This is a genomic window from Streptomyces sp. MUSC 14 (assembly GCF_001866675.1).
Classification (GTDB): Bacteria; Actinomycetota; Actinomycetes; order Streptomycetales; family Streptomycetaceae; genus Streptomyces.
On the sequence record NZ_MLYN01000025.1, the window covers coordinates 1 to 57,671 of the forward strand.

A 57,671-nucleotide genomic window follows, 5' to 3' on the forward strand; every position below is an offset into this window, starting at 1 on the left:
CCTGTGGGAGAGTAGGACGCCGCCGAACAATTCTTCCAAAAAGGTCGGATCCTGAACTTCGGTTCGGGGTCCGGCCTTTTTACCGTTTACTTAACGTGTCGTTCATGTTGCGCGCCGAACATCCAGCACATGGGAACTGCTGCAATGCTCAGGGCCGCAGGTGTGGGAGTCGGTGACGAGGTCGTCGTACCGGCCTTCGGGAACGTCGAGGTCGCCGAGGCCGTGACCCTGGCCGGTGCGCTGCCGGTGTTCGCCGACATAGACCCGCTGACGTACTGCATCGATCCCGGCGCCGTCGAGGCGGCCGTAACGTCGCGTACGGCGGCGGTCGTTGCCGTGCATCGCTTCGGACGGCGGGCCGACATCGGGCGGTTGCACGTGCTGGGCCAGCGGCAGGGCCTGCTCATGCTGGAGCAGGGGGAGTCCGAGGCGCCGCACGACGAGATAGCGCAGCGTCGGCAGCGGGCCGCCTACCTGGACGCCAAACTCAAGGGAGTGCGGACGCCGGACGGGGGCGACGGGCACACGTATCAGCAGTACGTGGTGCGGGTCCCGGGTAACGGCCGGCCGGACCGGGACGCTTTCGCACGAGCCTTGCGCGCTAAGGGAGTCGAGTGCCGGGTGCCGGTGAAGACTCCCGTGCACAGGCTGCCGGAGTTCCGGCGGTGTGTGTCGCTGCCCGAGACCGAGCTGGCGGCCGACGAGACGCTCGCACTCCCCGTCGATGCCGCGCTCACCAAGCGGGAGATGCAGCGCATCGTTTCGGCGTGCAACGCGCTCGGCGGGCTGCTCCAGCCCGCCTTCTGAACGGCTCCCGAACGAATTTGGGAACCCGGGGCGGTTCGGGGTACAGTTTCTTTGTCGCCGCGAGGAAAGCCTCGAAAGCGACAGGCCCCTATAGCTCAGTCGGTAGAGCGTCTCCATGGTAAGGAGAAGGTCAACGGTTCGATTCCGTTTGGGGGCTCCGGCAGAAAAGGGCTCCACCCTCTCGGGTGGGGCCCTTTTTCATGCCCTCAAGGCCTCGCAGCCTGAGGCCCTCATGCGTCCTGGTGGATTCCCGGGACCCGCATCGCCAGAATCGCCATGTCGTCCGACGGGGCGTCGGACGCGAAGCGTTCCACGGCGCGCATGATGCGGGCCGCGACTGCTCCGGCCGTCAGACCCGTGCACGTGGTGAGGACGTCGGCGAGGCCGTCGTCGCCCAGCATGCGCGTGCCCTCACGGCGTTCGGTGACGCCGTCCGTGACGCAGAGCAGTACGTCGCCCGGATCGAGGGTGACGGTCTCCTCGTACAGCTCCAGGTCCTCGATGACGCCGAGCAGCGGTTGGGGTTCGGCGGCCGCGACGACCGTGCCGTCCTGGCGCAGGCGCAGCGGGAGAGGGTGGCCGGCGCAGACCACCTTGAGCTCCGCGCTGCCGTCCTCCTGAAGGCGCATCTCGCCGTAGAGGAGGGTCAGGAAGCGGCTGCGGTCGCCCTCGTCGAGGATGGCCGAGTTCAGACGCTCCAGGACCGCGGGGCCGGAGAGGCCTTCGCGCGCGAGCAGGCGCAGGGCGTGCCGGGCGAGGCCGGTGACCGCCGCGGCGTTGGGGCCCGTGCCGCAGACGTCGCCGATGGCGAAGCCGTAGGCGCCGTTGCCGATCGGGAAGAGGTCGTAGAAGTCACCGCCGACCTCGTTGCCCTCGCCGGCCGCGCGGTAGATGACCTCCACCTCGACGCCGTCGATGTGCGGGGTGCCGGGCGGCAGGAGGCTGCGCTGGAGGGCCTGGCTGATGGCCGTGCGCTCCGAGTACAGGCGGGCGTTGTCCAGGGCGAGCGCGGCCCGGCGGGACAGGTCCTCGGCCAGTTCCAGGATTTCCTGGCGGAAGTGCTCGTCGGTGGGCTTGCCGAGCACGAGCATGCCGATGACGCGGTTGCGGGCGACGAGCGGCAGGACGACCGTCTCGCCGCCGACCGCGGAGGCGGTGGCCAGGGTCGGGCCGATGCTGGAGGAGATCCGGTGGGCGGGTCCGCCGGACAGGCCGAGGGTGCGCATGGAGGTACGCAGCGCCGCCTGGTGGGCCACCTCGGCGGGGACCGTCCACACGCGGGCGCCGGGGGTCGGCACCGGGTCGGGCGGGGCGATCTTCGAGAGCAACGACTTGATGCCGTCGATGAGTTCCTCGTCCTCGTGCAGGACGTAGGACAGATACGGGTCGGACGCCTGGTCGGCGATCGTGTAGACGGCGCACCAGGTGGCCAGGGTCGGGACCGTCATCTGGGCCATGAGGGCCAGGGTCTGGTCGCGGTCGAGCGTGCCGGCCAGCAGGTCGGAGGCCTCGACGAGGAAGCTGAGGGAGCCGCGGCGCAGGCGTTCCAGTTCGCCGAGACGGGCCGACTCGACGGCCAGGGCGATGCGGTCGGCGGCGAACTGGAGGCGCAGCGCCTCCTCGTTGGAGTATCTGCCGGCTCCCTCGGCGGCGACGCCGAGGGAGCCGGTGAGGCGGCCCTCGACCTTCAGCGGGACCGTGACGACCGAGCGCATTCCGGTGCCGGACAGGAGCGGGACGGCGCCGGGTACGGCCGTCAGGTCGTCGTGGACGGCGGGCATGCGCGCGGAGCCGTACCGTCCGGGGCCGGCCTCGACGGGCACGCGCGCGAAGCGCTGGCGGGCGGAGGGCAGGCCGGTGGAGGCGCGGACCTCCAACTCGGTCTCGTCGTCGGTGGCGAGCAGCAGGAAGGCGGAGTCGCCGTCGAGCATGTCACGCGCGCGTTCCACCGTGCGCTGGAGCAGGCCGTCGAGGTCGTCCGGGGCGGGGGAGCCGATGAACACCTCGAAGGGATCGGTGTTCGGGCCGTCGGACGGCTGGTTCTGGTCGCTTGCCGGGACGCGCAGCGGCGTCTGGAGCACGGCGCGCTCGTGGTCCCGTACCAGGAGGCAGACGGTGGAGGGCTCGCCGCCGGTGTCGCGGACCCGGAGGTGCGAGGCGTAGACCGGGGCCACGCGGCCGTCGGCGCCGCGGATGCCGTAACTGCCCTCCCAGCGCGAGAGCTGGAGGGCCTCGGCGACGCCGGTGCTGGTGCCCGGGGTGTGCGGCCAGGCCGCGAGTTCGGTGAGGGGCCTGCCGATGACCTCGTCCGAGGCGTAGCCGAAGAGTTCCTCGGCGTCCTCGTTCCAGGCGGTCAGGGAGCCTTTTCGGTCGACTTGGAGGACGGCGACCCGGACCCGGCCGTCGGCCAGCGGCAGCAGCTCGGCGGGCAGGGACGGCCCGGCGGAGCGGGTGCCGACCGGGCGCTGGGGGAGATGGAGCTGGAACCAGACGTTCTTGTGGGTGGGGGTGTAGTCCACGCCCCAGCGGGCGGCGAGGGCCGCGCACAGCTGGAGGCCGCGGCCGCCCTCGCGGTCGGGGCTGCCCATCGTGGCGGCGGCGCTCTGGAGGGGGACCTCGCGCTCGGGGTAGCGGTCGGAGACCTCGATGCGCGCACCGTCGTCGGTGCGCAGGCACAGGACGTCCGCGTGGGTGCCCGCGTGGACGACGGCGTTGGTCACCAGTTCGCTGGTGAGGACGACGGCGTCGTCGACGATGTCGGCGAAGCCCCAGCCCTGGAGCGTGTCGCGGACGAAGGACCGGGCGGTCGCGACCGACCGCCCGACGGGCTCGAAGGTGGCGGCCGCGCGCGCGGTGATCACAGAACTCCTCGGCCGGTTGTCGGCGTGCAGGGCAGCATGGCCGGCCGGCTCGCTTCGCTGCTGGGGCAGCAGCTCGCCCGTCGGCTGTTGCTCCGGGGGCTGTCCCCCGGGGATGACTCCGGTGGTCATGGTCTGCGGCCGCCCCTCCGATGCCCCTCGTGCTCGTGCTACCGCCCAGGCCGGTCGGACCGGTGCGGCTGGACAGCCGGATGCAAGGTTACTTACCTTCGCCGTCCGTGCGGATGCCGGTCGCCGGTGTTTACCCCCCACGGTGTGCGGGCGATGTGCGAAGCTGCCGAACTGTTATGGCCTGGTTCGGCCCGGGTGAAACACTGGGCAAGCTTCTGATGAAGGTCGGGTCGGGCTGCGTGCGTTCCGTGTACGGCGGGCAGCAGCCTCTGGTGCGGCCGGATCTCGTCTGGCAGAAATACGCAGCAGTAATGGGTACGCGGAAGTATCCGGTATGCCGATGACCGGCGACCGGGACCGAAGCGGCAGAGCACGGCAGTAGCGGTCTACCCCTCCGGGAGGGACACAGTGGAGTCTGGCGCGGCGACGCGTGGCACGAAGACGCGCGCGAAAGGCGGACCGTCCCTGGGCAGGAGCGGCGGCACCACCGCCGTGGACACGGCTGCCCTGAACCGGCTGCTGGCGGCTCTCGTCTCGATGCGTGACGGAAACTTCCGCAAGCGGCTCACCGTGTCCGGTGACGGCGTGATGTCGGAGATCGCCGCCGTCTTCAACGAGGTGGCCGACAGGAACATGCATCTGACCGGGGAGCTTTCCCGGGTACGGCGCATGGTGGGGCGTGAGGGAAAACTCACGGAGCGGCTGGAGACGGGGGCGTGCGAGGGTTCGTGGGCGACCGCCATCGACGCCTCCAACGCGCTGGTCGACGATCTCGTCTGGCCGGTGTCGGAGGTCAGCCGGGTGCTGACGGCGGTCGCCGAGGGTGATCTGTCGCCGCGGATGGAGCTGCGCACGCAGGCGCAGGACGACGGTGCCGGGCATCCGCTGCGCGGCGAGTTCCTGAAGGTCGGGCGTACCGTCAACAATCTGGTGGACCAGCTGTCGACGTTCACCGACGAGGTCACGCGCGTGGCGAGCGAGGTCGGCACCGAGGGCAAGCTCGGCGGGCAGGCCCGGGTGCGCGGGATGTCGGGTTCGTGGAAGGACCTGACGGAATCCGTCAACACGATGGCCGACCGGCTGACGGCGCAGGTGCGGGACATCGCACTGGTGACCACGGCGGTGGCCAAGGGTGATCTGTCACGCAAGGTGACGGTCCACGTGGCCGGCGAGATGCTGGAGCTCAAGAACACCGTCAACACGATGGTGGACCAGCTGTCGGCCTTCTCCTCCGAGGTCACGCGCGTGGCCCGGGAGGTGGGCACCGAGGGCATCCTGGGCGGCCGGGCGCAGGTGCCCGAGGTGGCCGGTGTGTGGAAGGAGCTGACCGACTCCGTCAACACGATGGCGGGCAACCTGACCGCGCAGGTGCGGGGGATCTCGCAGGTCACGACCGCTGTCGCCAATGGTGATCTGTCGCAGAAGGTGACGGTTCCGGCGCGCGGCGAGGTCGCGCAGCTGGCCGAGACGATCAACCAGATGACCGAGACGCTGCGCATCTTCGCGGACGAGGTCACGCGCGTGGCGAACGAGGTCGGTGCGGAGGGGCGGCTCGGCGGGCAGGCGAACGTGCCGGGCGCGGCCGGGACCTGGAAGGACCTGACGGACTCGGTCAACACGGTCTTCCGGAACCTGACGACCCAGGTGAGGGACATCGCCGCCGTGACGACCGCGGTGGCCAGTGGTGATCTGTCGCAGAAGGTCACGGTGGACGTGGCCGGCGAGATGCTGGAGCTGAAGAACACCGTCAACGGCATGGTGGACCAGCTGTCGGCGTTCGGTGCCGAGGTGACCCGTGTCGCGCGGGAGATCGGTGTCGAGGGTGAACTGGGCGGTCAGGCACAGGTGCCCGGCGCCGCCGGTGCATGGAAGGACTTGACGGACTCCGTCAACACTGCATTCCGCAACCTCACCGGCCAGGTGCGCAACATCGCCCAGGTGACCACGGCGGTGGCGAACGGCGACCTCTCGCAGAAGGTCACCGTCGACGTCTCCGGCGAGATGCTCCAGTTGAAGAACACCGTGAACACGATGGTGGACCAGCTGTCGAGCTTCGCCGACCAGGTCACGCGCATGGCCAGGGACGTGGGCACGGAGGGGCGGCTGGGCGGTCAGGCCCGGGTGGACGGCGTGTCGGGCACGTGGAAGGAGTTGACGGACTCCGTCAACTTCATGGCCGGCAACCTGACGTCCCAGGTGCGCAACATCGCCCAGGTGACGACGGCGGTGGCCAATGGCGACCTGTCGCAGAAGATCGATGTCGACGCGCGCGGCGAGATCCTTGAGCTCAAGAACACGATCAACACGATGGTTGATCAACTGTCCGCCTTCGCCGACCAGGTGACCCGGGTCGCCCGGGACGTGGGTACCGAGGGGCGCCTCGGCGGCCAGGCGCAGGTGCCCGGTGTGGCCGGTGTGTGGCGGGACCTGACGGACTCCGTGAACGGCATGGCGGGCAACCTGACGGCCCAGGTGCGCAACATCGCGCAGGTCGCCACGGCGGTGGCCCGTGGTGACCTCTCCCAGAAGATCACCGTGGACGCGCGCGGGGAGATCCTGGAGCTGAAGAACACCCTGAACACGATGGTCGACCAGCTGTCGTCGTTCGCCGAGGAGGTCACCCGGGTGGCCCGTGAGGTGGGTACGGAGGGCATCCTCGGCGGTCAGGCCGAGGTGCAGGGCGTCTCCGGCACCTGGAAGGACCTCACGCAGTCCGTGAACTTCATGGCGAACAACCTGACGATCCAGGTGCGCAACATCGCCGAGGTCACGACGGGGGTGGCCAAGGGGGACCTGTCCAAGAAGATCACTGTTGACGCCAAGGGTGAGATTCTTGAGCTGGTCACGACGGTCAACACCATGGTTGATCAACTGTCCAGCTTCGCCGAGCAGGTGACCCGGGTGGCCCGTGAGGTGGGCACCGAGGGCATCCTGGGCGGTCAGGCGCATGTGCCGGGCGTCACCGGCATCTGGAAGGACCTGAGCAACAACGTCAACCTGATGGCCAACAACCTGACCATGCAGGTGCGCAACATCTCCCAGGTGTCCGCGGCCGTCGCCAACGGCGACCTGACGCGGCAGGTGACGATCGAGGCGCGCGGTGAGGTCGCGCAGCTCGCCGACACCATCAACACCATGGTGAAGACGCTGAGTTCGTTCGCCGACCAGGTCACCAAGGTGGCCCGCGAGGTGGGTACGGACGGCATCCTGGGCGGCCAGGCGCACGTCCCGGGTGTGGCCGGCACCTGGAAGGACCTCACCGAGTCCGTGAACCAGATGGCGTCCAACCTGACCGGTCAGGTGCGCAACATCGCCATGGTCACCACGGCCATCGCCAAGGGTGACCTGACCAAGAAGATCGACATTGACGCCCGCGGCGAGATCCTTGAGCTGAAGACGACGATCAACACGATGGTCGACCAGCTGTCCAGCTTCGCCGAGGAGGTCACGCGCGTGGCGCGTGAGGTGGGCACCGAGGGGCAGCTCGGCGGCCAGGCACGCGTGCGCGACGTCGACGGCACCTGGCGGGACCTCACCGAGTCGGTGAACGAGATGGCCGGGAACCTGACCCGGCAGGTGCGGGCCATCGCGCGCGTGGCGACCGCGGTGACCCGCGGTGACCTGAACCTGAAGATCGACGTGGACGCGTCCGGTGAGATCCAGGAACTCCAGGACTACATCAACAAGATGATCGCCAACCTGCGCGACACCACGATCGCCAACAAGGAACAGGACTGGCTCAAGGGCAACCTGGCCCGGATCTCCGCCCTCATGCAGGGCCGCCGCGACCTGGAGGACGTCGCGTCGCTGATCATGAGCGAGCTGACGCCGGTGGTGTCCGCGCAGCACGGCGCGTTCTTCCTGGCGATGCCGATGGTCGAGGGCAAGGCCTTGGGCAACGGCGAGGACAACTACGAGCTGCGGATGCTGGGTTCGTACGGCTACTCGATGGGCTCGATGCCGACGTCGTTCCGGCCCGGTGAGGCGCTGGTCGGCACGGCCGCCGAGGAGAAGCGCACGATCCTCGTGTCGGACGCGCCGAGCGGCTATCTGAAGATCTCCTCCGGGCTCGGCGAGGCCCCGCCCGCGCAGGTGATCGTGCTGCCGGTGCTGTTCGAGGGCAAGGTGCTCGGCATCATCGAGCTGGCCTCCTTCACGCCGTTCACGCAGATCCAGAAGGACTTCCTCAACCAGATCGCCGAGATGATCGCGACGAGCGTCAACACCATCTCCGTCAACACCAAGACCGAACAGCTGCTGAAGCAGTCGCAGGAACTGACGGAGCAACTGCGCGAGCGGTCGGCCGAGTTGGAGAACCGGCAGAAGGCGCTGCAGGCCTCCAACGCCGAACTGGAGGAGAAGGCCGAGCTGCTGGCCCGGCAGAACCGCGACATCGAGGTGAAGAACACCGAGATCGAGGAGGCCCGGCAGGTCCTGGAGGAGCGCGCCGAGCAGCTCGCGGTGTCGATGCGCTACAAGAGCGAGTTCCTCGCCAACATGTCGCACGAGCTGCGCACCCCGCTCAACTCGCTGCTGATCCTGGCCAAGCTGCTCGCCGACAACGCCGAGGGCAACCTCTCGCCGAAGCAGGTCGAGTTCGCCGAGACCATCCACGGTGCCGGCTCGGACCTGCTCCAGCTCATCAACGACATCCTCGACCTGTCGAAGGTCGAGGCGGGCAAGATGGACGTCTCCCCGACGCGTATCGCGCTCGTGCAGCTCGTGGACTACGTGGAGGCCACGTTCCGCCCGCTGACCGCGGAGAAGGGCCTGGACCTGTCCGTACGGGTCTCCCCGGAGCTGCCCGCGACCCTGCACACCGACGAGCAGCGGCTGCTTCAGGTGCTGCGCAACCTGCTGTCGAACGCGGTGAAGTTCACCGACTCGGGTTCGGTGGAGCTGGTGATCCGGCCGGCCGGTGCGGATGTGCCGGTGGGTATCCGGGAGCAGTTGCTGGAGGCCGGTGCGCTGACCGATCCGGAGGCGCCGCTGATCGCGTTCTCGGTGACGGACACGGGGATCGGCATCGCGGCCAGCAAGATGCGGGTGATCTTCGAGGCCTTCAAACAGGCGGACGGCACGACCAGCCGCAAGTACGGCGGCACCGGCCTGGGCCTGTCGATCTCGCGGGAGATCGCGCAGCTGCTCGGCGGTGAGATCCACGCGCAGAGCGAGCCGGGCCGCGGCTCGACGTTCACCCTGTACCTGCCGCTGCACCCGAGCGAACTGCCGCCACAGGGTTACCAGCAGTCCGTGCCTCCGCTGGGGGCGGGCGAGCTGCTGGCCTCCGAGGCGGAGCCGTCCTCGGAGCTGTCCGCGGTGGAGATCGAGACGCCGGCCGAGGTGAAGTCGTACCGCGAGACGCAGAACGGCCCCGCGGCGCTGTTCCGGCGCCGGCGGCGCGCCGCCCTGCCGCTGGGTGAGCCGCGGGCGGAGCACTGGACGGCCGCCGAACTGGAAGGCACGCTGCACCCCGCGCGCGCGGTGCGGTTCGGCGGCGAGAAGGTGCTGATCGTCGACGACGACATCCGTAACGTGTTCGCGCTGACCAGTGTGCTGGAGCAGCACGGCCTCTCGGTGCTGTACGCCGAGAACGGCCGCGAGGGCATCGAGGTGCTGGAGCAGCACGACGATGTGGCGGTCGTGCTGATGGACATCATGATGCCGGAGATGGACGGGTATGCGACGACCACGGCGATCCGCAGGATGCCGCAGTTCGCCGGCCTGCCGATCATCGCGCTGACGGCGAAGGCCATGAAGGGCGACCGGGAGAAGGCGATCGAGTCGGGTGCCTCGGACTATGTGACCAAGCCGGTCGACCCGGACCACCTGCTGGCCGTGATGCAGCAGTGGATGGGCGCGAGGTGACGCGAGATCACGAGGTGACGAGAAAAGAGGTTCACCGGGATGTGAACACCCGGGGAACCTCTGGCGGGCGTCGGGAGTTGCCCCCGTGGGGCGGCTGCGAAGGTAGGGCCCGAGTGAGCTGTGCGCGTATGGGAACGCCGGATTCCGGGAACCATCCGGGCCTCCGCGGCGTTTCCGCTACGTGCACAGTGACATCGCGGTGACAGGGTGTGGCGACGGGCGGGGTGCGGCTACGATGACCGGCACAAGGACGGGCGGCGATAGGGAGTCGTCCCCTGGGGCGGCGCCCGGTGTACCGCCGGGGCGAGGAGGGCGGGCCATGGTGCAGAAGGCCAAGATCCTCCTGGTCGATGACCGGCCGGAGAATCTGCTGGCGCTGGAGGCGATCCTCTCGGCGCTCGATCAGACGCTGGTGCGGGCATCGTCCGGGGAGGAAGCGCTCAAGGCACTGCTCACGGACGATTTCGCGGTCATTCTGCTGGACGTCCAGATGCCTGGCATGGACGGTTTCGAGACGGCCGCACACATCAAGCGCCGGGAGCGGACGCGGGACATCCCGATCATCTTCCTCACGGCGATCAACCACGGCCCGCACCACACCTTCCGGGGCTACGCGGCCGGCGCGGTGGACTACATCTCCAAGCCGTTCGACCCGTGGGTGCTGCGCGCGAAGGTCTCGGTGTTCGTCGAGCTGTACATGAAGAACTGCCAGCTGCGCGAGCAGGCGGCGCTGCTGCGGCTCCAGTTGGAGGGCGGCGGCAAGGGCGCGGTCGGCGGCGGCAAGGAGGCGGCCGGGCTGCTCGCCGAGCTCTCGGCGCGGCTCGCGGCCGTCGAGGAACAGGCCGAGGCGCTGTCCAAGCAGCTGGACGACGACTCGGCGGACGCGGCCGCGGTGGCCACGGCGGCCCATCTGGAGCGCAAACTCACCGGGTTGCGCCGTGCGCTGGACGCCCTGGAACCGGGTGCCGGGGCCGGCGGTTCGTCGGTGCCGGCGCAGAACTGACGTGTTCCCTGGCGGCGGTTGCCCATGAGCGCACGTCAGTTCCGAGTCCCCGCAAGGGCGACACGAACGGGTGAAGCTGTGGGCACACGTGTCCCCTGTCGTCTCCCCCGGTAACCTCACACCCATGGCCTCACGTCCCTCCGCAGCCAAGAAGCAGACCGCGAAGAAGGCGGCTGCTCCGGCGAGGAAGGCTGCGGCGAAGAAGACCCCGGCCAAGAAGGCGCCCGCCAAGAAGAAGGCGCCGGCGAAGAAGGCCGCGCCGCCGAAGCCGGCACCCAGCCCCACCGGGGGCGTGTACCGGCTTGTGCGCGCTCTGTGGCTCGGCGCCGCGCACGCCGTCGGCGCCGTCTTCCGCGGCATAGGGCGAGGCGCGAAGAACCTCGACCCCGCGCACCGCAAGGACGGCATCGCGTTGCTGCTCTTCGGTATCGCGCTGATCGTCGCCGCCGGCACCTGGGCCCATCTGAAGGGCCCCGTCGGCGATCTCGTGGAGATCCTCGTCACCGGCGCCTTCGGCCGGCTCGACCTGCTCGTGCCGATACTGCTCGCGGTGATCGCCGTACGGTTCATCCGGCACCCGGAGCAGCCGGAGGCCAACGGACGGATCGTGATCGGGCTGTCCGCGCTCGTCATCGGCGTGCTCGGGCAGGTCCACGTCGCCTGCGGCTCGCCCGCGCGCAGCGACGGCATGCAGGCGATAAGGGACGCCGGCGGTCTCATCGGCTGGGCGGCGGCGACCCCGCTGACGTACACCATGACCGACGTGCTCGCCGTACCCCTGCTGGCGCTGCTGACGATCTTCGGCCTGCTCGTGGTGACCGCCACTCCGGTCAACGCCATCCCGCAGCGGCTGCGCGCGCTCGGCGTACGCCTGGGCGTGCTGCACGACCACGAGGCCGAGGAGTTCACCGAGGACGACGAGCGCTACGACGAGCAGTGGCGCGAGGCGCTGCCCGCGCGCCCGCGCAGGCGCTCTGCCGCCCCCCAGTCGTACGACCCCGACGGCGCCGAGGAAGAGGCCCTCTCGCAGCGTCGCGGGCGGCCCAGGCGTTCCGCCGTGCCCCAGCCGGATCCGCAGCGCCAGATGGACGCTGTGGACGTCGCGGCGGCCGCCGCTGCCGCGCTCGACGGCGCGGTGCTGCACGGCATGCCGCCGTCCCCGCTGGTCGCCGACCTCACCCAGGGCGTCAGCACCGGCGGGCGCGAAGAGACCACCCCGGTGCCCACACCGACGCCGGCGCCCGAGCCCGAGCCCGCTCCGGCGCCCTCGCCGGTGCCGGCCGCGCGCCCCAGGCAGGAGAAGCTCACGGCCGGGACCGTCCCGGACCTGACCAAGAAGGCCCCCGAGGAGCCCCGCGACCTGCCCCCGCGCGCGGAGCAGCTCCAGCTCGCCGGGGACATCACGTACGCGCTGCCCTCGCTGGACCTGCTCACCCGCGGCGGGCCCGGCAAGGCGCGCAGCGAGGCCAACGACGCGGTCGTCGCCTCGCTCACCCAGGTCTTCACCGAGTTCAAGGTCGACGCGTCCGTCACCGGCTTCACCCGCGGCCCGACGGTCACCCGTTACGAGGTGGAGCTCGGCCCCGCCGTGAAGGTAGAGCGGATCACCGCCCTGGCCAAGAACATCGCGTACGCGGTCGCCAGCCCGGACGTGCGGATCATCAGCCCCATCCCCGGCAAGTCCGCGGTCGGCATCGAGATCCCGAACACCGACCGGGAGATGGTCAACCTCGGTGACGTGCTGCGGCTCGCGGAGTCCGCCGAGGACGACGATCCGATGCTGGTCGCCTTCGGCAAGGACGTCGAGGGCGGTTACGTGATGCACTCGCTGGCGAAGATGCCGCACATGCTGGTCGCGGGCGCCACCGGCTCCGGCAAGTCGTCCTGCATCAACTGCCTGATCACCTCGGTCATGATCCGGGCGACCCCGGAGGACGTCCGGATGATCCTGGTCGACCCCAAGCGCGTCGAGCTGACCGCGTACGAGGGCATCCCGCACCTGATCACGCCGATCATCACCAACCCCAAGCGGGCCGCCGAGGCGCTCCAGTGGGTCGTCCGCGAGATGGACCTGCGTTACGACGACCTCGCGGCCTACGGCTACCGGCACATCGACGACTTCAACCAGGCCGTCCGCGAGGGCAAGGTCAAGCCGCCGGAGGGCAGCGAGCGCGAGCTCCAGCCGTATCCGTACCTGCTGGTGATCGTGGACGAGCTGGCCGACCTGATGATGGTCGCGCCGCGGGACGTCGAGGACTCGATCGTGCGCATCACGCAGCTCGCGCGCGCGGCCGGCATCCACCTGGTGCTCGCCACCCAGCGCCCCTCGGTCGACGTGGTCACCGGTCTGATCAAGGCCAACGTGCCCTCCCGACTGGCCTTCGCCACCTCCTCGCTGGCCGACTCGCGGGTCATCCTCGACCAGCCCGGCGCCGAGAAACTGATCGGCAAGGGCGACGGCCTGTTCCTGCCGATGGGGGCGAACAAGCCGACCCGTATGCAGGGCGCGTTCGTCACCGAGGGCGAGGTCGCGGCCATCGTCCAGCACTGCAAGGACCAGATGGCGCCGGTCTTCCGGGACGACGTCACCGTGGGCACCAAGCAGAAGAAGGAGATCGACGAGGACATCGGCGACGACCTCGACCTGCTGTGCCAGGCGGCCGAGCTGGTCGTCTCCACGCAGTTCGGGTCGACCTCCATGCTCCAGCGCAAGCTGCGCGTCGGCTTCGCCAAGGCCGGGCGGCTCATGGACCTCATGGAGTCCCGCAACATCGTGGGGCCCAGCGAGGGCTCCAAGGCGCGTGACGTTCTCGTGAAGCCCGACGAACTGGACGGCGTGCTCGCGGTGATTCGCGGGGAGTCCTAGGGGTAGGGGCGCGTGGGGGCCGCCCGCCGGTGCGGGCTGGGCCGGGTGGCGGTCCCGCCGTGATCCACCCGTTAGAGATCAGGGAGCAACCGTTTCCCTTTGCGGTACGTCAAGTTGAGCGAAAGGGCAGCCGCAGACCCCGGGCCCGGGGACGTGTCTGTCCCGCCATTGGGATGAGCGGTTGTTCTGATGGCGTACAAATAGCACCGCCCTGTCGCCCCAACCTTTCGTACCCCCCTAGACTGAACCTCCAGCACAGGTGGCTCACACGCTCGAAAGGCGCCCCCGTGTCCATCGGCAACTCCCCTGAAGACGAGCGTCCGATCCCAGACGAGTCCCAGGAAGCCCGTGTCTCCGTGGGCCGCGCTCTCCAGCAGGCGCGGATCGCGGCCGGGCTCACCGTGGACGACGTCAGCAGTGCCACCCGGGTCCGTATCGCCATCGTGCACGCCATGGAGGCGGACGACTTCGCCCCCTGCGGCGGAGATGTGTACGCACGCGGGCACATCCGTACGCTGGCCAAGGCCGTCCACCTGGATCCCGCGCCACTGATCGCCCAGTACGACGCCGAGCACGGCGGCCGCCCCGCACCCACCCCTGTCGCGCCTCTGTTCGAGGCGGAGCGGATCCGTCCCGAGCGCCGCGGGCCGAACTGGACCGCGGCCATGGTCGCCGCGATCGTCGTCGTGATCGGCTTCGTCGGGTTCACCGCGCTCAAGAGCGGCAGCGGCGGAAACGACTCCAAGACGCAGGTCGCCGAGGGCACCTCGCCGTCCGCGACCAGGTCTGCCTCGCCCACGCCGACGAAGGACAAGCCCGCCGCGCCGAGCACCGAGCCGTCCGACAGCGCCATCGCCGCGGCCCCGCAGGACAAGGTGACCGTGCAGGTCAGCGCGCCGAACGGACGCAGCTGGATCAACGCCAAGGACCACAACGGCCGGATGCTGTTCGACGGACTGCTGAAGAAGGGCGAGTCCAAGACCTTCCAGGACAGCTCCAAGATCAATCTGATCCTCGGCGACGCCGGCGCGATCGAGCTGTACGTCAACGGCAAGAAGATCGACGACAAGTTCCAGCCGGGCGCCGTGGAGCGCCTCACCTACACGAAGGGCGACCCGGTGGCGGGCTGACCGGTCCCGCCGGATCGCAGATGTGACGGGGTTGGCCAAGATCGGCCAACCCCGTCGACGTGGGCTGTCAGTGAGACAAAGTAGTCTTGAGCCCATGCCTGAACGCCGTACCGTCGCACTCGTCACTCTCGGCTGCGCTCGTAACGAGGTGGACTCCGAAGAGCTCGCAGGCCGTTTGGAGGCGGACGGCTGGCAGCTCGTCGAGGACGCCGCGGACGCCGACGTCGCCGTGGTCAACACCTGTGGCTTCGTCGAAGCCGCGAAGAAGGACTCCGTCGACGCCCTCCTCGAGGCCAATGACCTCAAGGACCACGGAAGAACCCAGGCCGTCGTGGCGGTGGGCTGCATGGCCGAGCGGTACGGCAAGGACCTGGCCGAGGCACTGCCCGAGGCCGACGGCGTGCTCGGCTTCGACGACTACGCGGACATCTCCGACCGCCTCCAGACCATCCTGTCCGGCGGTATCCACGCTTCCCACACCCCGCGGGACCGCCGCAAGCTCCTGCCGATCAGCCCGGCCGAGCGGCAGGAATCGGCCGCCGCCGTCGCGCTGCCCGGCCACGGCCCGGCCGACCTCCCGGAGGGCCTTGCGCCGGCCTCCGGCCCGCGCGCGCCCCTGCGCCGCCGGCTGGACGGCGCCCCGGTCGCCTCGGTCAAGCTCGCCTCCGGCTGCGACCGCCGCTGCTCCTTCTGCGCCATCCCGTCCTTCCGCGGCTCCTTCATCTCACGCCGCCCGAGCGACGTGCTGAACGAGGCGCGCTGGCTGGGTGAGCAGGGCGTGAAGGAGATCATGCTGGTCTCCGAGAACAACACCTCCTACGGCAAGGACCTGGGCGACATCCGCCTGCTGGAGTCCCTGCTGCCGGAGCTGGCCGAGGTCGACGGCATCGAGCGGGTGCGGGTGAGCTACCTCCAGCCCGCCGAGATGCGTCCGGGGCTCATCGACGTGCTGACCTCGACCCCCAAGGTCGTCCCGTACTTCGACCTGTCCTTCCAGCACTCCGCGCCGGACGTGCTGCGCGCTATGCGCCGCTTCGGCGACACGGACCGCTTCCTCGAACTGCTCGACACGATCCGCGCCAAGGCCCCCGAGGCGGGCGTGCGCTCCAACTTCATCGTCGGTTTCCCCGGCGAGAGCGAGGCCGACCTGGCCGAGCTGGAGCGCTTCCTGACCGGCGCCCGCCTGGACGCCATCGGTGTCTTCGGCTACTCCGACGAGGAGGGCACGGAGGCGGCGACGTACGAGGACAAGCTCGACGAGGACGTCGTCGCCGAGCGGCTCGCGCACATCTCCCGGCTGGCCGAGGAACTCGTCTCGCAGCGCGCCGAGGAGCGCGTCGGCGAGAGCGTGCGGGTCCTGGTCGAGTCCGTCGACGGGGAAGAGGGCGTCTACGGCCGCGCCGCGCACCAGGCGCCCGAGACCGACGGCCAGGTGCTGCTCACGAGCGGCGAGGGCCTGAGTGTCGGACGTATGGTCGAGGCGAAGGTGGTCGGTACGGAAGGTGTCGACCTGGTGGCCGAGCCGCTGGCCGGCTCGCTCGCGTGTAGTGAGGAGGCGGGCAGATGACCGGAGTCCCGGCTTCCGCCGCGGGCGGCTCCTCCGGCGCACAGGGCGCCCGGAGTTCCGCCGCCGCTGCCGACGGCGCACGGTCCGAGGTCTCCGGTTCTGCTCCAGGTCCCGACAGTGGCAGTGGCGGCAAGCCCGCGCGCGGCGGGAAGATCACGGCCGCGGCCGTCAACCAGGCGAGTGTCTGGAACGTCGCCAATCTGCTGACGATGCTCCGGCTGCTCCTGGTGCCCGGTTTCGTCGCGCTGATGCTGGCGGACGGCGGCTACGACCCGGCCTGGCGTTCGCTGGCCTGGGCAGCCTTCGCCATCGCCATGATCACCGACCTGTTCGACGGGCATCTGGCGCGCACCTACAACCTGGTCACCGACTTCGGGAAGATCGCCGACCCCATCGCCGACAAGGCGATCATGGGGGCGGCGCTCGTCTGTCTGTCGGCCCTGGGCGATCTGCCCTGGTGGGTCACCGCGGTGATCCTCGGCAGGGAGCTCGGTATCACACTGCTGCGTTTTCTGGTCATTCGCTACGGCGTGATCCCCGCCAGCCGGGGCGGCAAGCTCAAGACGCTCACCCAGGGCGTCGCCGTCGGCATGTACGTCCTGGCACTGACGGGATGGCTGGCGACTCTGAGGTTCTGGGTGATGGCCGTGGCGGTCGTCCTCACTGTCGCCACCGGTCTCGACTACGTAAGACAAGCCATTGTGCTGCGCCGCCAGGGAATCGCCGAGCGCGCGGCAGCGTTGGAGGATGAGGAAGCGTGAGTTCCACGGCCACCGAACTGGTGCGACTACTGACGGTGAGGGGCGAGACGCTCGCCGTCGCCGAGTCGCTCACCGGTGGTCTGGTGGCGGCGGAGATCACGGGAGTCCCCGGAGCCTCCAAGGTGTTCCGGGGCTCGGTCACCGCCTACGCCACGGAACTCAAGCACGGACTGCTCGGCGTCGACGCCGCCCTGCTGGCGCGGCAGGGAGCGGTGGATCCGCAGGTCGCGGCCCAGATGGCGGCCGGAGTACGCAAGGCGCTGGATGCCGACTGGGGCATCGCGACCACCGGAGTCGCCGGCCCCGATCCGCAGGACGGCAAGCCCGTCGGGACGGTGTTCGTCGCAGCCGACGGCCCCGTCACCGACCGCGCCGGTTCTGCCGGTGGCGGAAAAGTGGAGGCTCTGCGGTTGAACGGCAGCCGTGCGGAAATTCGTATGGAGAGTGTACGGAGCGTACTCGCTCTGCTCCTTGAGCAGCTTGCGGGCGAACAGACCGGGAATGAGCGGGCACAGGATACGGAACGGAACGGGGGGTTTTGATGTTTGCAGCCCTGAGTGAACACGACATCGCTCCCCGCACGGCCGCAGCGCGAGGCGGTACGGTGGGGCGAGAAGGATGCGGCTACGCGGTCCGAGGAGGGAGCCACCGATGATTCTGCTCCGTCGCCTGCTGGGTGACGTGCTGCGTCGGCAGCGCCAACGCCAGGGCCGTACTCTGCGCGAAGTCTCCTCGTCCGCCCGAGTCTCACTCGGCTATCTCTCCGAGGTGGAGCGGGGGCAGAAGGAGGCTTCCTCCGAGCTGCTCTCCGCCATCTGCGACGCGCTGGACGTACGGATGTCGGAACTCATGCGAGAGGTGAGCGACGAGCTGGCGCTCGCCGAGCTGGCCCAGTCCGCCGCGGCCACCGAGCCCGTGCCCACGCCGGTCCGTCCGATGCTGGGTTCGGTGTCGGTGACCGGCGTACCACCGGAACGGGTGACCATCAAGGCACCCGCGGAGGCTGTGGACGTGGTCGCCGCGTGAGGTTCGCGCGCGTGGCCTAGCCGTCCGAAGACGAATGAAGCCCCGGCCGGCTGCTCCAGGGAGACCTGGGGGAGCCGGCCGGGGCTTCGGCCGTTCGCGTCCGGTCATGCGTCCATTTGCCCGATGTGTGCGGTGCGGTCATGGTGGGAGGGACGTGACCGCGCCGAAGCACCGGAGGAAGACGGATGTACGTCGTGAAGAGCTCGTTGGCCGACGCGGATCTGAAGACCGTGTCCGAAGCGCTCCAGGGTGCCCTCGTCGACCTGGTGGACCTGTCGCTGGTCGCCAAGCAGATCCACTGGAACGTCGTCGGCCCGCGCTTCCGGTCCATCCACCTCCAGCTCGACGAGGTCGTCGCCTCCGCGCGCACCCACTCCGACACGGTGGCGGAGCGGGCCTCGGCGCTCGGCGTACCGCCTGACGGGCGCGCTGCCTCGGTCGCGTCCGGCAGTGGCATCGGCGCCACCCCGGCCGGCTGGATCAAGGACGGGGACGCGGTCAGGACGATGGTGGACGCGCTCGGCGCGGTGATCACCCGGATGCGGGAGCGGGTGGAGGCGACGGGGGAACCGGACCCCGTCTCCCAGGACATCTTCATCGGGGTCACGGCGGATCTGGAGAAGCATCACTGGATGTTCCAGGCGGAGAACGCGTAGGCGGCCGGCCGGGGTTCGGTGTCCCGCGCCGTGTGGTCGCTGTGTGCCGGGTGTGCCGCCGGGGGTGCTGCATCCATGAGCCCTCGGTGCGCCTCCCGCGCCGGGCGGGCGGCGGTCTAGCGTCACGCAGGAGGTGGTGGCGGCCATGGTGGCGCGGATAGTGCGCTGGGCGCTCGGGCTGGGACTCACGGCCGTGTGGTGGTGGGCCGGACTGCGGCTCGTGCTGGGGCAGGGCTCGGGAGTGCTGGAAGGGGCCGTCGTGGTCGGCGGGTGGGGGCTGAGCGTACTGCCCGTGCACTGTGTACCTCAGGGGCGGGCGGCGGGGGCGGTGCGGACGGGACGCTGGGCGGCGGCCTGGTGGGCCGGGGACGTCACCAGGGCATCGCCACGCCCCCGTTCGGGCGAAGTATCTGACCCGTCGTGAACACCGAGGCGTCCGACGCCAGATAGAGCACCGCGTGCGCCACGTCGTCCGGCTCGCCGACCCGGCCGAGGGGCGCCAACCGGGCCATCGTGCCCTCGGTGTGCGCCTGTGCCTCCCGGTCGTGGCGCTCGGTCATGGGGGTGCGGATCCACCCCGGCGCGACCGCGTTGACCCGGATGCCGTGCCGGCCGACCTCGGTGGCGAGGGTCTTGGTCAGCTGGACCACGGCGGCCTTCGCCGCGCCGTAGCAGAGCAGCCCCGGCCCGCCCGTGTCGACGGCGCCCGACGCCATCGTGACGATGCTGCCCCGGACGTCCTGGGCGAGCATCAGGCGGGCGGCCTCCTGGCACGCGTACAGCACGCCCTTGAAGTTGATGTTCAGGACCCGGTCGAGATCCTCGTCGCGGGTCTCCAGCACGGGGCTGCTGTGCATGATCCCGGCGATCGCCGCCATCACGTCCAGGCGCCCGCAGGACCGTACGGCCTCGGCGAGCCGGGCCCGGTCGGTCACGTCCAGGACGTGCACGACGGCCGTGCCGCCGCGGTCCTTGATCAGCGCGGCCGTGCCGTGCAGTCCTTCCGGGTCCCGGTCGGCACAGTGCACCGTCGCGCCCGCCTCGGCGAGCAGTACGGCGGAGGCCCGGCCGATGCCTCCGGCGGCGCCGGTGACGAACGCGGTCCGTCCGGTGAGGTCGTACGCCGAGAGGGCCATGAAGTGACCGTACGAGCATTTCTGACGGGTCGTCAATTAGTGGGCGGGGATCGGTCAGTGGCCGGCCGCGTGAGGCGGAGCGTGGGCGTGGTGTCAGCCGGGGTGGTGGGGGTCGCGGGCGGGGCGGCCTTGCGGCGGGCCGGGGAAGGGGGCGGGGCCCGTCTGGCAGGTGGGGCACCAGTAAGTGGGGCGGGCCCGGGAGCCGTCGCCCTGGTCGGCCTCGCGGACGGGGGTGCGGCAGCGCAGGCAGGGGCGGGGCGCGCGGCCGTAGACGAACAGGTCGTGCCGGTGCAGGCCCGTGGTCTGGCGGACCGGGCGGTCGCGGTTCGCCTCCAGCAGCCTCTTGGCGAGTGGCGGCAGCTTCTCCGCGCGGTCCGCGGGCAGGGCGCCGACGGGCAGCCAGGGGGTCACCCCGAGCAGGAAGCACAGCTCGCTCTTGTAGATGTTGCCGATCCCGGCCAGATTGCGCTGGTCGAGCAGGGCCTCGCCGAGCGGGCGGGCGGGGTCGGCGAGGAGGTTGGCCAGGGCGCGATCCGGGTCCCAGTCCGGGCCGAGCAGGTCGGGGCCGAGATGGCCGACGACCCGCTCCTCCTCCCGTGTGCGCAGCAGTTCCAGGACCTGGAGGCGGTAGCCCACGGCCGTGCGGTCGGCGGTGCCGAGGACCACGCGGATCTGGTGCGCCGGACCGCCCCGCCAGCGCTCGCCCGTGCCGTAGACCTTCCAGGACCCCTCCATCCGCAGATGCGTGTGCAGGGTCAGGCCGCCCTCGAAGCGGGTGAGCAGGTGTTTGCCGCGCGGGAGCGTGCCGAGCACCGTACGGCCGGCGAGGTCGACCGTCGCGTACCTCGGCACCCGGAAGTCGCTGACGGTCAGTGCCTTGCCCGCGAGGGCCTCGTGCAGCCGCCGCGCGGCCTGCCAGACCGTGTCACCTTCGGGCATGGGTCCAGGGTGTCACGGTGCGGTGCGGCGGGGGCGCGGCCGCTGTCACGCTCTCAGCCGCAGGCCGCGGGGTGTCGCCACGAAGCCCGCTCCTTCCAGCAGGGTGCCGGTCGGCGAGGTCAGGGCAGGGGCACCGTTGATCCGTTCGACGGTGACCGTGCCGAGCGAGCCCGCGCGGGCCGCCGCGGCCAGGGCCTCGGCCGCCGTACGCAGGCGGGGGTCCTCGGGTGCCGGGGTGTCCGGGGTGGCGGGCCAGGCGAGGAGGGTCTTGCCACCGCGCTCCATGTACAGCGTCAGCTCGCCCTCCACGAGGACGACCAGCGAGCCCGCCTTGCGGCCCGGCTTGTGCCCGGCTCCGGTGGGCGACTCCGGCCAGGCCAGGGCGGCGCCGTAGGCGTTGGCGGGGTCGGCCGCGGCGAGGACCACGGCCCGCGGGTCCAGTGCCGGCGAGCCCGCACGACCGCCGCCGTAGGCCCGGTTCGCCGGTGAGCCGTAGGCCGTGGTGCCGCCTCGGGGGCCGCCGTAGCCCGGGGCGGCGAAGGGGTCGGCCAGGTCGCGCGGGGAGACGTACGCGTCGCGGGCGGGCGGGTCCGCCGGCGGCCACGCGAAGTCGCCGTCGAGGCCGGGGTGGGCGAACCCGCCGTCCGAGCCGTCGAAGGCACCGGGGAGGGTGTGGCCGTGGGGCGCGACGTCGCCGCCGAGGCCGTTCGGGATACCCGGGAAGCCGTTCTGGAGGGAGCCGTTCCGGTGGGCCGGGGAGGGCAGGCCCTCGCTCCGGTCGCGGGCGTTCGCCACCGCGCGCAGGCGGTCCACCGCGCCGTCCATGGCGAACTGGGCGGCGCCCAGCCCCTCGACCACGTAACCGCGCCGCGCCTGGCCGCTGTCCTCGAAGGCGGACAGCACTCGGTAGACCGCCGAGAAGCCGCCCTCGACGCCCTCCGCCGCGACCGCCCCGCGCGTGACCACACCGTGCCGGTCCAGCAGCGTGCGGGCCAGTGCGTGGGCGCGCACGGTGGCGTCCGGTTCCGCCGCGGGCAGCAGCGACCAGCGGCCGGCGACGGTCGGCGGGCCCGAGCGGGAGGCGGGCCGGGCGGCGGCCGTCAGGGAGCCGTAACGCCCGCGCGGGACCGGCCGTTTGGCGCGGTGCGCGGTCGAACCCGCCGTACGGCCCGAGCCCAGCAGGGAGCGCATCGGGGCGAGCGTGTCGTTGGTGAGCCGCCCGGACCAGGCCAGGTCCCAGAGCGCGTCGGCCAGGTGGGGGTCGGTGACGTCGGGGTGGGTGGTGGCCCGCACCTGATCGGCGATCTGGCGGAAGAACAGGCCGTAACCGCCGGAGAGCGCGTCCAGGACGGACTGGTGGAGCGCGGTCAGCTCCAGAGGGTGCGGCGGCGGGAGGAGCAGGGGGGCCGCGTCGGCCGGATAGAGGGAGACCCAGCCGTCCTTGCCGGGCAGGGCGCCCGCACCGGCCCACACCACCTCGCCGGCGGCGGTCAGTTCGTCGAGCATCGCGGGCGTGTAGTTCGCCACGCGGGAGGGCAGGACCAGTTTCTCCAGCGCGGAGGCGGGCACGGAGGCGCCCTGCAACTGCTCGACGGCGCGCAGCAGTCCGTCGATCCCGCGCACCCCGTGGCCCTTGCCGATGTGCTGCCACTGCGGCAGGAACTGCGCGAGCGCGGCGGGGGGCACGGGCTCCAACTCGTGCCGCAGCGCCGCCAGGGAGCGGCGGCGCAGACGACGCAGTACGGCAGCGTCGCACCACTCCTGGCCGATGCCCGCCGGATGGAACTCCCCCTGTACGACCCGGCCGCCCGCCCCGAGCCGGTGCAGGGCGCCCTCGGTCACCGCGACGCCCAGGCCGAAGCGGGCCGCCGCCGTGGCCGACGTGAACGGGCCGTGCGTACGCGCGTAGCGGGCGAGTAGGTCGCCGAGCGGGTCCTTGACCGGCTCGGTGAAGGCCTCGGGCACGCCGACCGGCAGTGCTGTGCCGAGCGCGTCCCGCAGTCGGCCCGCGTCCTCGATCGCCGCCCATTGGTCGGTGCCGGCGATCCGGACCTTGATGGCCCGGCGGGCCCCGGCCAGCTCCCGCACCCAGTGCGGATCCGCGCCCCGCGCGACCAGATCGGCGTCGGTCAGCGGGCCGAGCAGCCGCAGCACGTCGGCCACGCCCTCGACGTCCTTGACCTGGCGGTCCTCGGTGAGCCACTGCAGCTCGCGCTCCAGCTCGGTCAGTACCTCGGCGTCGAGCAACTCGCGCAGCTCGGCCTGGCCCAGCAGCTCGGCCAGCAGCCGGGAGTCCAGCGACAGCGCGGCGGCACGGCGCTCGGCGAGCGGGGAGTCGCCCTCGTACAGGAACTGGGCGACGTACCCGAAGAGGAGGGAGCGGGCGAACGGTGACGGCTCCGGCGTGGTGACCTCGACCAGGCGGACCTTGCGGGACTCGATGTCACCCATCAGCTCGACGAGCCCGGGGACGTCGAAGACGTCCTGGAGACATTCGCGGACCGCCTCCAGGACGATCGGGAACGAGCCGAACTCGCTTGCCACCTGGAGCAGTTGGGCCGCGCGCTGGCGCTGTTGCCACAGCGGCGTGCGCTTGCCGGGGTTGCGGCGCGGCAGCAGCAACGCGCGCGCTGCGCACTCACGGAACCGGGAGGCGAACAGAGCGGAACCGCCGACCTGGTCGGTGACGACCTGGTCGACCTCGCCCTTGTCGAAGGCGACGTCCGCCGCGCCGACGGGCGCCTGCTCGCTGTCGTACTCCGTGCCGGACTTCATCGGCGCCTGGTCGAGCAGGTCCAGACCCATCAGGTCGGCGTCGGGCAGACGCAGCACGATGCCGTCGTCGGCGTGCATGACCTGCGCGTCCATGCCGTACCGCTCGGACAGGCGGGCGCCGAGGGCGAGGGCCCAGGGGGCGTGGACCTGGGCGCCGAAGGGGGAGTGGACGACGACCCGCCAGTCTCCCAGCTCGTCGCGGAAACGCTCCACGACGATCGTGCGGTCGTCCGGGACATGGCCGCAGGCCTCGCGCTGCTCGTCCAGGTACGACAGCACGTTGTCCGCAGCCCAGGCGTCCAGGCCGGCCGCCAGCAGGCGCGGCCGGGCGTCGTCCTTGGGCAGCGAGCCGACCTCGCGCAGGAACGCGCCCACCGCGCGGCCCAGTTCGAGCGGGCGGCCCAGCTGGTCGCCCTTCCAGAAGGGGAGGCGGCCGGGCACGCCGGGCGCGGGGGAGACCAGGACGCGGTCGCGCGTGATGTCCTCGATGCGCCAGGAGCTGGTGCCCAGGGTGAAGACGTCGCCCACCCGGGACTCGTACACCATCTCCTCGTCCAGTTCGCCGACCCGGCCGCCGCCCTTCTTGGGGTCAGAGCCGGCCAGGAAGACGCCGAACAGACCCCGGTCGGGGATCGTGCCTCCGGAGGTGACGGCGAGGCGCTGGGCGCCCGGGCGGCCGGTGATCTCACCGGTCACGCGGTCCCACACCACGCGCGGGCGCAGCTCCGCGAACGCGTCCGACGGATAGCGGCCCGCGAGCATGTCGAGGACCGCCGTGAACGCCGACTCCGGCAGGGACGCGAACGGGGCCGCGCGGCGGACCGCGGCGAGCAGGTCGTCGAACTGCCAGGTGTCCAGGGCCGTCATGGCGACCAGCTGCTGGGCGAGCACGTCCAGCGGGTTCGCGGGCACCCTCAGGGACTCGATCGAGCCCGTGCGCATCCGCTCGGTGACCACGGCGGCCTGGACGAGGTCACCGCGGTACTTGGGGAAGACGACACCGGTGGAGACGGCACCCACCTGGTGCCCCGCGCGGCCGACGCGCTGGAGCCCGGAGGCCACCGACGGCGGGGACTCGACCTGGACGACGAGATCGACGGCGCCCATGTCGATGCCCAGCTCCAGGCTGGACGTGGCGACCACCGCGGGCAGCCGGCCCGCCTTCAGGTCCTCCTCGACCAGGGCGCGCTGCTCCTTGGAGACCGAGCCGTGATGCGCGCGGGCGATCACCGGGGGAGCGCCCTGGGCCGCGCCCGAGCCGCCCATCAGCTGCGCGGGGGCGTGGTGCTCCGCAAGGGGCTCGCCGGTCACGCGCTCGTACGCGATCTCGTTCAGCCGGTTGCACAGCCGCTCCGCGAGGCGCCGGGAGTTCGCGAAGACGATCGTGGAGCGGTGCGACTGGACCAGGTCGGCGATGCGCTCCTCCACATGCGGCCAGATCGACGGCCGCTCGCCCCCCTCCGCCGCGTCGGCCGCCGGGGAGCCGCCCAGCTCGCCCATGTCCTCGACCGGGACGACCACCGACAGGTCGAACTCCTTGCCCGACTCGGGCTGGACGATCTCCACCTTGCGACGCGGCGAGAGATAGCGGGCCACCTCGTCGACCGGGCGGACCGTCGCCGACAGGCCGATCCGGCGGGCCGGCTTCGGCAGCAGCTCGTCCAGTCGCTCCAGGGAGAGCGCGAGATGGGCGCCGCGCTTGGTGCCCGCGACCGCGTGCACCTCGTCCAGGATCACGGTCTCCACGCCCGTGAGCGCGTCACGCGTGGCCGAGGTCAGCATCAGGAACAACGACTCGGGAGTGGTGATCAGGATGTCCGGCGGACGCGTGGACAGCGCGCGGCGCTCGGCGGCCGGCGTGTCGCCGGAGCGGATGCCCACCCTGACCTCGGGCTCGGGCAGGCCCAGGCGCACGGACTCCTGGCGGATGCCGGTCAGCGGGCTGCGCAGATTGCGCTCGACGTCGACCGCGAGGGCCTTAAGCGGTGACACGTACAGCACTCGGCAGCGCTTCTTCGGGTCGGCCGGGGGCGGGGACGAGGCCAGCTGGTCCAGGGCGGCGAGGAACGCGGCCAGCGTCTTGCCGGAGCCGGTCGGGGCCACCACCAGCACGTCCGAGCCTGCCCCGATGGCCTGCCACGCACCCGACTGGGCCGCGGTGGGCGCGGAGAACGCCCCCGTGAACCAGCCGCGGGTCGCGGGCGAGAAGCCGTCGAGGGCTCGGTGTGCGGAGCTGACCATGCGTCCATCCTGCACCCGACCACTGACAATCACGCTGACCTGGGGAAACGTCGTGCGTCCGGCGCGAGCGGGGCCGAGCGCGGTCGGCGGGACGCGGCAGCCGAGGTGCGATGGGCCGAAGGGAGGCCACGGGTGGAGGGGAGAAGCCGCGGGGCGGTGGGGCGGAGGACGGAGACGTGGCGGGCGCGACCGGGCGGGGCGGGGGACGGACGGGTGGCCGGACGCACGGGCACCGGCCGGTGCAGCGTGCGCGGCACCGGCGCTACGAGGACCTGCCGGGCGTGGACCTGCTGCGGGCCCGGTACGTCCGCAAGACCTTCGTCCGGCACACCCACGAGCACGTCGTGATCGCCGCGACAGCCGACGGCGTCGAGATCTTCCACCACCACGGCTCCGACGTGTCCGCGGGCGCCGGAGCCCTCGCCCTGGTCAACCCGGACACCGCGCACACCGGCCGCGCCGGCGTTCCCGAGGGCCGGAGGTACGGCGCGGTCTAGCCCTCGTCCGAGACGGTCGCCGCGATCGAGGCCGAGACCACGACGCTTTGGGGCACCCCGGGCTTCGTCACGCCCCGTTCTCGACGACCCCAACGCCGTTCGCCTGGTCCACCAGGTGCTGCGCGCCGCCGAAGAGGGCAGCGCGCTCGCCGCCGACACCCCTGCTGCGGGTGGCCGTGACGAGGCTGCTGAGGCTGAACGCGGCCCGCTGCCGCAGCGCCCGGTCCGCACGGCCGGAGCCGGCCTCGCGGCACGCGCGCGTGCCGTGTTGGACGAGCGGATGACCGCGCCGCCGACCCTGGAGCGGCTGGCCACCGACCTCGGCACCAGCCAGTTCGCCCTGCTGCGGGCGTTCCGTGATGCCTACGGCATGCTGCCGCACGCCTGGCTCGCCGCCCTGCTGGCCGCGCTCACGGGCCCAGCAGACGTTCGCCGACGGGCACGCGCTCGTGCTGGACGCGCGGGCGGCCGGGCTCGGCGCGGCCGCCGTAACGCTGCTGCTGCGTGCGCCGTTCCTGCTGGTCGTCGTGGCTGCCGTCACGGTGACGGCCGGCATACGGGCCCTCGGAGGGCGACACGGGGCCGCGGCCGGACCAGGCCGGCTCAGCCCACGAAGCGGCCGTACGACCTCAGGGTGCGCAGTGCCGCGATCGTCACCAGGGCGCGCGCCTCCAGGGCGGGAGCCGGGGCCCAACGGCGCCAGCGGACGGGCCAGCCGCCGTCGTCCTGCTGCTCGGCCGCCAGGTGGTCCAGGGAGCGGGACATCTCGTCGTCCGTGAACCACGCGCGCGCGAGCGAGTCCGGGCCGTGCGCGAAGTCGTGCGGGAAGTGGTGCTCGGCGGGGGCGTAGCCGGGCGCGACCGGATAGGCGTCGAGTCGGTCCGGGTCCAGTGCCGCGAGCCGCTGCTCGCGCACCATGCGGCCCAGCCGGTCGGCGGCGGCCTCCGCGCGCGAGCGGTCGGGGACGGAGTCCAGGAAGAGCACGGCCGCCTCCACCTCGTAGGGGTGGGACTTCCCCAGCGACTCCACGGCCTGCCAGCAGAAGTCGGTCGCCCGGAACAGCCAGGCGTGCCACACCTCGTTGCGGTGCAGCAACCCGACCACCGGCCCGGTGGTGAGCAGATCGCTCGGCGGGTCGTCGACGACCCGCACGAACGGCGCCACCGGGTAGTCGCGCTGGCTGGGATGGACCGCCGGCAGCGCGCCGTCCGCCGTGGAGACGGCGGTGAGATAGCGGCACACGCGTTCCACCCGCTGTCCGCCGCAGCGCCCGATGGCGTCCAGGACGCGTAGGGCGTGCTCCGTGTGCAGAGGCTGGCTCACGGGTCCGCGCAGATCGGGCTCCAGCGCGTGCCCGTACCCGCCGTCCTCGTTGCGGTAGGCGTCGAGCGCCGTCTCGACCGCGTCCGCGGTGCCGTGCAGGAAGTGGTGGGCGAAGAGGCGCTGCTCCAGCACGCGCGCGGTGAGCCACACGAACTGTTCGGCGCGGAAGAGCGGGGAGCGCGCCTGGGGCGTGGAGGGGAGTGGGGAAGCTCCGATGTCGGCCATGGGTCAGACCGTAGGACGGAAAGCGGTCTCGGCAAGCGGTCACGGCCGGGGCCCACCCTCAGGGGCGGGATGCCGGAGTCACGCGGTTGACGGTCCACTGGCGGCGGAAGACTCGCCGACCTGCGGAGGTGTTCGTGCGTTAGTACCATGACCTGCACTGTTGTGTGGAATCGAAAGCCCCCCGCGTCCCGGCCCGTCCCGCGCTGAAACTCCCTGAAAACACGACGGGCCCATGGCCAGGACCAGTGACGCTACGACCGTGGCATCGGAGCAGCCCCGCGCCGGCGGTGGGTGAACCGCCGCCGACCAGGGCCCTGCAGGCCCTGCGCAAGTGCTCCCGGCCGAAGCGGCAGCTGGTAGACCACAGGGCGTCGCTGATGCATGGGGCGCCGCCGCTCTCGTGGACCACGAGGTTGCCATCGCTCTGCATGTGCCCGTAGGAGCCGGAGTGGTCTGATGCGTCGTTGGACCAGATGGTCGTGCCGTCGCTGTTGCGGTCGACTGCCAGGTTGCCGTCGAGTTGGCTGACGAGACGTCAGGAACCTCGATCGGCGCGGGTCGCTCCCTGCCCTTGATCGCTGTCTGGCGCGCGGTGTTCGCGATGCGGTGCCGGGGGTTCACGACCTCCGGCACTCCCACGCGTCGTGGCTGATCGCGGCCGAGGCGCTGCTGCCCGCCATCCAGCGGCGTCTGGGCCAGGAGCCCGTCACGACCACGGTGGACACGTACGGCCACCTCCTGGATGCGTTGGACGACGAGGTCGTCGCCGCCGTCGAATGGGCCATTGGACCCGACGACTCCGCTGCCTGGCTTCCTGGAAGGACGCGAACGACGTGGTGCGAGACGGGACCCAGCACAAGGTCGGGCCCGTGTTCGTCGTCACGCTCGGCGGGCGTGAGGTGCCCTTCGCCGACACCGACCACGCCCAACAGGTGGTCGATCACCGGAATGACGACCACGCGGAAGCGATAGAGGTCATGCGCGCTGACGGATGGTCCGGGGACAGGATCACACGTACTGGAGACCGCTGCCGTCCAGAACCAGCGGCTGGAGTCGGATGATGTCCGATCGACGTTGCCCGGTGACGAGCCCGAGCCGACTTGTTGGCCGGCCGTGCTCCCCAGTCAACCGCCGGTACACGCACGGGCGTTGGCTCACCGATCAGGGCCAGTTGCTCGTCGAGAGGGGCGGGCCCGGAGTTCGAAGCAGTGAGCGGGAACCCGGGCCCGAGGTCGTTCTCAGGCGGCATCGGTCCGGCCGCCATCCGGCATGACAACCGGGGCCGGAACATCGGGTGTTGGCGGCGGAGGCGGGACCGATGCCTCTGCCCGTGGCGTGCGGGTACGACGGGTGCGTGGGCGCTCGGCTTGGGCCCGCAGTGTCTCGGTGATCTCCTTTGCGCGGGCGGCGGTAACGGGTGTCGCCTCACCCTCCAGGTCCTCCGCCGTATACCCAGCAGCTCAGAGACCAATTCCGCGTCGTCGTCGAACAGCCGCAGGACAACCGCAGCGGCCTCCCGAGCCGCGATGTCGGCCTCCTCCCTCGCTCGCGCGGCCTTCCCCGCCGCCTCACGCGCGGCCAAGACGTTTGCCGCGGCCGTCTCTCGCGTCGTCGCCTGAAGCGCCTCGGCAGCTCGAACCCGCCGCCGCGACTCCGCCGCGCTCACCGATGCCGTCGGCCTCGTCCTCCGTGGATACCGCCCGCCTTCGCCGGTCTAAGGCCCGCTGGGGCCAGTTGTACGGGTCCAGTTGTAAGGGGGCGTTCGAGACGCTGTCACGGAGTGTGATGCTTCGGGATGCGACGGTTACAGCCGGATGCCAGCCTGGGCTTACCCCCACTCAAGGAGTGAAGCCCCATGGGCATGAAGGACGACATGCAGCAGAAGGCGCAGCAGGCCAGGCAGAAGGCCGAGCAGGCCAGGCAGCAGGCCCAGCAGCGCGGCCAGCAGGCGCAGGACAAGGCGCGCCAGCAGCAGCAAGAGCGCCATCAGCAGGGCCGTCAGCAGTCGCTGGACGACATCCAGGACGACCTCGGCGAGTGACGTCCGGGGCGCCGCAGCGATAGCCGGCATTCTCTCGGGCCGGCCCTTCGCGCCCATGCCTTCTTCACCTGAGGTGAGGAAGGCATGGGCGTGCTGGTGTCCCTGTGACCGGCGCCCGCCCATCGGACCAGGGTCTGTCTCTTTGACCGGTCAGGGACCCGTAGTGATGCTCGTTAGTCTGCTGCGATGACGGAAAGCGAGCTGATCGTTGACCTACGTGGACGGCTGATCGAAACACTCAACGACTTCTGGGACGCGGTGAGTGGGCCGTGCGGGCTGCCGGAGTGGTTCGGCCGGAACCTGGACGCGTGGTCGGACACGATCGAGACCCGGGGCATCTCTGAGGTGATCGACAGTCACGACATCCTGATCGTGCATGTTGACCAGCAAGGTCTCTTCGTCGGGCACCGGCCGGACGCCAACGTCCTGGCCGGCATCTTTGACGGGGAGCAGAACCGTCTCGTCATCCATAGGGTGTCCTGACGAACTCTTCGGAGGCCTTGCTCGGTGCCGGGCCCAGATGAGGTGGCAGCAGGACGGAGCGGGGCCTGGTAAGCGGTGGCGAGCTTGTCCGTCCGCAGTGCGAGGCCGCGCCACTGCTTGAGTCGGGCGATGCACCGCTCGACGGCATTGCGCTCGTTGTATGTCCCGGCGTCGAAGCCGGGCGGGCGGCCTCCGGCGCGGCCTCGCCGTAGACGGTGGCCGATCTGGCCGGCGGGCTGTGGGATGACCGCACGGATGCCGGGTCGACGGGAGTGCCCACGGATCGCGCGTGAACAGTGGGCGCGATCCGCGAGGACGATCGTAGGGCGGGTTCTTGGGCTGCCGAGGCCGCTCCGCGGGATCTGGATTTCGGCCATGACGGCTTCGAAGTCCGGGGCGTCACCGGCCAGGTGGACCTTCGTGCTCAAGCCACCGCGGGAACGTCCGAGCATGGTGACTATGGATCTTCAGGAGAACGTGCGGGGGATCGAGAGGCAGATCGAGCAGGTCAGGCAGCCCTTTGCCCCAGAGGATCCAGGCGAGGGGGACGTCGGTGCAGTGGCGCTGGTGGAAGCGCACACGAGCGGTTGGTCCGACGCAATATCCGTCCGGCGCTCCGTCAGCTACGGAATGTGGCCCACGACCTGCACTTTCGCTGTGATCGCCGTTACCCGCTCGGCGGGGCACGATCACTACATGGTGTATTGATTCCGTCGCGTCCTGAACTTGATTCGTCGTCTGTTGAGCCCTGGTCGTCGGCAACCAGCTGCCCGCTCCTGCCCTCTTCCTGGTCGACAGATGGCTGCGGTCGACCGCCGCAGCCATCTCTGGCCAGGGGGGAATCGTTGTTCCGCAACGCAGTTGGGGTCGTGGGCGTCGCCGGTCTTGCCGTAGCCGCCTTGCTGGGAGGGGCGGCGGGGGCGTCGGCCGCCGAGGGCGCGAGCCCGGCTTCGGGCGGCAGCCCGTCTCCGGGGGTCCGCCTGGAGTACCACGCGGGTCAGAACCTCGCCCTGGAGGCGGGTGACGCCATCTGGTTCAGCCTCGACGGAATGCCACCCGGATGGGACAAGGCCGAGGTCACCTCCCCGGCTCTGCAGGAACCGATCACCCTGACTCCCCTGAAGAAGGGGTCGACGCAGTCGGCCCAGGTGGACGCGCCGGGAACAGACCACCGCGTCCGCTCGGGCCTGCGCGCGGGCACCTATCCGGTCACCGCGACGAGCCACGGCCGTACCGTCGCCACCGCACAACTCAAGATCCTGGCCGAGAACACCGCGCAGATCTACCGGTTCGTCATCGGTCCCAGGAACGCGTCCCCCGGCAGCGGCACACCCGCCTCCCTCCGCCCGGGCAGTGACGTCCGGGTGGTCCTCACCGATCTGCGGGCCGCACCAGGGGAGGACTCCCTCACCGTCACGTCGCCCGTCTTCAAGGGCCCGTTGACCATCAAGACGGACAGCCCGGACGACCCCGGCTGCAAATGCGACGACCCCGGCACGGTCTACGCGGGTCACGCAGAACTGCGAGGCGACGTCCCCAACGGCCGCTACACCGTGACCGTGGTCAGCCACCACGGACAGCAGACCACGAAGCAGCACGTCACGATCGCCGGCCAGCCCGTCGCGGACGGAGCCGACCCGTCCTGGGCGGTCACCGGTGGCGTCGCCGCCACGGGGCTGGCCCTCGCCTCCGGCGGCGCGTTCGCAGTGCGGCGCCGCCGCTCACGGAAGGCTGCGCCCTCCGCGTAGCGGTGGACCCGGCGGCCGCGGACCGTCCCCCGGGCGGATCGAGCGGGCACCGGTGGGCGCGCGCCGAACTGTGCTCCCCGCCTTCCCCACCTTCCCCGCCTTCCTCGCCTTCCTCGCCTTCCTCGGTTCTTCCTTCATCTCTCCTTCGCTCCCTCCGGCCGCTTCCGGTCCGGAGGGAGTTCGTCCATGACTCAGAAAGCATTCCTTGCACACCTCACACAGACGAATATCGCGCCTCGTGGTCCTCGCGGCCGGAACTGCCCTGCTCCTGACCGGAGGGGGAAGCCTCGCCCAGGCGCAGACCAAGGTTCAGGGCGCCACACCGGCGCCCCACCTGTCCCCGGCGACGGTGCCGTCCGCCGGACCGTCCGCCGGAACCTCAGCCGGACCGTCCGGTGGACCCGCGCCCTCGCCCTCCGCCAGCCCCTCGACCGGGACCGGCACCGGGGAGCCCTCGGCCTCACCCTCCGGGAGCGCGAGCGGGTCCGCCGCGACCGAGACCGGCGACGACGGCTTTTCGGACGAGGACGCCATCCGCTTCTGGACGCCTGAGCGCATGGCTTCGGCCACCGACCCGGCACAGCCCGCGCAGCAGGCGGACCCGAGCGCCAAAGCCCGGTTGCGGCGGGCGGCTCCGGCCGATCCCGGCGTGGCGGCCGACATGCCGACCGCGGAGCACATCCTCGGCCTGCCGTCCGTCGGGACGCTCTTCACCTACGACACGGATCCGACCAACCAGCGGATGCACGCCCACCATTGCACCGCCAGCGTGGTGGAGAGCCCCGGGCACAATCTGATCCTGACCGCGGGGCACTGCGACGGGGGCAGGGCCGTCTTCGTCCCCATGTACGCCGCCGAACAGACGCTGGACAAGCAGACCTTCGGCTTCTACCGGGTCGCCACGTTCTTCACCGACAACCGGTACGAGCACAACAGCAAGAAGCCCCTCTCCGACCTGGACTTCTCCTTCGGCCGGCTCGAGCCTTCGCAGAGCGGCAAGCAGGCGCAGGACGTGGTGGGCGCGAACACGCTGGTGCGGACCCCCAGTTACCTGAACAAGGTCACGATGGTCGGCTACCCCTCCAGCCACGATCCCGAGGACCATCCCGTGCGGTGCCCCGCGCAGACGGAGGCGCTGCCCGGCTTCTACCAGATCCAGGCCAAGTGCCATGGCATGTGGGGCGGTGTCTCCGGCGGCCCTTGGTTCTCCCAGGTGGACTGGACGAAGGGCACCGGCGAGATCATCGGCAACGTCGGCGGCTACAACGGCGGCGGCGACGACGCCGACGACGACTGGCTCACCTACAGCCCCATGCACGGCGACTGGTTCTTCCGCCTCTACGACGAGGCGAAGAACAACCAGGTCGCCGCGCACGGCAGCACGTACGACCAGCCGCCGCTGCCGTACTCCTTGGGCGGCGGTGAGACCTGGTCCCACGCCAAGCTGCTGGCCTCGGGCGAGTACACCGGTGACGGCAAGGGCGACCTGATCGTGGTCTGGACCGACGGCGAGGTCACGCTGTACACCGGTGATGGCAACGGCGGCTTCACCGGCGAGCGCCGGCTGGCCGCGCCGCACGGCATCTTCCAGAATGCCAAGTCCGTCACCGGTGGGGACTTCGCCGGCGGCAACGGTTCGGACCTGCTGGTGGTGTTCGACTCCGGCGAGGTCAGGCTCTTCTCCGACGTCGGCACCACGGGTGTGGACGGCGGGACCAAACTGGCCGACGCCGGTTCCGTCTGGAGCCATGCCGATCAGATCACCGCGGGCAGCTTCGGCACCGCGAAGTACGTCAGAGACCTGCTGGTGCGCTGGAGCGACGGTGAAGTCACCGACTACACCGCGGTCGGCGACAAGGGTTTCGGCACCGAACACCAGCTGGAGAAGCCGAAGAGCGCCTGGAAGGACGCCACCCTGGTGACCGCGGGTGACTTCACCGGCGGCAACAACTGGGACACCCTGGTGCGCTGGTCCGACGGACATGTCTCCCAGTTCCAGGAGACCGGCCCCGGGGGAGTCGGCAAGGAGATCCAGATGGCTCCGGCCGGCAGCATCTGGTCCCACGACTCGGTGATGACAGCGGGCAGCTACGACTCCAACGGCTGGCCCGACGACCTGGTCGTCCGCTGGTCCGACGGCGAGACCGGCATGTACACGCACACCGGCGCCACCTTCGGCACCGAACGCATGCTCGTCCCCCCGAAGTAACCGGCCCACAGGCCGCCCCCCGGTATCGCCGGGGGCGGCCGCGCACCACCCACAGCCATCCGCAACACCGAGTTCTTGGCGGGCGGAGGTTCACCGCGGAAACGACCCGCCTCTTCCCCGCGCTACGGGCGCCGCCCGGCCCAGACGCTTGGCGTACGAGGGCGTGATCTTCGCGCCGTCCGGTGTGGACCACTCCTCGGCCGCGGTGGGGTGCTGTGCCGGTGCTCTCCGCATGCGACTGCATCCTTTGGCCTACTACGGGTTCGGCCCTGAAGAGGACGATCTTGCGGTACCTCCGCGAGATCGTTGATCCGTGCGAATGACCATCGGATACACCATCGAGAGCATCGGCTACGTCGTAGGAGCCCAGGGGCTCGTCAGCTTCGCTTCGCGGACCCTCTTCGGCACGGAGTGGGGCTGGATGCACAAGGTCGTCGACCTTCCGTCCGCCGCTTACCTCGGCATCGTCGTCGTGGGGCTAGCGCTCGTCGTCGGCGGGGTGAAGACGCGGAAGACGCCCCAGCCCCAGAAGGCCGCCTGACCGCCGAGCATTTCAACCCGCGACTCCTGTTTCCGTGTCGTAGTGGTCGAAGCCCGCAGGCTGCCCGTCGTGTGCCCCGCGCTTACGGCGGGCCCGGCTCGCGCCCCGACCCCAGGACTGGCCGGCGGCGGTCGGCAAGACGGCCGAGCTGAAGCAGCAGGCCTTATGACGAGAGCGCCACGATCCCTGCCATCCCCGCGACCACCCTGCTCGTGTCCGGTGACGCCGACGCCATGCGCCCCGCGCACGTGGTGGAGTTCTGCGCCCTGCTCGGCGGCGGTCCGAAAGCTGCCGGCTCCGACGGATCGGGCCGCTCGCATGCGGCGCTGGCCGCCCTGCCCAGCGCCGGCCACTACGGCATCCTGGCCCAGCCGACGCTGACGGCAGCCATCGTGCCGTCCTGCCCTCAAGACCTGAGCCCCCGATCAGCGACGCGGCCGCGGTGACCGAGCCGAGACAGACGTGCCCGCGCATCCTCCCGGGGCTTCCCCTCCTCGCCTCGGTCAGGAAGGACCGGACAGGTGAAGTCATCCCCGTGCGTCACGCCGACGGGCCGCCGCCGGGCAGCTCGGCCGGCCTCGCCGCCGAAGCGACCGTGTGCGCCCAGCTGCTCCAGAGCGTGGCCCGTGGCGACCTCCCGGCCCTGGAAGGCCAACTCCGCGACCGGACTGAGCAACTCCGCCGGGGTCGGGGGCGAAGGGGCCGCACGGCCCGTGATCGGGCGGGCGCTTGCCACAGCGCGGCGCGACTCGTGCTTGCGCCGAGCGCGCCGGTCAGGCGTCGTGCTCCTGGTCGAATCGGTCCTGTGCCTCCCGCTGGGCGCGCTCGCCTCCGCAGGACTCATCGGCAAAGCGGACCCCGATTCCGACGGGAGCAAGTGGGAGCCCTCACACGAGCTCGACTTCCATGCCCTGCGCCGCACCTGCGCCGGCGTCCGGCTCGAAGCCGGCGAGTCGATCGACTCCCTCGCCCGCTGGCTCGGGCACGCCGATCCTGGCTCTACTCTGCGTACATACACGCACGTCACGCCCGACGCAGGCACGCGAGGTCGCGCCGCCATGGATGCTTGGTTCAGGGGGGAGGCGAACTCCCTGGAAACCCCCTGACGGTCATGCGGGGGCGTGAGAGGGTGGAAACATGCAGGTCATGGCGGGTATGGAGCGGGAAACATGCGGTTGACGGTCTTCTGGCAGCGGATGGCGGAACATTTCGGTCCGGGGCGCGCCGACACCTTCGCGCGTGATCACGTCATGTCGGAGCTGGGCGGACGCACGGTGAACGAGGCGCTGGACGCCGGCTGGGCGGCGAAGGACGTGTGGCGCGTGGTCTGCACGGTCATGGACGTGCCGGGCGAGCGCCACTGACGCCTTGCCCGGACGCACCGCCGCCTTCTGTCCGATATGCGGCAATTGCTCGCGAACGTGACTGCGGCACGGCACTGATCGGTCACGAAAGCGCAGGTGGGAGCTGGTTGTCGGTGGCGTCGGCGACACTTGGCTCGTGGCACCCACCGACGAGAACCTCGCGGCACTCACCGACGAGGGCAACGAGCCGCTGACCCGGCACGCGGCACCCACCGGTCCGACAGCGCCGCCTTCGGCTCGGTCATCGCGGGCACAGCGCTGCTCGGCGCCGTCGGCGCGCTCATCGCCATCCCGGCGACGGCCACCCTCCAGGCCTTCCTCGGCGCGTACGTGAAGCGGTACGCCGTCACGGACGACGCCCGGGTGCACGGGCATCGCGGCCGTGGCACGGGCGGACCCGGGATACGCGCGCGTGTACGCCGGCTGCGGGCCGGGGAACCCGGGGCCGCCGAGGAGTCGTAGACGGCCCCGCCGCGCCTCTCCCGTGTCCCGTCGTGTCCCGCATGACGGACCTCAGTACGTCAGTACCGCCCACACACCCGCGCCGGCGACGGCCACCAGGTAACAGCCGACCGCCGCTGCCACGATCCGCCGACGCGTCCGTCCACTCCAGGACGAACTCCGGGGCGAGCGGGACAGCAGCCAGGCCAGCAGCGGCAGGACGAGTACCGCGTGCAGGCTGACGGCGTGCAGGGGCTTGAGCGGGGCCGTCGAGTGGTAGGCGGCCTGCTGGTGGCCGGTCCGGGTCAGCACGACCCCGCGCGCGATCATCGCCGCGCCCGAGGCCAGCCCCACCAGCAGGATCGCGAACCCTGAGCGCACCGCCAGCGGCATGCCGGCGGGCCCCGTCGGCCGCTGCCGGAACGACGCGACGGCGAAGAGCGTGAGTACGACCACCAGGACACCGCCGCCCACCGCGAGCGTCATGGACACGGCCGTGTCGAAGGGCGTCTCCATGTTCAGGTGCGAGGGCACCCGGCGCCACGCCTGCACGGTGATCCCACCGACCTCCACCACGCAGTCGGCGGCGAACACGGCCAGCAGGACCGCGCGCAGCCGGTCCACGACGCGCAGATACGACGTGACCCAGGTGATCGCGATCAGCGTCAGCCCGAAGGAGAGCCCGAACGTGAAGGGCTTGCGCCAGGAGACCGGGCCGTACCAGGGGCCGCCGTCCACCGCGAACACCCCCAGGTGCACGAGACCCGACAGGACGAGCAACAGCCCCGTCGTATGACAGAGGCGGTCCACGGATCGGCCGGTGGAACGGTCGGCGGACCGGTAGGCGGATCGGTTGACGGGCCGATCGACGGGCCGATCGACGGGATGGCCGACGAGACGGTCGGTGACGCGGCCTACGGCGCGCGGAGTCTTCATGTGCCAAGGCTCCCGGCGGCCGCCCGCGCGGTCGTCGTCCGGCCGAAGGCACCCGCCGTACGTCACGTGGAGTACCTCCGGGAACAGCGGCAGCCGGCGCCCGGAGAGCGGCGCTCAGGGGGAGACCGTCGCGGCGGGCGGGGTCCAGCGCCTGGTGCGGGGGACCGCGCCGGTGACGCCGTAGTCCTTCTTGAGGTGCTCCGGGATGGCGTAGTGCATCACGCGTCCGCGCGTGAGGGAGGACAGTTCGAGGACCGTCGTCAGATGGCCGAGCCGGTCCAGGGCCCAGGCGCCGAGCGGGGAGCGGCCCTCGATGGTCTCCAGCACCCCGAGGAGGTGCGGGACGGCCTTCACCAGTGTGTCCCAGCGGGTGCGGGGTACCTGGAGCCAGTCGGCGCAGGTGTCTCCCACCAGATGGCGGACGAGGGCGGAGACGATCGGGTCGAAGAGGGTGCCGGGCACGACCTCCTCGTACAGGTCGATGAGCTGCCGCGTCAGCTCCGCGCCCTCCGCCGAGGGGCCCATGTGACGGATCATGTACAGGTCGAGGAAGCTCCGCGCCTCCTGGAGGGTCTTCGGCACGGCCTCCTGGTCGACACCGAGCATGGCGCCGACCACCCGCCAGGCGTAGTAGTAGGCCTCCGCCCCCTCCGTGGTCATGTGGATGCCCAGCCGGTGCAGGCTGTCGAGGACGAGCAGCGAGAAGAACATCTGCCCGCCGATCATGTCCTCCTGGCAGATCGGCGTGCCCAGGACCGCCGTGTCCCAGCGGTTCTCGCGCTTGAGGTGGTGCCGGATGGACGCGTGCAGCAGCCGGACCTTCTGGGCGGCCGGGATGAAGCGGCTGCCCGCCTCGAAGGCGTCGGGCTGCATCAGAAAGACCGTGAACTGGCCGGTCTCCGCCATCCGTTTGGAGGGGTACTTCAGCGAGTGCGTGGCCGACAGCAGCCGCGCCACGTGCGGGACGACGTAACAGGCGGGCATGGCGGCGAAGGACAGCGCCGTGGAGATGTGCACGTTGTTGTCGATGAAGAACAGCCGTGCCTTCTCCATCTCGCCCCAGTCCACCCAGGACGGCGGCACGCTCGTTGCCCGGAGGTACTCACGGGCCACGTCGGGCAGGCCGTCCGGCAGCGGAGCGCCCGCGGTGGAGACGTACCGCATCAGCGTGTTGAAGGTGCCGACCTCCCCGCGCGCGAAGAGGGCGGCGACGGTGGCGTCGGCGAGTTCGTCGCCGGCCTCGCGCAGGGCGTTCATCGATGCCTCGGTGACGGTCATGGCAGGGGGCTCCTTGTCCGGGAAGTCATGGGCGTGCTGCGAGCCGTGGGCGTGCGGCGCGTCGTGGGCGTGCGGGACGTCCGCGCCCGGACGGTGGGCGGCCCCGCCGAACGGGCGGGACGGTCCGGGTCAGTACGGGCGGACCGTCGCCGTGTGCGCCAGCTCGGCCAGGGCGTCGGCGGCGCACGCGGACACGTCCAGGTCGCGGAGGGCATCGAGTGCCTCCGCGACGCGCGCGGAGATCATGTTCTCGACGCGGTCCGGTGCCCCGAGCCGGTGCATCACCTCCCGTACGGCGTCCAGGCCCGCCCGGTCCGGCTCGCCCCGGCCCAGCAGCCCCCGAAGCCGCTCGCGTTCGTCCGCGCCGGCGATCCGCCAGGTCTCCGCCAGCAGCGCGGTGGGGCGACGGCCGCGTACGTCGTCGGTGTCGGCCTTCCCGGTGCGCTCCGGGTCCCCGAACAGGCCCAGCAGGTCGTCGCGCAGCTGGAAGGCCTCGCCGAGCGGCAGCCCGTACGCCGAGTAGCCCGCCCGCAGCCGCTCCCCGGCCCCGGCCAGGGTGCCGCCGATCAACAGGGGCTGCTCGACGGTGTACTTGGCGGTCTTGTACCGGATCACCTTCAGCGACGCCGTGGTGTCCGGGACGGCCCCGGTGTGCAGGATCTCCAGGCACTCGCCCGCGATCAGCTCACGGGCCAGCAGCGACCACAGCGGGCGGGCGCGGCCCAGATACGCGGCGGGCAGCCCGCACGTGGCGAACAGCTGCCCGGCCAGAGACATCAGCAGATCCCCGACCAGCATCGCCAGCGACCGTGCGGCGGCGGGACGAGGATGCCCGGCCACGGCACCGCGCAGGGCCAGGTGGGCGGTGGGCCGGCCGTGCCGCAGGGGGCTGTCGTCGATCAGGTCGTCGTGCACGACCGCGGCGGCGTGCACCAGTTCCATGGAGGCCGCGGCCCGCACCAGCGCGTCGCTGTCCGGCTGGCCGGCCGCACGCCAGCCCCAGTAGCAGAACGCCGCCCGCAGCCGTTTGCCGTCCGCGACCGCCGACTCCAGCTGGTCGGCCACCGGTCCGAGGGCCGGATCGACCTCGGCCAGCAGGTCGGCCTCCTGGGCGACGAACGCATGCAGCACCTGCTCGACGCGGGTCCGGAACCCGGCCGCGCTCCATCGCTCAGCCGCCATCGGCACCCCGGTGTACGCGCGCGTGCCGGGCGAGGACCTCCAGATGGGCCGGGGGCACGTTCGTGCAGCGGTCCAGCGCCAGCCGGCCGCGGGCCACCAGGTCCTGCTCGGCCGCCGACGCCAGTTCCGCGGTGTCCGAGCGGCGCAGCAGCCCCCGTACGGTCGTCACGGCCGAGCCCAGCGTGCTCACCGCCAGGTCCGCCACCCCCGCCATCAGCAGTACCGCCTGTCCGTCCAGGCCGCCGCGGCGTCCCGTTTCCTGTGCCATGCCCCTCCCGCCACTACGCCCGGTTTCCCGCCGGCGCCTCCGGGCGGTGCCGGTCACGCACCGCCGTCACGTGAGCATGGCGGCCCCGGACAGGCGGAGGCGGCGGAATCGTCGCCCGGGCGCACCAATGGGTGACCGGTTCGGCAGGCCGTACGGTTCCGGCCCGAGCCCGCTGGTCACCCGCACCGCGCGCCGGCGAGGAGGTGGCCCGGCGCTTGACACGAAAATCGAACATCCATTCTCATGGAAGCTCAGGCAAGGCTCCAGGCGGTGAATTTCGCCCCGTTTTGCGGTGAGATATCACCGAGTTATCCACAGGCTGGGCCTGCGTCGGGGCGCATTGTCAGTGGCAGGCGTTAGCGTCTTTGACGTGAAGCGATCGACTCAAGCAAACCGGGTGGAACCCATGGCAGGAACCGACCGCGAGAAGGCGCTCGACGCCGCGCTCGCACAGATTGAACGGCAATTCGGCAAGGGCGCGGTCATGCGCATGGGCGAGCGGTCGAAGGAGCCCATCGAGGTCATCCCGACCGGATCGACCGCGCTCGACGTCGCCCTCGGCGTCGGTGGCCTGCCGCGCGGCCGCGTCGTGGAGATCTACGGACCGGAGTCTTCCGGCAAGACGACCCTGACCCTGCACGCAGTGGCCAACGCCCAGAAGGCCGGCGGCCAGGTCGCGTTCGTGGACGCGGAGCACGCCCTCGACCCCGAGTACGCGCGCAAGCTCGGCGTCGACATCGACAACCTGATCCTCTCCCAGCCGGACAACGGCGAGCAGGCCCTGGAAATCGTGGACATGCTGGTCCGCTCCGGTGCCCTCGACCTCATCGTCATCGACTCCGTCGCCGCGCTCGTCCCGCGCGCGGAGATCGAGGGCGAGATGGGTGACAGCCACGTCGGTCTCCAGGCCCGACTGATGAGCCAGGCGCTGCGGAAGATCACCAGCGCGCTCAACCAGTCCAAGACCACCGCGATCTTCATCAACCAGCTCCGCGAGAAGATCGGCGTGATGTTCGGCTCCCCGGAGACCACGACCGGTGGCCGCGCGCTGAAGTTCTACGCTTCCGTGCGCATCGACATCCGCCGCATCGAGACCCTGAAGGACGGCACCGAGGCGGTCGGCAACCGCACTCGCTGCAAGGTCGTCAAGAACAAGGTCGCGCCGCCCTTCAAGCAGGCCGAGTTCGACATCCTCTACGGCCAGGGCATCAGCCGCGAGGGCGGTCTGATCGACATGGGCGTGGAGCACGGCTTCGTCCGCAAGGCCGGCGCCTGGTACACGTACGAGGGCGACCAGCTCGGCCAGGGCAAGGAGAACGCGCGCAACTTCCTGAAGGACAACCCCGACCTGGCCAACGAGATCGAGAAGAAGATCAAGGAGAAGCTGGGCGTGGGGGTCCGGCCGGTGGAGCCCGCCGCCGAGCCCGGAGCGGACGCGGCGGTCACCGCAGCGGCCGACGACGACGCCAAGACGGCGCCCGCCGCCAAGGCCGCCAAGCCCAAGGCCGCCGCAGCCAAGAGCTGACCCGTGACACGACGAACCGACTGGGCCGAGTACGAGTACGTCACCCCCGGTGCCCCACGGGGGAGGGGCACCGGGGGCTGCCCGGACTCCGCCCCGGACGGTGACGACGGACACCGGGCCGACGGGCACAGCGAGTACGGCGGGCGCGGTGACCACGGCGAGTTCAGCGATGACGGCGAGTCCGACGCCCCGGGCGGGCACCGCGACAGCGGTGGGTACGAGGGTGACGGCGGAGCCCGTCGGGGCGGCAAGGGCGGTCGGAGCCGGCGGCGGCGCGGCTTCGGGGACGCGCCCGGGGAGGACGAAGGCACCCCTTCCTCGTCGAGGGCCGAGCAGGGGGAGTCTTCAGGGGACCCGGCTGAGCGGGCACGGGCGATCTGCCTGCGCCTGCTCACCGGGACCCCGCGCACCCGCGGGCAGCTCGCCGACGCCCTGCGCAAGCGGGAGATCCCCGAGGACGTGGCCGAGGAGGTGCTGTCGCGGTTCGAGGAGGTCGGACTGATCGACGACGGCGCGTTCGCGGACGCCTGGGTGGAGTCCCGGCACCACGGCCGTGGGCTCGCCCGCCGGGCACTCGCCCGGGAGCTGCGCACCAAGGGAGTCGACTCGGCGCTGATCGACGAGGCCGTCGGCCGGCTGGACGCCGAGCAGGAGGAGGCGACCGCCCGCGAGCTGGTCGAGCGCAAACTGCGCGCCACCCGCGGCCTCGACCGCGACAAGCGGCTCCGCCGCCTCGCCGGCATGCTCGCCCGCAAGGGCTACCCCGAGGGCATGGCTCTCCGCGTCGTCCGCCAGGCCCTGGAGGAAGAGGGCGAGGACACCGAGTTCCTGGGGGACGCGGACATCTGAGGCCTCGGAGCGGGGTTCTCCCGGCCGGTCGGCCTGACGGTGGTACCGCACGTCGGAATCGCCCGCGGGTCTCCCGCAGTGGGGTTAGCCCCCGCTGAAGACGCCGGTCCGCCGCAGTGCTGCGCCAGGCCCGCGCAGGCGAGGCTGGGGACACGCTGCGGGCCATGGCACGGGCACACCGGCCGGGGCCTGGACGCGTACGACACCGCCGACGCGTACAACAGAAGAGAGCCCGCCCCGATGATGCTGCGTTACGCCCTCCAGACAGTCCGCGCCCGGAAGGCGGGCTTTCTCGGTGCCTTCCTCGCGCTGATGTGCGCGGCCGCTCTGATCACGGCTTGCGGCACCCTCCTCGACACCGGCCTGCGCGGCACCATCCGCACCGAGCGCTACGCCGGCACCCCCGTCGTGGTCTCCGGAGACCAGTACGTCCACCAGACCACCGTCAGGCACAAAAAGGGCAGGACCAAGGTCAAGCACAAGGCGAAACCCGTCGCTGAGCGCGCCTGGGTCGACGAGGGGCTGCGCAGCCGACTCGCCCGGGTCCCCGGTGTGTCCCGGGTCGTGCCCGAACTCACCTTCCTCGCCCAGCCGTTGACCCCGGCCGGGACCGGCGGCCGTACCGCCTACGGGCACGCCTGGGACTCCGCCGCGCTCACGCCGTACCGGTTGACCGCGGGCAGTGCGCCCCGGTCCGACGGTGAGCTGGTCGTCGACGACCACCTCGCCGCACGGGCCCGGTTGCACCCCGGCGACCGGCTCACCGTGCAGTCCACCCGGGCCCCGCGCAGCTACCGGGTCACCGGTATCGCCGCCCCCGCCACCGCCGTACGCCACCAGACGTCCCTCTTCTTCTCGGCCGCCGAGGCCCGCCGGCTGGCCAGGCGCCCGGGGCAGGTCAGCGCGTTCGGGGTGCTGCCGGTCCGGGGGACGGATCCCGGGCGAGTGCGGCAGGCCGTGGCGGCGGCACTGCACGGCACCACTGTCCAGGTCGCCGACGGCGACGCCCGGGGGCCCGTCGAGTTCCTGGACGCGGCGAGCGCCCGCACCCGGCTGGTCAGCATGGGCGGTGCCATGGGTGGCACCTCGCTGCTGGTGGCGGTGATCGTGGTCGTCGGCACCTTCGGACTCACCGTGCAGCAGCGCCACCGGGAACTCGCCCTGCTCCGCGCCATCGCCGCCACGCCCGGGCAGATCCGCGCCCTGCTCGGCCGCGAGGCGCTGATCGTCGGCGCGGCGGCGGGCGTCGTGGGAGCGCTGCTCGGGCTGCCGCTCGGTGGCGTGCTGTATGCCGGGTTCGTCGCCCTGGGCGCCGTACCCGCCACGCTCGAACGCACCGTCAGCGTCTTCCCGCTGTTGGCCGCTCTCGCCGCCACCCTGCTCGGTGCCTGGGCCGCGGCCCGGATCGCCTCCCGCAGGATCATCCGCATCCGCCCGACCGAGGCTCTGGCCGAGGCCAGGACCGAACCCAGTCGTCCCGCGTGGGGCCGGATCGCGGCCGGGCTGCTGCTTCTCGCCGGCGCTGCCGTGCTCGTCGTCGTCCTCACCTCCCTGCGCACCGAGCCCGCCTCGACTCCCGTGACGTTCCTCGCCGTCGTCGTCCTGTCCACCTCCGTCGCCCTGCTCGGCCCGCTCCTGGTCAGGGCGGCCGCCCTGCTGCTCGCCGGCCCGCTCCGGCTCGCCGGTCACGGCGGCCGCCTCGCCACCGCCAACCTGCGCGGCAACGCCGTCCGGTCGGCCTCCGTCGTCACCCCTCTCACCCTGCTCGTCGGCATGACCTGCACCGTGCTGTTCGTCCAGTCCACCCTCGGTGACGCCGTCCGTGCCCAGGTCCGAGACGGGGTCCGGGCCGACTGGGTCGTCGCCGCGCAAGGGCCCGGCGTCCCCCATGAGGCCGCCCAGCGATTGCGCGCGGGGCACGACACCGTCACCGAGGTCGTCCGCACGACCGTGCGCATCGGTCTCGACAAGTACCCGGCGCAGGGCGTCACCCCGGCCGGTCTGACCTGCACCTGGGACCCGGACGTCACCGCCGGCTCGCTGGACCGGCTCGGCCCCGGCACGGTCGCCGTCAGCCGACTGGCCGCCGATCAGCACCACTTGGCGCCTGGCAGCACCCTGAAACTCACCCTCGGCGACGGCACGCCCGCCACGCTCACCGTCGCCGCCGTCTATGCCCGGGGTCTGGGCTTCGGCGATCTCACCCTCGCCCACGACCTCCTCGCCCGGCACGTCGACAACCCGCTCGCCTCCTCCGTCCTCGTCAGCACAGCCCGTACACAGACACAACTCGCGGCTACGCTCCGTGAGTTCCCGGACCTCAAGATTCTTTCCCCGGTCGACGCCGATGCCCTCCAGGCCGACCGGCAACAGACGAACGCCGAGGTCAACTACCTCGCCATGGGACTGGTGTTGGCCTTCACCGCCATCGCCGTCGTCAACACGCTCGCCATGTCGATGGCGGAGCGTGTCCGGGAGTTCGCCCTGCTCCGGCTCGCCGGGGCGACCCGCCGTCAGGTGCTGCGCATGCTGCGCACCGAAGTGCTGGCCTTGCTGCTCCTCGCCACCTCGCTCGGCAGCGGGATCGCCCTCGCCGTGCTCACCGCGTTCAGCGTCGGCATGACCGGCCGAGGCGCGCCCACGGTCACGCCCCTGCTCTACGTCGCCGTCGTCGCCGTGGCCGGCCTGCTCGCGCTCGTCGGCAGCGCGGTTCCGGGGCGGGCGGCGCTGCGGGTGCGGCCGGTGACGGTGGCCACCGCGCAGGAATAGCCCCCCAGCAGTCCCCAGCAGCCGGGGAGGCTGTCGTCAGCGCGTCGTCGGTTCCACCGGCAGTCCCTGCGCCCGCCACGCCTGGAAGCCGCCGACCAGGTCGGTCGCCCGGTGCAGGCCCAGTTGGTGCAGGGAGGCGGCGGCGAGGCTGGAGGCGTAGCCCTCGTTACAGAAGACCACGACGCGCAGATCGTGGCCGGTGGCCTCGGGGGCGCGGTGGCTGCCCTGCGGATCGAGGCGCCACTCCAGTTCGTTGCGCTCGATGACGAGGGCGCCGGGGATCAGTCCGTCCCGTTCGCGCAGGGCCGCGTACCGGATGTCGACCAGCAGTGCCGCACCGGTGCGCGCCGCCTCGTGCGCCTCATGAGCCTCGATGCGCCGGTAGCCCGCGCGCACCCGTTCCAGCAACGCGTCGATGCCGAGCGGCCGTTGGACCGCGTCCGCCGCCGGACCGGTGCCGTCCGCCGAAATCTCCTCGGTGCCGCTCACTGCCAGTCCTCCGGCCGCTCCACCTGCTCCAGGCGCAGTACCTGACCCGTGCGGCTGTAGCGGCGGATGCGGGGAAGGGGCGGGTAGTAGGCGTGGACGGAGACCGCGTGCTCGGCGCGGGAGGCGTTGAGGACCTCGTGGACGTGGTGGCGGCCGAAGGCACGGCCCTCGCCGGCGGGAAGGCGGCGTTCGCGGTCGACGCCCTCGGAGAGCTCCAGGGTCTGCCAGCCGTCGGTGGGCAGTCGGGCGGCGAGGGAGTTCTCCTTGAGCTCGCCCGAGGCCGCGACGAACGCGCCGACCGACTCGGCGTGGTCGTGCCAGCCGGTGCCGGTGCCGGGCGGCCAGCCGATCAGCCAGGCCTCGCTGCCGCCCGGCCCCGCCAGCCGCACCCAGGTACGGCCCTCCGGGTCGAGCGGAAGGGAGGCGATCAGCGCGGCGTCGACGGCCGTACGACGGGCGAAGTCGAGCAGGTCCGCCTGGGTGGGCGCCGAACGGACGCGGGGCGGGCCGGGGGACACGGAAGCGGCGTCAGGGGACGCGGAAGCAGGGGAGGCAGACACGAGCACCGTCCTGGAGGTTCGCGGAAACGGGCGCACGACGGCGCCCGGAGAGGGAGGGGGAGCGAATTCAGCAGGACGGACGACACACACAGCCCGCGTAGCGGACGAGGTCCATGTGGACCCTCCGCCACAGGCGCACGCAGGTGTCGGTCATGGTCCGGAGTACAGCATGCGCGTGCACTCCGGTCAACTCACCGTCACCATGTGGACAGAGCGTGATCGGCCTGCGGGTCAGCGCGCGCCGGAGGCGGCTTCCGCCTCTTCCTTCTCGTTCACCGCGCCGCCCACCGCCGCCTCCGCCGCCGAGTACAGGTCGGCCGGCCGGACCCCGCTCAGCGCCGTGACCAAATGGCCGTCGGGGCGCACGAGCAGCACGCTGTGTGCCGGTGCACCCGGGTACTCCTCGGCGACCAGCAGCTCGGCGGGGTGCGGCAGCGCGGTCACGGCCGCCGCGAGCCGGGGCATCACCCCGGCGGACATCCAGTGCTTGCGGTCCCACACGCCCGTGCCCGGCGCGATCAGCACGACGAGCAGGGTGCCGCGGCCGAGCCGGTCGCGCAGCCGGACGAACGAGCCGTCCTCCGCGGTGACCCGGACGTCGGTGACCTGCGCGCCGGGTACGGTCCCGACCGGGACCCGGCCGTCCAGCGGCGGGGCCGCGAGCGGTGAGTCGGTGTACGTCCCCGGTGCGCCGAGCGCCCCGCGCCCCAAGTGGCCGTCCGACAGCAGCGCATCGTGGCCCCGGGCCGCGCCCGGTACCATCTGGCGCAGCCCGCCCGCGCCGCGCAGCACCGGCAGGAGCTGGTCGGCGGCGCGCAGCCGGGCGGAGACCGCCGCACGCCGCTCGGCCTGATAGCTGTCCAGCAGCGCCTCGTGGTGCCCGTGGTGCCAGGCCGGGGCCAGCTTCCAGGCGAGGTTGTCGGCGTCCCGCAGGCCCTCGTCGAGCCCCTGGGTGCCGAGCGCGCCGAGCAGATGCGCCGCGTCCCCGGCGAGGAGGACCCGGCCCGCGCGCCAGCGGCGCGCCAGCCGGTGGTGCACCGTGTGGACACCCGTGTCGAGCAGGTCGTACGGCGGTGTGGTGCCGTCCGTCCAGCCCGCGAGCGTCTCGCGGATCCGGGCCACCAGGGTCTCGGGCGTGACCAGGTCCTTGCCGGGCGGCAGCAGCCAGTCCAGGCGCCACACACCGTCCGGGAGGGGGCGGGCGGTCACCTCCCCGGCCGAGGGCCCGGACTGCCGCCACGGCGGCGTCCGATGGATCAACGCTCGGCCCTCCCACGGAAGTTCCGCGCGCAGCGCGGCGACCGCGTGCCGCTCCACCGCCGTACGCCCCGGGAAGCGGATGTCCTGGAGTTTGCGCACCGTGGAGCGCGGGCCGTCGCAGCCGATCAGGTAACTGCCGCGCCACCAGGTGCCCTTGGGGCCACGGGAGTGCGCGGTGATGCCGGAACGGTCCTGCTCGATCGCGTCCAGGCGGCTGTCCACGGCCATTTTCACCAGGGGCTCGTCGGCGACGGCCGTGCGCAGGGCGGCGGTGACGACGTGCTGGGCGATGTGCAGCGGGGCGGCGGGGTCCGCCTCGGCGAAGTCGACCTCGCTCATCACCTGCTTGCGCCGGAGGGACCGCCATCCGGCCCAGCGCATGCCGTAGCCGTCGAGCGGCACTCCGGTCAGCCGCTGCAGCAGGGCGGCCGTGTCCTCGCGCAGCACGACGGTGCGCGCGGGGCGGGGTTCGTCCTTGCCGGGCCCCTCGTCCAGGACGACGGACGGCACCTCCTGGCGGGCCAGCGCCAGGGCGAGCGTGAGCCCGACGGGGCCCGCTCCGACGACGATCACCGGGTCCACGGCGCGGCGCCCCCTGCCCGCAGCGGTGCCTCGACGGACGACGGTGAACAAGAAGGTGAAGCGGGGTGCACGATCACAGAACGTATGCAACCCATTGGCAGAGTTTGCGTCAAGCGACGAGGGGCAGTGGCGATCATGCCACTGCCCCTGGGGCCCGTACGGGTGAGTGCCGAGGTGTCAGGCGGCGCCACCGGTACCGACGGTGCCGCCCACCGCGGCCGGATTCGGCTCCTCCACGGTCTCCCTGTTCTCCGGGTTCTCCGGGTGCGCTGCGTTCTCCGCACCCCCACTCACACGACGTGAGTGACCGTCACTTCCGGGCGCCGACGTCGCCGATGCCCGCGCCGGAGCCGGCCGTGTCGGCGCCCGTGCCTGCCGTGCCCGCGATGTCCGCCAGGTCCGCGACCGCCAGCACCGCGCCGGCCGACTTCTTGCGCCGTCGCAGCCGGCCCTCCAGCCAGCTCGCGAACGAGGTCAGCGAGAAGTTGATGATCACGTAGATCACGGCCACGACGGCCAGCGAGGCGATGATGTTGCCGTAGTAGCCGCTCATCGTGTTGGCCGAGGCCAGCAGTTCGGGGAAGGTGAGGACGGCGCCGCCGAGGGCGGTGTCCTTCACGACGACCACCAGCTGGCTGACGATCGCCGGAAGCATCGTGGTGACCGCCTGCGGCAGCAGGATGAGCCGCATCACCTGACCCTTGCGCAGGCCGATCGCCAGGGCCGCCTCGGACTGCCCCTTCGGCAGGGCGAGGATGCCCGCACGGACGATCTCGGCGAGCACCGAGGCGTTGTACAGCACCAGACCGGTGACGACCGCGTAGAACGGACGGTCGTCCGAACTGACACCGGTGTACTGGGCGAAGAGCGCGAGCCCGAAGATCATCAGGACCAGGACGGGGATCGCCCGGAAGAACTCCACCACGATCGAGGCAGGGACGCGCACCCACACGTGGTCCGAGAGCCGGGCGATGCCGAGGACGGCACCCAGCGGAAGCGCGATGACCATCGCCAGCGCGGCCGCCTTCAGGGTGTTCTCCAGACCGGGCCAGATGTACGTCGAGTACGCCTCGGTGCCGCTGAAGAAGGGCTCCCACAGCGACCAGGCCAGCTGTCCCTTGTCGTCGAGGGCCGTGTACACCCACCATCCGAGGGCGGCGAGGGCGATCAGGAAGACCGCCGTGTACAGGATGTTGCGCCGCTTGGCGCGGGGGCCCTGGGCGTCGTACAGGACCGAGCTCATCGCTTCACCGCCACCTTCTTGCCCACCCAGCCGAGGATCAGCCCCGTCGGCAGGGTCAGGCAGACGAACCCGAAGGCGATGACCGCGGAGATGGCCAGCAGCTGCGCCTCGTTCTCGATCATCTTCTTCATCAGGAAGGCCGCCTCCGCCACGCCGATCGCGGCGGCCACCGTCGTGTTCTTCGTCAGCGCGATCAGCACGTTGGTCAGCGGGCCGACGGCCGCGCGGAAGGCCTGCGGCAGTACGACCAGACCCAGTACCTGGATGAAGCTGAGACCGATGGCCCGAGCGGCCTCCGCCTGGCCGACCGGCACCGTGTTGATGCCGGCCCGGATCGCCTCGCACACGAACGACGCGGTGTAGAGGATCAGGCCGAGCACGGCCAGCCGGAAGTTGATCGTGTCGAAGCCCTGCCCGCCGAGATTGATGCCCAGTGTGTTGCTGAGGCCGAGCGAGGAGAACAGGATGATCACCGTGAGCGGGATGTTCCGCACGATGTTCACGTAGGCGGTGGCGAAACCGCGCATCAGCGGCACCGGGCCCACCCGCATGGCGGCCAGCAGAGTGCCCCAGACCAGGGAGCCCACGGCCGACAGCAGCGTGAGCTGCACCGTCGTCCAGAAGGCGCCCAGTACGTCGTACTTGTCAAGAAAGTCGAACACGATCTCCCGCGCTTCCGCGTGTAAGGATGCCCCGGCGCGCCGCCACCGTCAGGAGCGACGGCGCACCGGCAGGCGCTGCCTCAGCTCTTGATGTCGCCGATCTTCGGGGCGGGCTCGTTCTTGTAGTCGGCCGGACCGAAGTTCTTCTTCACGGCCGCTTCCCAGGAGCCGTCGGAGACCATCTCCTCAAGAGCCTTGTTGACCTTGGCCTTGAGGGCGCTGCCCTTCTTGACGCCGATGCCGTAGTTCTCGTTGGTCATCCTGAAGCCGCCGAGCTTGAACTTGCCCTTGAACTGGGCCTGGGCGGCGTAACCGGCGAGGATCGAGTCGTCCGTGGTGAGGGCTTCGATGGCGCCGCTCTGCAGGCCCGACAGACACGCCGAGTAGGTCGGGTACGTCAGGAGGTTCGCCTTGGGAGCCAGCTTGGCCTTGAGGTTCTGGGCCGAGGTCGAGCCGGCCACCGAGCACAGGTTCTTGCCGTTGAGGTCCGCCGCGGCCTTGATCTTCGTGTCGTCCGCGCGCAGCAGCACGTCCTGGTGGGCCAGCAGGTACGGGCCGGCGAAGTCGACCTTCTGCTGGCGCTCCGGGGTGATCGAGTAGGTGGCGGCGATGAAGTCGACGTCACCGCGCTGCAGCATGGTCTCGCGGTCGGCGCTCTTCGACTCCTTCCACTCGATCTGGTCGGCGCCGTAACCGAGCTTCTTGGCGACGTAGGTGGCCACGTCGACGTCGAAGCCGGCGTAGCCCGACGGGGTCTTCTGGCCAAGGCCCGGCTGGTCGAACTTGATGCCGATGGCGATCTTCTTGCCGCCGCCGGAGGAATCGTCCTTCTTGCCGCCGCCGCACGCGGTGGCGGTCACGGCGAGGGCGAGGGCGACGGCCGAGGCGGCGGTGACCTTGCGGAGCTGCATGCTGAACATCCTTCGAAAATGGTGCGGAACGAGACCCGTCGGGAAAGGCGACCCGGGTAGGAGGGCCGGGCCGGCGCAGCCCTCAGTGGTGCAGGATCTTGGACAGGAAGTCCTTGGCCCGGTCGCTGCGCGGGTTGCTGAAGAACTGCTCGGGCGTGGCCTGTTCGACGATGCGGCCGTCGGCCATGAAGACGACCCGGTTCGCGGCCGAGCGCGCGAATCCCATCTCGTGGGTGACGACGATCATCGTCATGCCCTCACGGGCGAGCTGCTGCATGACCTCGAGGACCTCGTTGATCATCTCGGGGTCGAGGGCCGAGGTCGGCTCGTCGAAGAGCATGACCTTCGGGCCCATCGCCAGCGCCCGCGCGATCGCCACGCGTTGCTGCTGGCCGCCGGACAGCTGGGCGGGGTACTTGTCGGCCTGGGTGCCCACCCCGACCCGGTCGAGCAGTGCCCGGGCCTTCTCCTCGGCCTGCCGCTTCTCGGTCCTGCGGACCTTGAGCTGGCCCAGCATCACATTCTCGAGCACGGTCTTGTGCGCGAAGAGGTTGAAGGACTGGAACACCATCCCGACGTCGGCCCGCAGCCGGGCCAGCTCCTTGCCCTCCTGGGCCAGGGGCTTTCCGTCGATCGTGATGGTGCCGGAGTCGATCGTCTCCAGGCGGTTGACCGTGCGGCACAGAGTCGACTTTCCGGACCCCGAGGGCCCGATGACCACGACGACCTCGCCACGGGCGATCGTCAGGTCGATGTCCTGGAGCACGTGCAACGCGCCGAAGTGCTTGTTGACGCTCTTCAGGACGACCAGTTCGTCGGACGTGACCGTGTCTTCCTTGGCCAGCGCTGCTTCGGTCATCGCTCTCGGGCTCCGTCCTGCTCGGTTTCGGAGGACAGTAATGAGCCGCTGTGACCTGCGTCATCACATCTGAGGGAGATCTGAGCATCACGATCCGATAGCAAACGGACACGTGTCGTAGCACATGTTCCCCGCGCGCGTATCGGCCGGATAACGGAAGCGACAGGCAACCGGAACCCTCTTGACGCCGTCCTTGTCCATCGGCGTCACTGCCATGGTGCACGCGCGCGTGCACCTACAAGTCGCACGAGAACCGAGACCGTACGACCGCTGAACCGGAGGGGGCCGGGATGAGACTGCTGCTCGTCGAGGACGACAACCACGTTGCCGCGGCCCTGTCCGCCGTCCTCGCGCGGCACGGCTTCGAGGTCACGCACGCGCGTAGCGGCGAGGAAGCCCTCCAGGCACTCGTCCCCGAGAGTGACGGTTTCGGTGTCGTCCTGCTCGACCTGGGTCTGCCCGACCAGGACGGATACGAGGTCTGCGGCAAGATCCGCAAGCGCACCAGTACCCCGGTGATCATGGTCACCGCCCGCTCCGACGTGCGCTCCCGCATCCACGGGCTCAACCTGGGCGCCGACGACTACGTCGTGAAGCCGTACGACACCGGGGAACTGCTCGCCCGGATCCACGCCGTCAGCCGGCGCACCGCCCATGAGGACGCGGGCCCCGGCGGCGACGGTTCGCTGCTCCTCGGTGCCGTGCGCATCGAACTGCCCACCCGCCAGGTCACGGTGGGTGGTGCGGTCGTCCAGCTGACCCGCAAGGAGTTCGACCTGCTCGCCCTGCTCGCGCAGCGTCCGGGCGTCGTCTTCCGGCGGGAACAGATCATCAGCGAGGTCTGGCGCACCAGTTGGGAGGGCACCGGCCGCACCCTGGAGGTGCATGTCGCCTCCCTGCGGGCCAAACTGCGCATGCCCGCACTGATCGAGACCGTACGCGGCGTCGGCTACCGGCTCGTCGCGCCGGCCGCCTAGCGGGGCCGGGTGCGCGCACGTCTGCTGCCGCTGCTCATCGTCCTGATGGCGGCCGTACTCCTCGCTCTCGGTCTGCCGCTCGCCATCAGCGTGGCCGCCGCCCAGCAGCAGAAGGTCGTCGTCGACCGGATCGACGACACGGCGCGCTTCGCCGCGCTCGCCCAGTTCGTCACCGGCGGCCCCGGCGGGTCCCGCCGCACGGGCACGGACGAGCGCCTGGCGGCGCTGCGCAGCGAACTCGACAGCTACTACGGCGTCTACGGCATCAACGCCGGTGTCTTCTACCGCAACGGCTCCGCCATGGCCAACGCCCCTGCCGACTGGCTCGTACCGCCGAAGGGGGAGGTCCGGGACGCGTTCGAGGAGGCGCTGCTCAGCCGGCGCAGCCACGATCCGCGGCAGGTGTGGCCGTGGCAGCGCAGCCGGCTGGTCGTCGCCTCGCCGGTGATCCGGGACGGGGACGTCGTCGCGGTCGTGGTCACCGACTCGCCGACCGGGCAGATGCGGTCACGGATCCTGCACAGCTGGCTGCTCATCGCGGCCGGCGAGAGCGCGGCGATGCTGCTGGCCGTCGGAGCGGCGCTACGGCTCACCGGCTGGGTGCTCAGACCGGTCCGCGTCCTGGACGCCACCACCCACGACATCGCCACCGGACGCCTGAAGTCGCGGGTCGCGGCGGCCGGCGGACCGCCGGAACTCAGAAGGCTGGCCCGGTCGTTCAACGAGATGGCGGACAACGTCGAGGACGTGCTGGAGCAGCAGCGCGCCTTCGTCGCCGACGCCTCGCACCAGCTGCGCAACCCCCTCTCGGCGCTGCTGCTGCGCATCGAGCTGCTCGCCCTCGAACTCCCCGAGGGCAACGAGGAGATCGCCTCGGTCCGCACCGAGGGCAAGCGTCTCGCGCAGGTGCTGGACGACCTGCTCGACCTGGCGCTGGCCGAGCACGCCGAGGCGGACCTGAGCCTGACCGACGTCGGCGCGCTCGCCGAGGAGCGGATGGCCGCGTGGTCGCCGGCCGCCGACGCGAAGGGCGTCCGGCTGACCGGGGAGTGCCCGCCCACGACCGGCTGGGCGGACCCGATCACCCTGTCCAGCGCCCTGGACGCGGTGATCGACAACGCCGTGAAGTTCACCCCCGAGGGCGGCACGGCGGTGGTCACCGTGGCAGCCGACGGCGACACCTGCACGGTCGTGGTGACCGACACCGGTCCCGGCCTCACCGAGGAGGAACTCGCGCGCGTGGGCGACCGCTTCTGGCGCAGCGGCCGCCATCAGAACATCAAGGGCTCGGGCCTCGGCCTGTCCATCACGCGCGCGTTGCTCATGGCGGGCGGCGGCTCGATCAGCTACGACCACCACGAACCGGGCGGCCTGCGCGTGACGGTGCGGGTGCCACGGCAGGCGGAGCACTGAGCGACGGGCTCCCGCAGGCCCGCCCCGCTCCGGCCGCCTCACGGCTTCACCGAGCGGTAGTACCGCCGGGCGCCCTCCTGGAGGTACAGCGGGTCCGTGTAGATCGCGGTGCGCAGGTCGACCAGTTGCGCGCTGTGGACGTGCGCACCGATGCCGTCGCGGCTCTTGATGACCGTGCGGGTCAGCCACTCGGTCAGCCGGGGGTCCACGTCCGTGCGGGTGATCAGGAGGTTGGCGACGGCGATCGTCGGCACCTCGTTGCCCTGCTGTACGACCGGGTAGGCCGACTCGGGGATGCTGGTGGCCCGGTAGTAGCGGTTCTCCTGGCCCTCGTCGTGCAGCTTGGTGACGAGGTCGCCGTCGATCGGCAGGAACCTGAACGCGGCCTTCTTCGCCAGCCCGACCAGTCCCTTGGTGGGCAGTCCGCCGGACCAGAAGAACGCGTCGATCTTGTTCTGCCGGAGTCGCTCGGGCCCGGTGTCGATGCCGTCGCCGGCCGCGGTGATGTCCCGGTGCGGGTCGATGCCGGCGGCCGTGAGCACCCGGTCGGCGATCAGCCGCACCCCGGAGTCCGGCAGCCCGGTCGCCACCCGCTTGTGCCGCAGGTCCGCCACGCTCCGGATGTCCGAGTCACTGCGCACGATGAGATGCACGTAGTCGTCGTAGAGCCGGGCCACCCCGCGCAGCCGTCCGGCGCCGCTGCCGTGCGCCAGTTCGTACGTCTCCACCGCGTCGGCCGCCGCGATGGTGAAGTCGGCCCTGCCGGTCGCCACCCGCTGCACGTTCTCCTGAGAACCGGCGCTGCCGAGCAGGTCGACCTTCAGCCCGGGCATGTCCTTGGCCAGCTCGGTGCGCAGCCGCTCGCCGTACTCCTGGTAGACCCCCGAGGACGTGCCCGTGCTGAAGACGATCGTCCCGCTCGGCGGCTTCTCGCCCAGGGGCAGCAGCCACCACAGCAGCAGCCCGAGCAGCACGGCCCCGGCGGCCGCGACCGGCAGCGCCCGGCGCCTGCCGAGCCGGGGGAACAACTTCGGCATGCGGCGATCCTGCCAGCCGGGGCGTGCCCATGACCAGGGCCGGGGTCGCTCCCGGGGCGAGGAGGAGAGCCGGGGCGCTGTCAGTGGCGGCCGTTAGAGTCGACGCATGAGCAATTCGCCCGCCGGCCTCGTCCGTGAGTTCCACCATGCCTTCGGCCTCGACGCCCGCAGCACGCCGGCGGAGGTGGACCCCCAACTGGCCGCGCACCGCGGGGAACTGCTCGCGGAGGAGGCCGCGGAGGTCGCCGAGGTCGCGGTCGACGGCCCGCTGGACAAGCTCGCGCACGAACTGGCCGATGTGGTCTACGTCGCCTACGGCACGGCGCTCGTCCACGGCATCGACCTCGACCAGGTGATCGCCGAGATCCACCGCGCCAACATGAGCAAGATCGGCCCGGACGGGCAGGTCGCCCGCCGGGCCGACGGCAAGGTCCTCAAGGGCGAGCACTACCGCGCCCCGGACGTCTCGGCCGTACTGCGCGGCCAGGGCTGGATACCGGCGGAGCCGGGCGCCCAGGGGGCCTAGGGGGTCTTGAGGGTGCCGCCCGCCAGTTTCCACTCGCGGTGCAGTGCGCCCAGCGGGATGTCCCGGTGGATGATCGGCGTGCCGAACACGGACAGCTGGAGCCGCAGCGTCCCGGACAGATCGACGCCGCCGTACACGCGCCAGGCCATCAAGGCCTTCACCCCGCCCGTGCCGGTGGACGTGGAGGGGGAGCCGGTGACCACCGTTCCGGAGGCCTCGCCGCGCAGATACGGGGCCAGGTCGGCGGTGACGCCGACGGCGCCGTAGAGGCCGACGGAGGCCTCGGCGCCGAGCGCCGTCTTCAGCTGCCCGGCGGTGGTGACGGAGGCGTGTACGGGTGTGCTCGTCATGTCCGAGAAGCTGACCGGCGTCCAGCCCTTGGCGGGGCCGAAGGTGCCGCCCGCCGTGAAGGAGCCCTTGAGGCTCTGCTCGACGTCGACGGTGACGTGCCCGTCACCGCTGAGCTGGATGTAACAGGTCAGGCCGAGGTTGACGACGACGGGGACCGGACCGACCTGGAGGACGGGATCGGCGTGCAGCGTGGCGAACGGGATGCGCAGCGGCGCGCCCGTCGTCGCGGCGGCCCGGCCCCCGACCGACCAGCCGGAGGTCCAGCGACCGGACACGCCGAGGTACGCCGACCCGGGTGCCACTCCGGTGCCGGTGCCGCCGTAGGCGAAGTCCACCCGCGGGGCGACCTGGACGAAGCCGTGTACGGAGGCACTGGCCGACACCGGGCCGTCCTTCGCCGACGGCACCGCGGCGCTCACGTCGAGCCGGAGGCTGCCGAGCGGCACGGTCGCGCCCTTCGGACCGACGCGCACGTCACCGGCCTTGGCCCAGGACACCTTCACCCCGGGCAGCAGCTTCTCGACGGCGAAGGACGAGGGGTCGACCGGCACGTCGCCCTTCGCGGTGGCGTCACCGAGCAGGGCGTTCAGCGTGGCCGGTGCCGTCTGCACCTGCGTGCCCCGGTCCGTCTCGCCGATCACCTTGGTGACCTCGGCGAGCAGTCCGTGCGGCGCGCCGGGCGCGGGCGCGCTGGCGATCACGTCGCCCACGGCGGTCCGGTGCGCGACACCCGGGGAACTACCGGAAGGAGAGGGCGGGGCGGAGGCTGAGGGAGAGTGCGAGGGGGTGGCTGTCGAACTCCTTTGTGGAGACGACTCGTTGGACAGTACGGCCCGTCGTGTGCGGCTGTCGTACGAGGCGACGGCCAGCGTGGTCCGATGCGCGCGCTGCCCGGTGCCCGGCGGGCCCGCCGTGGCTGTCGCGGGGGCGGCGGGAGCGGCGGCGACGGCGAGTGAGCGGTCCGTGCCGTCGGTGGCACGGACAGGGGCCGTGGAGGGCTGTCCGTGTCCGGCTGCCGACGCCGGTTCGGCGTGCGGTGCGGACGAGGAGCAGGCCGTGGCGAGGAAGAGGGTGGTCACGGCGAGGGCGGGCAGCAGGGCGTACCTGTGCCTCGTGCGTCTGCGCAAGGTCGGTCCCGGGTGGAGTGGGGGGTGGCAGAGAGATGCCGGCGGGCGGTCTGCTCAGCGGCGGTACCGGCCGGTAACTCGATGTCGAAACATGAGCATGCCACGCCGCATCCATCACTCCCTCACCGTCCGGCCACAACTGAACGTGAGCTGTGACACGGCGTGTTCGGGCCGTCCATGGCCGAAGTGCGCCCGCATGTACCGGTGTTGCGGGTGGCCGCCCGTCACGG

At 71.3% G+C, this 57,671-nt stretch carries 45 protein-coding genes, 1 tRNA gene and 3 pseudogenes; 28 read left to right on the forward strand and 21 right to left on the reverse strand.

The genetic code is table 11. The features are described 5' to 3' along the window. Positions 1–144: 144 nt before the first annotated feature. Positions 145–807: a DegT/DnrJ/EryC1/StrS family aminotransferase gene (locus tag BIV25_RS16285; RefSeq protein WP_071373060.1), complete on the forward strand. Its 663-nt coding sequence runs from the start codon at positions 145–147 to the stop codon at positions 805–807. Positions 808–891: 84 nt separating this feature from the next. Further along, positions 892–964: transfer RNA gene (locus tag BIV25_RS16290), tRNA-Thr, on the forward strand. A gap of 73 nt (positions 965–1,037) precedes the next feature. Here BIV25_RS16290 and BIV25_RS16295 read toward each other — a convergent pair. After that, positions 1,038–3,797 (reverse strand): SpoIIE family protein phosphatase, encoded by a 2,760-nt coding sequence (locus BIV25_RS16295; protein WP_079176677.1) that lies wholly within the window; start codon positions 3,795–3,797, stop codon positions 1,038–1,040. A gap of 408 nt (positions 3,798–4,205) precedes the next feature. Here BIV25_RS16295 and BIV25_RS16300 point away from each other — a divergent pair, with 408 nt between their 5' ends. The 9 genes from BIV25_RS16300 to BIV25_RS16340 all read left to right on the forward strand — a co-directional run bounded on the left by BIV25_RS16300 (position 4,206) and on the right by BIV25_RS16340 (position 18,674). Then, positions 4,206–9,665, forward strand: coding sequence for a HAMP domain-containing protein (locus tag BIV25_RS16300; RefSeq protein WP_107486149.1), 5,460 nt, complete (start codon positions 4,206–4,208; stop codon positions 9,663–9,665). Between the two features lie 319 nt (positions 9,666–9,984). Next, positions 9,985–10,668, forward strand: coding sequence for a two-component system response regulator (locus BIV25_RS16305; protein ID WP_071373063.1), 684 nt, complete (start codon positions 9,985–9,987; stop codon positions 10,666–10,668). A 124-nt stretch (positions 10,669–10,792) separates the two neighbouring features. Continuing rightward, the gene (locus tag BIV25_RS16310) at positions 10,793–13,534 is read left to right on the forward strand and encodes a DNA translocase FtsK (RefSeq protein ID WP_177235304.1); all 2,742 of its coding nucleotides are present in this window, start codon (positions 10,793–10,795) and stop codon (positions 13,532–13,534) included. Positions 13,535–13,821: 287 nt separating this feature from the next. Then, the gene (locus tag BIV25_RS16315; RefSeq protein WP_071373064.1) at positions 13,822–14,664 is read left to right on the forward strand and encodes a helix-turn-helix domain-containing protein; all 843 of its coding nucleotides are present in this window, start codon (positions 13,822–13,824) and stop codon (positions 14,662–14,664) included. A 94-nt stretch (positions 14,665–14,758) separates the two neighbouring features. Next, positions 14,759–16,231 carry a 30S ribosomal protein S12 methylthiotransferase RimO gene (gene rimO, locus BIV25_RS16320; protein WP_071373065.1) on the forward strand — a complete coding sequence of 491 codons (1,473 nt, stop codon included), beginning with the start codon at positions 14,759–14,761 and terminating at the stop codon, positions 16,229–16,231. Next, on the forward strand, positions 16,228–16,992 hold the full coding sequence (gene pgsA, locus BIV25_RS16325; RefSeq protein ID WP_071373066.1) for a CDP-diacylglycerol--glycerol-3-phosphate 3-phosphatidyltransferase: 765 nt from the start codon (positions 16,228–16,230) through the stop codon (positions 16,990–16,992). Before rimO ends, pgsA begins: the two co-directional genes overlap by 4 nt. Beyond that, a complete protein-coding gene (locus tag BIV25_RS16330) occupies positions 16,989–17,534 on the forward strand; it encodes a CinA family protein (protein WP_071373067.1) in 546 nt (181 codons plus the stop codon). Before pgsA ends, BIV25_RS16330 begins: the two co-directional genes overlap by 4 nt. 109 nt (positions 17,535–17,643) lie before the next feature. Then, on the forward strand, positions 17,644–18,018 hold the full coding sequence (locus BIV25_RS16335) for a helix-turn-helix domain-containing protein (protein ID WP_030178264.1): 375 nt from the start codon (positions 17,644–17,646) through the stop codon (positions 18,016–18,018). Between the two features lie 185 nt (positions 18,019–18,203). Then, the gene (locus tag BIV25_RS16340) at positions 18,204–18,674 is read left to right on the forward strand and encodes a Dps family protein (protein WP_071373068.1); all 471 of its coding nucleotides are present in this window, start codon (positions 18,204–18,206) and stop codon (positions 18,672–18,674) included. A 371-nt stretch (positions 18,675–19,045) separates the two neighbouring features. On the opposite strand, the gene BIV25_RS16345 is transcribed toward BIV25_RS16340, so the two are convergent. The 3 genes from BIV25_RS16345 to BIV25_RS16355 all read right to left on the reverse strand — a co-directional run bounded on the left by BIV25_RS16345 (position 19,046) and on the right by BIV25_RS16355 (position 25,765). Beyond that, positions 19,046–19,810: an SDR family NAD(P)-dependent oxidoreductase gene (locus BIV25_RS16345; protein ID WP_071373069.1), complete on the reverse strand. Its 765-nt coding sequence runs from the start codon at positions 19,808–19,810 to the stop codon at positions 19,046–19,048. Between the two features lie 93 nt (positions 19,811–19,903). Next, entirely contained in the window at positions 19,904–20,749 is an 846-nt protein-coding gene (locus BIV25_RS16350; RefSeq protein WP_071373070.1) for an Fpg/Nei family DNA glycosylase, read from the reverse strand. 45 nt (positions 20,750–20,794) lie between these two features. Then, complete coding sequence (locus BIV25_RS16355; RefSeq protein WP_071373071.1) at positions 20,795–25,765, reverse strand: ATP-dependent helicase; 4,971 nt, start codon at positions 25,763–25,765, stop codon at positions 20,795–20,797. 239 nt (positions 25,766–26,004) lie between these two features. Between BIV25_RS16355 and BIV25_RS16360 the strand changes: the two are divergent. Beyond that, positions 26,005–26,686: pseudogene (locus BIV25_RS16360) on the forward strand (AraC family ligand binding domain-containing protein); the annotation flags it as partial. A gap of 179 nt (positions 26,687–26,865) precedes the next feature. Here BIV25_RS16360 and BIV25_RS16365 read toward each other — a convergent pair. Then, the gene (locus BIV25_RS16365) at positions 26,866–27,810 is read right to left on the reverse strand and encodes a hypothetical protein (RefSeq protein WP_071373072.1); all 945 of its coding nucleotides are present in this window, start codon (positions 27,808–27,810) and stop codon (positions 26,866–26,868) included. Positions 27,811–29,665: 1,855 nt separating this feature from the next. Here BIV25_RS16365 and BIV25_RS16375 point away from each other — a divergent pair. Both BIV25_RS16375 and BIV25_RS16380 read left to right on the forward strand, forming a co-directional pair. Further along, positions 29,666–29,851: a hypothetical protein gene (locus BIV25_RS16375; RefSeq protein WP_071373074.1), complete on the forward strand. Its 186-nt coding sequence runs from the start codon at positions 29,666–29,668 to the stop codon at positions 29,849–29,851. Between the two features lie 186 nt (positions 29,852–30,037). Then, positions 30,038–30,334, forward strand: coding sequence for a barstar family protein (locus BIV25_RS16380; protein WP_071373075.1), 297 nt, complete (start codon positions 30,038–30,040; stop codon positions 30,332–30,334). Here BIV25_RS16380 and BIV25_RS54360 read toward each other — a convergent pair. Beyond that, positions 30,326–30,783: pseudogene (locus tag BIV25_RS54360) on the reverse strand (transposase); the annotation flags it as partial. The gene BIV25_RS16380 and the pseudogene BIV25_RS54360 sit on opposite strands and share 9 nt — an antisense overlap. Before the next feature lie 10 nt (positions 30,784–30,793). Between BIV25_RS54360 and BIV25_RS16385 the strand changes: the two are divergent. Both BIV25_RS16385 and BIV25_RS16390 read left to right on the forward strand, forming a co-directional pair. Further along, positions 30,794–31,042, forward strand: a complete 249-nt coding sequence (locus BIV25_RS16385) for a hypothetical protein (RefSeq protein ID WP_143076647.1) — start codon at positions 30,794–30,796, stop codon at positions 31,040–31,042. A 137-nt stretch (positions 31,043–31,179) separates the two neighbouring features. Next, a complete protein-coding gene (locus BIV25_RS16390) occupies positions 31,180–32,082 on the forward strand; it encodes a hypothetical protein (protein WP_256255850.1) in 903 nt (300 codons plus the stop codon). A 309-nt stretch (positions 32,083–32,391) separates the two neighbouring features. Here BIV25_RS16390 and BIV25_RS16395 read toward each other — a convergent pair whose 3' ends face one another. Then, positions 32,392–32,640 carry a hypothetical protein gene (locus BIV25_RS16395; protein ID WP_071373078.1) on the reverse strand — a complete coding sequence of 83 codons (249 nt, stop codon included), beginning with the start codon at positions 32,638–32,640 and terminating at the stop codon, positions 32,392–32,394. On the opposite strand from BIV25_RS16395, the gene BIV25_RS16400 reads away from it, so the two are divergent. From BIV25_RS16400 to BIV25_RS16425, 6 genes and pseudogenes are all read left to right on the forward strand, one after another. Beyond that, on the forward strand, positions 32,639–34,291 hold the full coding sequence (locus tag BIV25_RS16400; protein WP_256255853.1) for a serine protease: 1,653 nt from the start codon (positions 32,639–32,641) through the stop codon (positions 34,289–34,291). The two genes, BIV25_RS16395 and BIV25_RS16400, sit on opposite strands and share 2 nt — an antisense overlap. Positions 34,292–34,604: 313 nt before the next feature. Further along, positions 34,605–34,832, forward strand: coding sequence for a hypothetical protein (locus BIV25_RS16405; RefSeq protein WP_143076648.1), 228 nt, complete (start codon positions 34,605–34,607; stop codon positions 34,830–34,832). 212 nt (positions 34,833–35,044) lie between these two features. After that, the gene (locus BIV25_RS16410) at positions 35,045–35,278 is read left to right on the forward strand and encodes a hypothetical protein (RefSeq protein WP_071373080.1); all 234 of its coding nucleotides are present in this window, start codon (positions 35,045–35,047) and stop codon (positions 35,276–35,278) included. 336 nt (positions 35,279–35,614) lie between these two features. Then, positions 35,615–35,938 carry a tyrosine-type recombinase/integrase gene (locus tag BIV25_RS16415; RefSeq protein ID WP_071373081.1) on the forward strand — a complete coding sequence of 108 codons (324 nt, stop codon included), beginning with the start codon at positions 35,615–35,617 and terminating at the stop codon, positions 35,936–35,938. A gap of 63 nt (positions 35,939–36,001) precedes the next feature. Continuing rightward, positions 36,002–36,196, forward strand: a complete 195-nt coding sequence (locus BIV25_RS16420; protein ID WP_071373082.1) for a DUF3046 domain-containing protein — start codon at positions 36,002–36,004, stop codon at positions 36,194–36,196. A 222-nt stretch (positions 36,197–36,418) separates the two neighbouring features. Next, positions 36,419–36,658 (forward strand): annotated as a pseudogene (locus BIV25_RS16425) (AI-2E family transporter); the annotation flags it as partial. A 51-nt stretch (positions 36,659–36,709) separates the two neighbouring features. On the opposite strand, the gene BIV25_RS16430 reads toward BIV25_RS16425, so the two are convergent. The 4 genes from BIV25_RS16430 to BIV25_RS16445 all read right to left on the reverse strand — a co-directional run bounded on the left by BIV25_RS16430 (position 36,710) and on the right by BIV25_RS16445 (position 40,301). Beyond that, positions 36,710–37,573: a hypothetical protein gene (locus BIV25_RS16430; RefSeq protein ID WP_256255854.1), complete on the reverse strand. Its 864-nt coding sequence runs from the start codon at positions 37,571–37,573 to the stop codon at positions 36,710–36,712. Between the two features lie 114 nt (positions 37,574–37,687). Continuing rightward, positions 37,688–38,851, reverse strand: coding sequence for an oxygenase MpaB family protein (locus BIV25_RS16435; protein WP_071373084.1), 1,164 nt, complete (start codon positions 38,849–38,851; stop codon positions 37,688–37,690). Positions 38,852–38,980: 129 nt separating this feature from the next. After that, on the reverse strand, positions 38,981–40,033 hold the full coding sequence (locus BIV25_RS16440; RefSeq protein WP_071373163.1) for a polyprenyl synthetase family protein: 1,053 nt from the start codon (positions 40,031–40,033) through the stop codon (positions 38,981–38,983). Beyond that, complete coding sequence (locus tag BIV25_RS16445) at positions 40,023–40,301, reverse strand: polyprenyl synthetase (RefSeq protein ID WP_071373085.1); 279 nt, start codon at positions 40,299–40,301, stop codon at positions 40,023–40,025. Before BIV25_RS16445 ends, BIV25_RS16440 begins: the two co-directional genes overlap by 11 nt. A 406-nt stretch (positions 40,302–40,707) precedes the next feature. On the opposite strand from BIV25_RS16445, the gene recA reads away from it, so the two are divergent. The 3 genes from recA (at position 40,708) to BIV25_RS16460 (ending at position 45,444) form a co-directional block, all read left to right on the forward strand. Then, positions 40,708–41,826: a recombinase RecA gene (gene recA / locus BIV25_RS16450; protein WP_071373086.1), complete on the forward strand. Its 1,119-nt coding sequence runs from the start codon at positions 40,708–40,710 to the stop codon at positions 41,824–41,826. Positions 41,827–41,829: 3 nt separating this feature from the next. Continuing rightward, positions 41,830–42,675 carry a recombination regulator RecX gene (gene recX / locus BIV25_RS16455; protein ID WP_071373087.1) on the forward strand — a complete coding sequence of 282 codons (846 nt, stop codon included), beginning with the start codon at positions 41,830–41,832 and terminating at the stop codon, positions 42,673–42,675. Between the two features lie 240 nt (positions 42,676–42,915). Then, the gene (locus BIV25_RS16460) at positions 42,916–45,444 is read left to right on the forward strand and encodes an ABC transporter permease (RefSeq protein ID WP_071373088.1); all 2,529 of its coding nucleotides are present in this window, start codon (positions 42,916–42,918) and stop codon (positions 45,442–45,444) included. A gap of 36 nt (positions 45,445–45,480) precedes the next feature. On the opposite strand, the gene BIV25_RS16465 is transcribed toward BIV25_RS16460, so the two are convergent. From BIV25_RS16465 to BIV25_RS16495, 8 genes are all read right to left on the reverse strand, one after another. Then, complete coding sequence (locus BIV25_RS16465; RefSeq protein WP_071373165.1) at positions 45,481–45,915, reverse strand: rhodanese-like domain-containing protein; 435 nt, start codon at positions 45,913–45,915, stop codon at positions 45,481–45,483. 14 nt (positions 45,916–45,929) lie between these two features. Continuing rightward, positions 45,930–46,451, reverse strand: coding sequence for a cysteine dioxygenase (locus BIV25_RS16470; protein WP_177235305.1), 522 nt, complete (start codon positions 46,449–46,451; stop codon positions 45,930–45,932). 109 nt (positions 46,452–46,560) lie between these two features. Next, complete coding sequence (locus BIV25_RS54365; RefSeq protein WP_313960178.1) at positions 46,561–46,647, reverse strand: putative leader peptide; 87 nt, start codon at positions 46,645–46,647, stop codon at positions 46,561–46,563. A gap of 77 nt (positions 46,648–46,724) precedes the next feature. Continuing rightward, positions 46,725–48,335: an FAD-dependent monooxygenase gene (locus BIV25_RS16475; RefSeq protein WP_071373089.1), complete on the reverse strand. Its 1,611-nt coding sequence runs from the start codon at positions 48,333–48,335 to the stop codon at positions 46,725–46,727. A 310-nt stretch (positions 48,336–48,645) separates the two neighbouring features. Continuing rightward, positions 48,646–49,578, reverse strand: coding sequence for an amino acid ABC transporter permease (locus tag BIV25_RS16480; RefSeq protein ID WP_071373090.1), 933 nt, complete (start codon positions 49,576–49,578; stop codon positions 48,646–48,648). After that, a complete protein-coding gene (locus tag BIV25_RS16485) occupies positions 49,575–50,240 on the reverse strand; it encodes an amino acid ABC transporter permease (protein WP_071373091.1) in 666 nt (221 codons plus the stop codon). Before BIV25_RS16485 ends, BIV25_RS16480 begins: the two co-directional genes overlap by 4 nt. Positions 50,241–50,320: 80 nt before the next feature. Next, positions 50,321–51,151, reverse strand: coding sequence for a glutamate ABC transporter substrate-binding protein (locus tag BIV25_RS16490; protein ID WP_071373166.1), 831 nt, complete (start codon positions 51,149–51,151; stop codon positions 50,321–50,323). Positions 51,152–51,233: 82 nt separating this feature from the next. Further along, entirely contained in the window at positions 51,234–52,010 is a 777-nt protein-coding gene (locus BIV25_RS16495; RefSeq protein ID WP_071373092.1) for an amino acid ABC transporter ATP-binding protein, read from the reverse strand. Positions 52,011–52,300: 290 nt separating this feature from the next. Between BIV25_RS16495 and BIV25_RS16500 the strand changes: the two genes are divergently transcribed. Then, the gene (locus BIV25_RS16500) at positions 52,301–52,987 is read left to right on the forward strand and encodes a response regulator transcription factor (RefSeq protein WP_071373093.1); all 687 of its coding nucleotides are present in this window, start codon (positions 52,301–52,303) and stop codon (positions 52,985–52,987) included. Between the two features lie 9 nt (positions 52,988–52,996). Then, positions 52,997–54,400 carry a HAMP domain-containing sensor histidine kinase gene (locus BIV25_RS16505; RefSeq protein ID WP_071373094.1) on the forward strand — a complete coding sequence of 468 codons (1,404 nt, stop codon included), beginning with the start codon at positions 52,997–52,999 and terminating at the stop codon, positions 54,398–54,400. A 38-nt stretch (positions 54,401–54,438) separates the two neighbouring features. On the opposite strand, the gene BIV25_RS16510 is transcribed toward BIV25_RS16505, so the two are convergent. After that, on the reverse strand, positions 54,439–55,437 hold the full coding sequence (locus BIV25_RS16510; RefSeq protein ID WP_071373095.1) for a TAXI family TRAP transporter solute-binding subunit: 999 nt from the start codon (positions 55,435–55,437) through the stop codon (positions 54,439–54,441). 106 nt (positions 55,438–55,543) lie between these two features. Here BIV25_RS16510 and BIV25_RS16515 point away from each other — a divergent pair, with 106 nt between their 5' ends. Further along, complete coding sequence (locus tag BIV25_RS16515; RefSeq protein WP_071373096.1) at positions 55,544–55,963, forward strand: MazG nucleotide pyrophosphohydrolase domain-containing protein; 420 nt, start codon at positions 55,544–55,546, stop codon at positions 55,961–55,963. Here BIV25_RS16515 and BIV25_RS16520 read toward each other — a convergent pair. Next, a complete protein-coding gene (locus BIV25_RS16520) occupies positions 55,960–57,441 on the reverse strand; it encodes a hypothetical protein (RefSeq protein ID WP_071373097.1) in 1,482 nt (493 codons plus the stop codon). The two genes, BIV25_RS16515 and BIV25_RS16520, sit on opposite strands and share 4 nt — an antisense overlap. Between the last annotated feature and the right edge of the window lie 230 nt (positions 57,442–57,671).

What these genes read in the sequence shown, in the direction of transcription:
- BIV25_RS16285 (WP_071373060.1), top strand. Translation starts at nt 145, where the DNA reads ATGCTCAGGGCCGCAGGTGTGGGAGTCGGTGACGAGGTCGTCGTACCG.
- BIV25_RS16295 (WP_079176677.1), bottom strand. Translation starts at nt 3,797, where the DNA reads ATGACCACCGGAGTCATCCCCGGGGGACAGCCCCCGGAGCAACAGCCG.
- BIV25_RS16305 (WP_071373063.1), top strand. Translation starts at nt 9,985, where the DNA reads ATGGTGCAGAAGGCCAAGATCCTCCTGGTCGATGACCGGCCGGAGAAT.
- BIV25_RS16310 (WP_177235304.1), top strand. Translation starts at nt 10,793, where the DNA reads ATGGCCTCACGTCCCTCCGCAGCCAAGAAGCAGACCGCGAAGAAGGCG.
- rimO (WP_071373065.1), top strand. Translation starts at nt 14,759, where the DNA reads ATGCCTGAACGCCGTACCGTCGCACTCGTCACTCTCGGCTGCGCTCGT.
- pgsA (WP_071373066.1), top strand. Translation starts at nt 16,228, where the DNA reads ATGACCGGAGTCCCGGCTTCCGCCGCGGGCGGCTCCTCCGGCGCACAG.
- BIV25_RS16335 (WP_030178264.1), top strand. Translation starts at nt 17,644, where the DNA reads ATGATTCTGCTCCGTCGCCTGCTGGGTGACGTGCTGCGTCGGCAGCGC.
- BIV25_RS16340 (WP_071373068.1), top strand. Translation starts at nt 18,204, where the DNA reads ATGTACGTCGTGAAGAGCTCGTTGGCCGACGCGGATCTGAAGACCGTG.
- BIV25_RS16345 (WP_071373069.1), bottom strand. Translation starts at nt 19,810, where the DNA reads ATGGCCCTCTCGGCGTACGACCTCACCGGACGGACCGCGTTCGTCACC.
- BIV25_RS16350 (WP_071373070.1), bottom strand. Translation starts at nt 20,749, where the DNA reads ATGCCCGAAGGTGACACGGTCTGGCAGGCCGCGCGGCGGCTGCACGAG.
- BIV25_RS16355 (WP_071373071.1), bottom strand. Translation starts at nt 25,765, where the DNA reads ATGGTCAGCTCCGCACACCGAGCCCTCGACGGCTTCTCGCCCGCGACC.
- BIV25_RS16365 (WP_071373072.1), bottom strand. Translation starts at nt 27,810, where the DNA reads ATGGCCGACATCGGAGCTTCCCCACTCCCCTCCACGCCCCAGGCGCGC.
- BIV25_RS16375 (WP_071373074.1), top strand. Translation starts at nt 29,666, where the DNA reads ATGGGCATGAAGGACGACATGCAGCAGAAGGCGCAGCAGGCCAGGCAG.
- BIV25_RS16380 (WP_071373075.1), top strand. Translation starts at nt 30,038, where the DNA reads ATGACGGAAAGCGAGCTGATCGTTGACCTACGTGGACGGCTGATCGAA.
- BIV25_RS16385 (WP_143076647.1), top strand. Translation starts at nt 30,794, where the DNA reads ATGGATCTTCAGGAGAACGTGCGGGGGATCGAGAGGCAGATCGAGCAG.
- BIV25_RS16400 (WP_256255853.1), top strand. Translation starts at nt 32,639, where the DNA reads ATGGCTTCGGCCACCGACCCGGCACAGCCCGCGCAGCAGGCGGACCCG.
- BIV25_RS16395 (WP_071373078.1), bottom strand. Translation starts at nt 32,640, where the DNA reads ATGCGCTCAGGCGTCCAGAAGCGGATGGCGTCCTCGTCCGAAAAGCCG.
- BIV25_RS16420 (WP_071373082.1), top strand. Translation starts at nt 36,002, where the DNA reads ATGCGGTTGACGGTCTTCTGGCAGCGGATGGCGGAACATTTCGGTCCG.
- BIV25_RS16430 (WP_256255854.1), bottom strand. Translation starts at nt 37,573, where the DNA reads ATGAAGACTCCGCGCGCCGTAGGCCGCGTCACCGACCGTCTCGTCGGC.
- BIV25_RS16435 (WP_071373084.1), bottom strand. Translation starts at nt 38,851, where the DNA reads ATGACCGTCACCGAGGCATCGATGAACGCCCTGCGCGAGGCCGGCGAC.
- BIV25_RS16440 (WP_071373163.1), bottom strand. Translation starts at nt 40,033, where the DNA reads ATGGCGGCTGAGCGATGGAGCGCGGCCGGGTTCCGGACCCGCGTCGAG.
- BIV25_RS16445 (WP_071373085.1), bottom strand. Translation starts at nt 40,301, where the DNA reads ATGGCACAGGAAACGGGACGCCGCGGCGGCCTGGACGGACAGGCGGTA.
- recA (WP_071373086.1), top strand. Translation starts at nt 40,708, where the DNA reads ATGGCAGGAACCGACCGCGAGAAGGCGCTCGACGCCGCGCTCGCACAG.
- BIV25_RS16460 (WP_071373088.1), top strand. Translation starts at nt 42,916, where the DNA reads ATGATGCTGCGTTACGCCCTCCAGACAGTCCGCGCCCGGAAGGCGGGC.
- BIV25_RS54365 (WP_313960178.1), bottom strand. Translation starts at nt 46,647, where the DNA reads ATGACCGACACCTGCGTGCGCCTGTGGCGGAGGGTCCACATGGACCTC.
- BIV25_RS16480 (WP_071373090.1), bottom strand. Translation starts at nt 49,578, where the DNA reads ATGAGCTCGGTCCTGTACGACGCCCAGGGCCCCCGCGCCAAGCGGCGC.
- BIV25_RS16490 (WP_071373166.1), bottom strand. Translation starts at nt 51,151, where the DNA reads ATGCAGCTCCGCAAGGTCACCGCCGCCTCGGCCGTCGCCCTCGCCCTC.
- BIV25_RS16495 (WP_071373092.1), bottom strand. Translation starts at nt 52,010, where the DNA reads ATGACCGAAGCAGCGCTGGCCAAGGAAGACACGGTCACGTCCGACGAA.
- BIV25_RS16500 (WP_071373093.1), top strand. Translation starts at nt 52,301, where the DNA reads ATGAGACTGCTGCTCGTCGAGGACGACAACCACGTTGCCGCGGCCCTG.
- BIV25_RS16510 (WP_071373095.1), bottom strand. Translation starts at nt 55,437, where the DNA reads ATGCCGAAGTTGTTCCCCCGGCTCGGCAGGCGCCGGGCGCTGCCGGTC.
- BIV25_RS16515 (WP_071373096.1), top strand. Translation starts at nt 55,544, where the DNA reads ATGAGCAATTCGCCCGCCGGCCTCGTCCGTGAGTTCCACCATGCCTTC.